A 57083-nucleotide genomic window follows, 5' to 3' on the forward strand; every position below is an offset into this window, starting at 1 on the left:
CGCCGGCCTCACCGAGGCCGGCTTCGGCGCCGCAGGGCGCGTCGACGGCCGCGGCCTCGAGGACGACCTCGCGACGTTCCGCCCGGACCTGGTCGTGCTCGACGTGATGCTGCCCGGCCGCGACGGCTTCGCCCTGCTGGACGTGGTGCGCAGGCACAGTGACGCGGGCGTGGTGATGCTGACCGCGCGCGACGCCGTCGACGACCGGCTGCGCGGCCTGCACGGCGGCGCCGACGACTACGTGGTGAAGCCGTTCGCGCTGGCCGAGCTGGTCGCGCGGGTGACGGCGGTGCTGCGCCGGATGGGTCGCACGCCCTCGACGGTCGCGGTGGGCGACCTGGTCGTCGACGCGGCGGCGGGCACCGTGCTGCGCGGCGGCGCGCCGGTGGAGCTCACCGCCACCGAGCTGCGGCTGCTGGACTACCTCGCCGCGCAGCGCGGCCGCGTCGTGAGCAAGGGGCAGATCCTCACCCGGGTCTGGGGGTACACCGACTACGACCCCAACCTCGTGGAGGTGCACGTCTCGGCGCTGCGCCGCAAGCTCGGCGAGCCCCGGCTGGTGCACACCGTGCGGGGGCTCGGGTACGTCCTGCGCACCGACGGTGACGAGGCGCCCGCATGACGGCCCCGCTCAGGACGGTGTCGCTGCGCCGCCGCGTCACGGTGCTCAGCCTCACCGTGCTCGCCGCCGTGCTGCTGGTGGTCGGGGTCCTGACCGACGTCGTGTTCAGCGCGCAGATCCGCAACGAGCTGCGCGAGCAGCTCGACGTGCGGGCCGCCCTCGCCGGGCAGCTCGTCGCGCAGGGGGTCCCGGCCGCGGAGGTGGCCCGCCGGGTGGAGGCGCCGGGCATCCGCGCGGAGGTCGTCGCCGCCGACGGCACCGTCTACGAGGGCGACCCGGACGACGACGACCGGTGGTCCGGGCCGCCGTGGCGCGGCGGGCAGCCGGACGCCGAGCGCGACGACGGCTGGTGGGACGACTCCCGCGACGGCGACGGCGACGGCCGCGACGGTGACCGCGACGACGACCGCGACGCGCAGGTGCTCGCGCAGCCGCTGGCCGACGGCTCGCAGCTCACGCTCGTGGCGAGTGGTGGCCCGGTGAGCGGTGCCCAGCAGCTGCTGCGCCGCACGCTGTTCGTGCTGAGCCTCGCGGCGCTGGCGGTGGCCGGGATCGTCACGCTGCTCACCACGCGCGTGGCGCTCGCGCCGCTGGACGCGATGACGGCGGTGGCGCGCTCGATCACCGGCGGGAACCGCGGGCGGCGGCTGGCCCCCGCCCGGACCGACACGGAGCTGGGCCGCACGGCCGCGGCGTTCGACGCCATGCTCGACGAGCTGGAGGGCGCGGAGGCCACCGCGCGGGCGGAGGAGGCCCGGACCCGGCGGTTCGTCGCCGACGCCGCCCACGAGCTGCGCACGCCGCTCGCCGGGGTGCAGGCGGTCGCCGAGGCGGCGATGGCGCCGGACATGCCCGTCGAGGAGCGCGAGCGGCTGCACCTGTTGCTGCTGCGGGAGAGCCGGCGCGCGGGCCGGCTGGTGGACGACCTGCTGGTGCTCGCGCGGCTCGACGCGGGCCTCGAGCTGCGCCGCGAGCCGGTGGACCTGCGGGAGCTCGCCCGCGCCGAGGCGGAACGGGCGCAGCTGCTCGCGCCGGACCAGCGGGTGGAGGTGTCCGGCGACGCGGTGCCCGTGGCCGGTGATCCCTCGCGGCTCGCCCAGGTGCTGGGCAACCTGCTCGACAACGCCCGCCGCCACGCCGGTCCGGGCTCGGTCGCCGTCACCGTGTCCGCGGGCGACCCGGCCACCGTGCTCGTCGCCGACGACGGCCCGGGCGTACCGCCCGGGGACCGGGAGCGGATCTTCGACCGGCTCGTGCGCCTCGACGAGGCCCGCGGCGGCGACGGGGGCGCCGGGCTCGGGCTCGCGATCGCCCGGGGCATCGCGCGTGCCCACGGCGGCGACCTGCGCTGCGTCGACCCGCCGTCCGGGCGCGGCGCGACGTTCGCGCTGACCCTGCCGTCGTGAGTGGATACGAGTGCTGGAGCACTCGTATCCACTCACGGGCTCTCAATCCTCGTCGGGCAGCGTGACCTTCCTGATGTAGAGCAGCCGGTCGCCGCGCTCGAGGGCGTCGACGGCGGAGGCGTCCACGCGGAACAGGTCGTCGCCGCGCACCACGCCGAGCACGATGTCGGCCAGGTGCCGCGGCGACCCCCCGACCTCGGACTCCTCCACCTCCCGCTCGCTGATCGCGAACCCGGCGTCGGGGGTGAGCAGGTCCTCCACCACCTCCACGACGCTCGGCGTGGTGGTCGCCATGCCGAGCAGCCGGCCGGCCGTCTCCGCCGAGACGATCACCGAGTTGGCGCCGGACTGGCGCAGCAGGTGCACGTTCTCCGACTCGCGCACGGAGGCGACGATCCGGACGTCCGGGGCGAGCTCGCGCGCGGTGAGGGTGACCAGCACCGCGGTGTCGTCTCGGTTGGTGGCCACGACGATGGCGGCCGCTTGCTGCAGCCCGGCGATCCGCAGCACGCTCGACCGGGTGGCGTTGCCGGTGACCGTGACCAGCCCGAGCGCCGACGCGGCGTCGAGCTGGGTGCGGTCGGTGTCGACGACGACGATGTCCGAGGGCTCTGCGCCGTCACCGAGCAGCGTCTCGACGGCGGCGCGCCCCTTCGTGCCGTACCCGACGACGACGGTGTGGTTGCGCACGTGGCGGCTCCAGCGGTCGATGCGAACGGCCTGCCGGGAACGCTCGGTGAGCAGTTCCACCGTGGTCCCGACCAGCACGATGAGGAACAGCAGCCGCAGCGGCGTGATGACGATCGTGGTCAGCAGCCGCGCCTCGGGCGTGACGGGCACGATGTCGCCGTAGCCGGTGGTCGACAGCGACACCGTGGCGTAGTAGAACGCGTCGCCGAGCGAGATCGGGGTGTCGCTGTTGTTGTCGACGTACCCGTCGCCGCCGAGCCACACGACGATCGCGGCGGCGGCCAGGGCGGAGAACGCGGTGACCACCCGGCGCAGCAGGGCGACTGCCGGGCTGGCGCCGGTCTCGGGCATGCGGATGAGACCGACCAGCGACGGGTCGGCGAGCGGCCGGCGCTTCGTCCGACGCTGATCCGTCACCACGGGCGGGAGAGTAGCCGCCGGGTCCCGGCCCCCGCGCGGCGACCGGCGGTGCCGCCACGATCGTCAGTCCTCCGCGACGATCCCGGCCTCGGCCGCACCCGCCACGAGCGCGTCGAGGCCGAACGCGGCCACCGCGTCGAGCGCCCCTGTGCCCTGCACGCCCTGTTCCGCGGCCCGCCCTGCGCCCCATGCCAGCAGGTCGGCGGTGATGGCGTAGGGCTCCGGCGCCGTCAACCGGGTGCGGGCGAGCAATGCGCCGGTGGCGTCGAACACCTCGGCGACGAAGTGCGACCGGGCGCGGGTGAGCGCGTCCGCGCCCGGGTCGGCGGCGAGGCGGCGCGTGACCAGGTCGACCGCGGTGGCCACCGCGCCCGCCGGGACGCGGGACAGCAACGGCGCCATCCGGGAGCCCGCGTGCACCGCGCCGCTCGCGCGGCCGAACCAGCCCAGGTAGACGTCCACGGTGCGCAGGCCCGGCGCGATGCGCGGCAGCGCGAACTGCTCGCTCGCCCCGATCGTGACGCCGGGGCGCGGCCGCCCGGCCACGTCGAACGTGCGCATCCGCGCTCCCGCGGGCTCGGTGCGCAGCGCCCCGTCCCGCCAGGCGTAGAGCGGTGTCGTGGCCGTTCCCGCCAGCGAGCGCAGCGTGCCGCGGGAGAACGGCCTGCCACCGCCGAGGTCGGTGAGGAAGTAGCCGACGTCGACGCGGTCGGCGCCCTCCCCCGCGGCCCGCAGCGCGAGCGCCCCGGCCAGCACGCCCGGCACGTAGTCGTTGCCGAACGCGGGCAGCAGCGCGGCGCCGGACCGCTGCGCGGCGGGCCCCCACCGCTCGTGCACGGCGCGGATGAACGGCGGCTCGCCGGTGGAGTCGAGGTACACGGCGCCGGCCCGGACCGCGGCCGCCACGGCAGGCGCACCGAGCGTCACGAACGGGCCGACCGTGCTGACCAGCACGTCACCCCGCCCGACGAGCGCGGCGACCGACGCCTCGTCGCCGACCGTCGCGCCGGCCGTCTCCAGCCCGCCGAGGCGCTGCGACAGCGCGCGCAGCCGGTCCGGGTCGCGGCCCGCCAGCACCGGGCGCAGCCCGCGGGCCACCATCGCCTCGGCGGTGCGCCCACCGGTGTACCCGGTGGCGCCGAACAACACGATCCGCGCGCTCATGCGTGACGACCCTACGGCGAGCCGCGGGAGCCGTCCGCATCCTCGGCGACGCCGCCCGCGCGTAGGCTGCCGGCCGTGGCCCGGTACGTCGTGCTCCTGCGCGGGATCAACGTGGGACGAGCCAAGCGCGTCGCGATGGCCGACCTGCGCGACCTGCTGACCGGCATGGGTTACGGCGCCGTGCGGACGCACCTGAACAGCGGCAACGTGGTGCTGACCGGTGACGACAGCGGCGACGCGGACACCTGTGTGCACGCCGCCCGCATCGAGGCGGCCATCCGGGACCGGCTCGGCGTGGACGTGCGCTGCGCCGTCCTCACCGCGGACGAGCTGCGGGCGATCGTCGACGGCCACCCGTTCGCCGACGTCGCCGACAACGGCTCGCGGATGATGGCCTACGTCTACGTGTCGCCGGTCGATCCCGCGCTGGTGGCCGGGCACCCACCGGTGCCGCAGGACCCTGAGCGCGCCCGCGTCGGCGACCGCGCCGTCTACCAGTGGTGCCCCGACGGCCTGATGGCCGCGCCGGACATAGGCCCGTACGTCAAGGAGCACCTGCGCACCGACGTCACCGCCCGGAACTGGAACACGATCACCACGCTCGCCGGCCTGGTGTAGGTCACGACCGGTCGGGGCGTCCGTGCAGGTCGTCGATCCGACGGCGGGCGTCGTGCAGCTCGGCACGGGCGCGGCGCAGCTCGGCGTCGCGGTCGCGCAGGTCGGCCCGCGCGTCCTCGAGGGCGTCGTCGGCCTGCCTGCGCAGCGCGTCGCTGGTCTGGAGCTGGTCCTCGAGGCCGCTGATCGCGCGGGCCGAGGCCAGCGGGTGCCCCGCGTCGAGCAGCTCCCGCAGCCGGGCGGCGAGGGCGAGCTGGCGGCGCGAGTAGCGGCGGTGGCCGCCGCCGGTGCGGTGCGGGTGCAGGACGCCGGAGGTGTCGAGGCTGCGCAGGAAAGCAGGCTGGACGTCGAGGAGCTCTGCTGCCTGCCCCATCGTGACCGAGGGGTAGTCCTCGTCGTCCAGCCTGCCCAGGTTGTTGGTCACTGCTCTTCTTCCGTTCCCGCTCGGGTCGTGTCCAGTGTGCTCATCCACCTCCCGTCCTCAGATCGTGGCCGGTCGTCCTCCGGCCGTCGTTCTCGGCCTCCCGGCGCCTGTGGGCGGACCGGTCGGCCGGCACCGAGCAGACGCTCGAGCAGCGGGTGACCGCTCAGTCGCGGCGGCCCCCGCTGGAAGTCAGCTCTCCGGACACCAGCTCCCGTGGCTCGTGCGGCTCGCCGCCGTTCAGGCGGGGCGGCGTGGCGGCGCCCGGGAACGCGGTGAAGCCGAAGTGGATCTCGCCGGAGGCGACGGTCCGTTCGGGGTGCGGTGCCGCGCGGACGTGCGCGGTGTCGGCGCGCACGATGCCCGCGGCGTCCACGGCGTCGAGCTGGGCGAGCAGCCGTGCCAGGGCGGCGGGCGCCTCGCGGGGCGCGCGGTCGGTCTGGGCGAGGGTGCGGTGCAGCGGGCCGGTGCGCCACCCGTCGGGGTCACCACTGCCCACGGGGACGGCGACCGCGACGTCGAGCAGCCACCGCGACGGCTTCCCGACGATCTCGGGTGTCTGGTGCAGCGTGATCTCCCCGACCCGGTCACCGCGGACCAGGCTCCCGTCGAGCGCCTGCAGCCACACGTTCACCAGGCTCACCTCGACCTCCTCGTCGCGTCGACGACTGCGGCGGCGCGGGACCGTCCCCGGCCGGCAGCGCCCGGGACGCCCGCCGTTCCCGGCCGGTCGTCGGGATCGTCGCCGTAGAGGCAGTCCAGCACCCTGCGGATGTCCGGGTCCGCCTCCGCCCCGTCGGGGCGGGCGGCTGGTCGGGTGGTCGTGGCGGGAACGGAGCGGTCGTCGACGAGCACGGATCACCTCACGTGTCGGAACGCGATGGGCCATCGCGTCCTGGTCAACCTCTGCCAGTGGTTCGCGCCCTCCCGGCGCTCCCCGCGCCGGGCGTCAGCGGGGGCGGCGCGGGGAGCGCCGGAGGACGCGGATCGTCACGAAGGCGGCGAGCGTTCCCGCGGCAGCGCCGGCCGCTCGCCGAGCCGCGCCCGTGGAAGAGGCCCCGGCGCGCACCGCGGCCGCGCCGGGCCCTCGCGTCCCCGCCCCGCGGCGGCGACCGCCACGACCGGGCGCGAGGTCGTGCGGACGCGGTGCCGCTGGGCGGCCGGTGCTGCCCACCCGGGCTCGTCGGCGATCAGCCGGGCCACGATCTCGCTGAACACGCGATCGACCCGGTCCCGCTCCGGGGGTTCTCCGTGGCCGGGCGGCACGGGCGGGTGCACCGGCGACGAGATCATCTGCGCACCTCCAGCTCTCCCACGACGACTGACTGCGACCGCGCCCCTCAGGCGTTGATCTCGCGGCGGCTGTCGTCCGCCGCGGAGATGGCGATCGTGCGCGGCTTGGCCTTCTCGGCGACCGGGATGCGCAGGGTCAGCACCCCGGCGTGGTAGTCGGCGTGGACGTGCTCGGTGTCCAGGCTCTCGCCGAGGAACAGCTGCCGCGAGTACACCCCCAGCGGCCGTTCCGAGACCTGCATCTCCACGTTCTCGTCGCGCAGCGACGGGCGACGCTCGGCCTTGACGGTGAGCACGTTCCGCTCGACGGACAGCTCGATCGCGGAGGGGTCGACCCCTGGCAGGTCGAACTCGACGACGAACTCGTCGCCGTGCCGGTAAGCGTCCATGGGCATGGCCGCCGGACGCGACCACGTCCCGGATGCGGCGCCGAAGGCCTGCTGCGCGAGGCGGTCGATCTCGCGGAACGGGTCGGTACGCATCAGCATCGCCAGCCACTCCTTCCTGGTTCGACAACGGTCGCGATGCGCTCCGAGCCTCGAGCCTGTGGCCCTCGCCTCGGATATCTCAAGTCTGCACTAGAGGTTTTCGACATGCAAGGAAGAGGCTTTCTGTATCGCTCCAGCTCTCAGTGCGCCTGCGGCACCGATGCGAGCAGGTCACGCAGACCGTCCGCGTCGAGCAGGTCGGCCGGGCGGAGCGTCACGCCCCGGCGGACGTAGTGGAACGCCGCCCGCACCCGCTCGGGCTCGCACCCCTCGAGCGCGGCCCAGGCGAGCCGGTAGGCCGCCAGCTGGACGGCGAGGGCGGGCACCCGTGCGGCCTCGGGCAGCGCGCCGGTCTTCCAGTCCACCACGGTCCAGCCACCGTCCGGGTCGGCGAACACCGCGTCCATCCGCCCGCGCACGCCCACCCCGGCGACGACCGTCTCGAACGGCACCTCCACCTCGACGGGCCGCCGGTCGGCCCACTCGCTCGCGAGGAAGGCCTCCTGCAGCTCCTCGAGCGCGTCGTCGGGCGCCGCCCCCTCGTCGGCGGCGCCGGGCAGCTCGTCGAGGTCGAGCAGCTGGGCCGCGCCGAACCGCTGCTCCAGCCATGCGTGGAAGGCCGTGCCGCGCCGCGCGTGCGGGTCGGGCGGCAGTGGCATGGGCCGGCGCAGCCGGGTCGCGAGCCCGGCCGGATCGGCGGCGAGCTCCACGAGCTGGACCACCGACAGCTGCGCCGGGAGCGCCACGGCCGGCCGTGCCCGCGCCGCCGCCCGCTCGGCGAGCAGCACGTCGACGTCGCCCGCCCAGCCCTCGGGGTCGTCCTGCTCGGGGTCCTCCGGCGGCTCCTGGGCCAGCAGCTCCAGCTGGTCCCCCGGCTCGGCCGCCTCGGCCCGCGCCGCGCGCCGCTCGGCCAGCTCGTGCAGGGCGGTGCGGACCAGCTCCGCCCCCGCGTGCACGTGCGGCGAGCGCTCGCCGAGCGGGTCGGCCGGCCACGTCGCGGTCGGCTGCGCGACCGTCGCCGGGTTGACGGCGTCGGCGTCGGGCTCCGGCGCCCACTGCTCGGCGCCGTGCACGGCGGCGATCTCGACCAGGAACTCCGAGGGCTCCTTCGGTCGTTCCCCGGCGGCGGCCCAGCGGTGACCGGACGCCAGCAGCACGCGCTCCGCCCGGGTGAGCGCCACGTAGAACAGGCGCCGCTCCTCGGCGAGCCGCCGCTCGTCGAGCGCCTCGGAGTGCTCCTTGAGCGCGTCCTCCAGTTGCTTGCGGTCCCCCTCGGGGGGCAGGTCGAGCACGGGCAGGTCGTCGGCGTCGCCCCGCAGGGCCACGGGGAGCTCCGCGGGGTTGGTCAACCAGGTCCCGCTGATCTTGCGACCCGGGAAGACCTGGTTCACCAGGTGCGGGACCGCCACGACCTCCCACTCCAGGCCCTTCGCCGCGTGCACCGTCAGGACCTGCACGCGATCGGGGGCGACCTCGACCTCGCCGGGGGTCAGCCCGTCCTCGGCGCGCTCGGCGGTCTCCAGGAAGTCCAGCAGCGCGGGCAGCGTCGCCACCTCCGCGCCCGCCGCGAAGTCGGCCACGACGTCGGCGAACGCGTCCAGGTGCGCCCGCCCGACGGGCCCGGGCCGCGCCGCGCTCTCGGCGTCCAGGAGCAGCATCCGCTCGGCGTCGGCCACGAGGTCGTGGAGCGGCGCCGACGCCCGCGACCGCAACCACCCCAGCTCCCGCGCCAACCGCGTGATCCGCGCGAAGCCCCGCTCGGAGTAGCGCTCCGGCTCGCCCGGGTCGTCCAGCGCGTCGACCAGGCCCGCCTGCTCCGCCTGCTCGCCGGGCAGTGCCCCGTGCGCCAGCTCCGCGGGGGAGAGCGGGCCCGACCGGGGCAGCAGTGCCGGCACGATCTCGCGGGCGCGCTGCCACAGCGCGGCCAGGTCGGCGACGCCGAGGCGCCACCGCGCCCCGGTGAGCAGCCGGACGGCGGCGGGGCCGGCGAGCGGGTCGGCCACCAGCCGCAGCGCGCTGACGAGGTCGCGGACCTCGGGGGTGTCCAGCAGCCCGCCGAGGCCCACGACCTCCACCGGGAGGCCGCGGGCCCGCAGTGCGGTCGCGACGGCGTCCATGTCCGCCCGGCGGCGCACCAGCACCGCCGAGGTCGGCGGCTCGTCCGGCGCCTGCGCCCACCGCTGCGCGATCCCGTCGGCCATCCAGTCGATCTCGGCCGCGATGTCGGGCAGCAGCGCCACGCGCACCGTCCCCGCGCCGGTACCCGGCCCGGCCCGCAGCTCTCCGACGCCCACCGCTCCCGGCGCGCTGCGCAGCGGGGCCGACGCGGCGTTGGCCAGCGCCAGCACCTCCGGCGGGTTGCGGAAGCTGGTGAGCAGCCCGTACTCGGTGGCGGGCGGGCCCCCGGGGCCGGGGAAGTCGGTGCGGAAGCGCGCGAGGTTGCCTGCGCTCGCCCCGCGCCAGCCGTAGATCGACTGGCTGGGGTCGCCCACCGCGGTGACGGCCGGGCCGCCCTCGCGCACCGGCTCCCCCGGCGGGGTGCCGAACAGCGCACGCAGCAGCACCCGCTGCGCGTGACCGGTGTCCTGGTACTCGTCGAGGAGCACCGCGCGGTAGGTGGCGCGCTCGGCCTCGGCGACCTCCGGGTGCTCGGCGGCCACCCGTGCGGCGATCGTCAGCTGGTCCCCGAAGTCGACGGCCCGCTCCGCGCGCTTGCGGGCGGCGAACGCCTCGACCAGCGGCAGCAGCGCCGCGCGCTGGCGCTGGGCGGCCATCCACCGCTTGTAGGTCTGCGACGGTTCGGCGCGCTGGCGCTTCCCCGGCGGCGCGGCGGCCAGGACGGCCACGAGCGCCTCGGCGTGGCGGCGCACCGCGTCCGGGTGGACGAGGTGCTCCCCCAGCTCCCCGGCCAGCGCGAGCAACCGCTCGGTGACCGTGGCCGGCACGAGGTCGACGTCGAGGTCGTCCGCCCACGTCGTGACGACGCGGTGCGCGAGCTGCCAGGCCGCCGTCTGCCCCAGCAGCCGCGCGGCCGGCTCGGCCGGCAACCGCAACGCGTGCTCGGCCACGAGCCGCCCGGCGTAGGCGTGGTACGTGGCCACCGTCGGCTCGCCCGCGAGGACCTCCGCGCGCCTGCGGCCGCTCGGGTCCAGCTCGTCGAGCAGGCGCGTGCCTGCGAGGCGGCGCAGCCGCGCCCGGACCCGCGAGCCGAGCTGCTGGGCCGCCTTGCGCGTGAACGTCAGGCCCAGCACCTGCTCGGGCAGCACCTGGCCGGTGGCGACGAGCCAGACGACCCGCGCGGCCATCGTCTCGGTCTTGCCCGCACCCGCGCCTGCGACGACCAGCGCGGGCTGCGGCGGCGCGGCGATCACGGCCGCCTGCTCCGGGGTGGGGGGCGGCAGGCCGAGCGCGGTGGCGAGTGCGCTCGGCGTCAGGTCCACGGCGCAGTTCTACCGCAGCGCGCGCAGGACGGAGGTCAGCGCCGTGCCTCCCGCGGCGCGGAGTAGATCTTCACCCAGTCGAACTCCAGGCTGACCTCCTCGGGCGTGGTCTCGTCCGGAGCCGGGATCCACTCCCGGTAGGGACCCACGTCGAGCTGGATCGTCATGTGCATCGGGACCTTCGGGATCACGTTGCGGTCCGTGGTCTCGAACTGCTTGACCCCGTCGACGTACCAGACGATCCGGTCGGGCAACCAGTCCATCGCGAAGGTGTGCCACTGGCTGAAGTCGCCGGTGACCTTCGTGCCCGCCTGCTTGTTCTCGGACGAGAAGTGGATGACGAAGTGGGCCTCCGTCCGGTTCTCGTGTGGCACCTCCATCATGTCCAGCTCGCCGTCGTCCTTGTTCTCGGTCTCGGGCCAGAGCAGGATCGCCGCACCGCGGCCCCGCCCCTTCTCCGTCCGGGCCCGGAACTCCCACCGGCCGTACAGCTGGTCGCGCTCGTGCCGCATGCCGCCGGACACCTCGCCGCGTGCGGTGATCCGCAACAAGCCGTCCTCGACGGAGATCGCCGAGGGGCGGCGGTAGCCGTTGCCGAAGCCGCCCACGCTGTTGTACGCGTCCCACGACCTCCCGAGCGAGGACCTGTCGAAGTCGTCGGTGGCGACCGGCTTCCAGTCCACCCCCGAGCTGCTCACGCTGGAGGCACCGTTCGTGGAGCCCTCGCTGGGCGCGGCGGTCTTCGGCACCTCCGTGGGTGGCGGTGCCGGCGCCGGCAGCGCCTGGAACAGGTCCTGCCCACCGTCCGGTGCGGTACCGGGTGCTCCGGCGCAGCCCGCCGCCAGCAGCAGCGCAGCACAGACCATCACCGACCGCAGCCGGCCCGGGAACCGGGACATTCTGCCTCCTCGTACCGCACACCGGTGGGGAGCGCGGGGAGCGCCGGTGTGCACCGTGACCGTACCGGGAGCCCAGGAGCGGACAGAACGCTCGCCGGAGGGGCGCGCTCGTCCGAAACGGTGATGGACCCGTACCCAGGGTGACGCCGATCCGCGCAGGAGGCTGCCCCGCCGGGCCTACGCGTCGGGCACCGGTCGGCCCGACTCGCTCAGCGGGCAGCTCGTCCGGACGGGGCAGCGGTCGCAGTCCGGGCCGACCCGGGCGACGAACTGCGCCTCCGACGTCTCCTCGGCGCACTGCAGCAGCACTGCCCGCCACCCCGCCAGCTCCTCCTCGCCCAGCGGGGGCTGCACCGGCTCCTTGGCCTGCCCACCCGACTTCCGGTCGGCGAGGTACACCAGCCGCGCACCCCCCGGCTCGACCCCCGGCTCCAGCAGGCTCCCGAACGCGCCGAGGGCCGCCGCGAGCTGGTAGACAGCGAGCTGGGGGTGCTCGGCGGCGGCCCTGGCGCTCACCGCCGTCTTGCCGGTCTTGACGTCGACGACGACCGGCCGCCCCGCGGCGTCGACCTCGAGGCGGTCGACGCGGCCCCGCAGCCGCAGCCGCAGCCACGGCCCGCTCGACCCCGTGTCCCCTGCGGGCTCCTCGCCCGGGCGGGGAGCCGGCTCGTCGCCGACGACATCGAGGCCCGGCCCGTCTCCGGAGATGTCGAGCTGCACCTGCTGCTCGACGGCCACCAGCCGCAGCCCCTCGGCCCGGCTGGAGCGCACCCAACCGTCGAACGCGGCCAGCATGCCGCGCACCCGCTCCAGCTCCCGGCGGCCGAACCAGGGCGCGCCCGCATCCAGCCGGGACCACGCCGACCGCAACGCGTGCTCCAGCTCGGACGGGTCCGCGCCCGCCGCGTCGGCCTGCACCAGCGCGTGCACCAGCGACCCGGTGACGGCCGCCAGCGCGCCCACCTCACCACCACCGTGGCGCTCCAGCACCCAGCGCAGCGGGCAGCGCACGATCTTCTCCACGTCCGACGGCGAGACCGGCACCACCTCGCCGGGCTCGCGCAGCGGGGCGTCGGTGGACAGCGGCGCCAGGCCGTACCAGTCGTCGGGGTGGGCTCCCGGCACGCCCGCCTCCGCCAGCCGGGCCAGCTGGACCGCGGCCCGGTGCCTGCGCTCCTCGCGCGCCGGGTCCTCCGGGGCCGCCGGTGCGCAGACGGCCCGGCGCAGCTCTCCGACGAGCTCGGCGAGCACCAGGGAGCGACCCGGCCGGTAGACGGGCCGGTCGGCGCTCGTGGCCGGGACCGGGTCGAGCTCGTCGAGGAAGCGCGACGGTTGCTCGTCCTCCCCCTGCACCGCGCTGACCAGCAACGCGTGCCGCGCCCGCGAGCACGCCACGTAGAACAACCGCCGCTCCTCGGCCAGCAGCGGTGCCACCCGCGACACGGTGGCCCCCACCGGCTCGGCGACCCCCGCGACCAGGTCGACGAGGCGCTCGTTGCCCAGGAGGCTGCCGCGCAGGCGGAGATCGGGCCAGCTGCCCTCCTGCACGCCCGGCACGGCCACGACGTCCCACTCGCGCCCACGCGCGGCGTGCGCCGTCAGCAGGGCCACGGCCTCGCCCTGCGGTGCGCGCGGGGCCAGCGACTCGCCCGGCAGCTGCTGGTCGGCGAGGTACTCGGTGAAGCTCGCCACCGCCGCCCCGGGCAGCCGGTCGGCGTGCCGCGCGGCCGCGTCGAAGAGCGCGAGCACGGCGTCGAGGTCGCGGTCGGCGGCCGCGCCCACCGGCCCGCCCCTCCCGCTGGCGTCCCGCAACCGCGGGCCGAGCCCGCACGCCTGCCAGACGCGCCAGAGCACCTCCTCGGCGCTCTCGCCGTCGCGGATCGCGTCGCCCGCGATCGCGAGCAGCGTGCCCACCCGGCGCAGCGGCGCGGTCTCGTGCGGGGGCAACGCCACCAACGGGTCGGGGCGGCCGAGCGCCGCGGCGCGCAGCGCCTGCACGAGCAGGGGGTCGCTGCCCGACCGCTCGGCCTCCGCCTCGTCGTCCGGAGCGGCCCGGGTGGCGGCGTGCAACCGGAGCAACCCCCGCCGCAGCCGCCGCAGCCGCATCGGGTCGGCGGAACCCAGTGGGGAGGTCAGCAGGGCGTTCGCGGCGTCGGCGTCCAGCTGGTCGGGCCGGGCGGCGCAGCGCAGCACCATCAGGAGCGGGACGACGGCCGGCTGGCGGGCCAGCGGCAGCTCGTCGGTCGGTGCGGCGATCGGCACCCCCGCCGCCAGGAGCGCGCGGCGCAGCGTGGGCAGCGAGCGGCGGGTGGACCGCGCCAGCACCGCCATCCGCGACCACGGGACTCCGTCCGTGAGGTGGGCGCGGCGGAGCTGGTCGGCCACCCACCCGGCCTCCTGCGCGGCCGACCCGAACACCTTCACCTGGACCGAGCCGGCGTCCGCCGCGGCGGGACCCGCGCTGCCGCAGCCCTCGTCGACGGTGCCGACGTCGGAGGCTCCCTCGTCCTCGTGATCTACGGCTGCGGGGCTCGGATCGGCGGGCTCCGGCCCGTCGGGAGCGGGATCGTCGGGAGCCGGGTCGGCGTCGCCGGGTGCGGCGCGCCGCCGCCCCGGGCCGGTGCCGGGCAGGCGGGCCGCGAGCCGGGTGACCGCGGCGCGGACCGCGGGCGCGCTGCGGTGGTCGACCGGGAGCACGACCGTCTCGGCCTCGACGGCGCGCAGGCCCTCGGGATCGGCACCGCGGAAGTTCAGCACGGCCTGGTCGGGATCGCCGGCGAGCAGCACGCTCTGCGCCGTGGCGCCGAGCGCCCGGACCAGCTCCATCTGCTGCGGGTCGAGGTCCTGCGCGTCGTCGACGACGAGGTGGCGGACCCGCGCGCGCTCGGCGTCGAGCAGGTCCCGGTCGGAGGCGAGCGCGTCCAGCGCGGCGGCCACGAGCTCGGCGGCGTCGAGCGCGGGGGCGGTGGCCTGCGGCGCGCCCCGGCCGGCCGCGCCCCGCAGCAGGATGACCTGTTCGTAGCTGCGGAAGAAACGGCCCGCCGCCCGCCACTCCGGCACGTCGTGGCGCTGCCCCAGCTCGGCGAGCTCCTCGGGCCCCAGGCCGCGCTCCGCGGCCCGCAGCAGCAGCTCGCGCAGCTCGGCCGCGAAGCCGGGCAGCCCGAGCGCCGGGCGCAGGCGGTTCGGCCACCCGGAGTCGGGCACGCCGCCGTGCTCGGGCCCGCAGAGCTCGCCGACGAGCAGGTCGCGCACCACCGCGTCCTGCTCCGCGCTCGCGAGCAGGCGCGGTGGCGGGTCGCCGTGGCGCGCGGCGTGCAGCCGCAGCACCCCGAAGGCGTAGGAGTGCACGGTGCGCACGAGCGGCTCGCGCGTGGTGCGGGCGTCGCCCGGCCGGTGGGTCATGTCGACCAGCCGCTCGCGCAGCTCCCCGGCCGCCCGCCTGCTGCCCACGAGCACGAGCGTGCGCTCCGGGTCGTCCCCCGCGCGCAGCCGCCGGGCCACGGCGGCCAGCAGCACGCTGGTCTTGCCCGTGCCGGGCCCGCCCACCACCCGCAGCGGCCCCTGCCGGTGCTCCAGCACGCGCCGCGCGGCCGGATCCCACTCCGGCTCGCCCGGCGCGGTGCGCGGCCTGCGCACGAGCCCGGGCGCCAGCGCGGCGCGATCGGGACGGACGTCGGAGCGGAGCACCGGCCGATGCAACCACGCCGCCCCGACAACCCCGGCACCGGCGCGCCCGCGTCCGTCGGACCCGGGGCCGTCCTGGCAGGCTGGCGGGGTGGACGAGGAGACCGTGGAGCGGGTGCGGGCGGCGGTGCGGGCGATCCCGCCCGGGGAGACCTCGAGCTACGGCGAGATCGCCGATCGGACCGGGCTGCGGTCGCCCCGGCTCGTCGGCCGGATCCTCGCCGAGGACGGGCACGACCTGCCCTGGCACCGCGTCCTGCGCGCCGACGGCAGCTGCGCCCCGCACATCGCCGCCGAGCAGAGCGCCCGGCTGCGGGCCGAGGGCGTCCTGCTGGTGGACGGCCGGCTGCCGAAGCAGCTGCGCAGGGAATCGGGATCCGCATGACGAACGGCACTTTCGTCGGCTAGGGACCGACGAGAGTGCCGTTCGTCCGGACAGGGTCACGCCGAGCGGGCGTGCGCGGCGCGGGCGTCCGCGTACCGGGCGCCCACCAGCTCGACCACCGCGGGGTGGTCGGCGAGCGGGGCGCCCACGGCGTCGGCGCCGCAGCGCTCCAGGTGGCGCTGGAACAGCCCCGGCGCGAGCAGCCAGGACGCCACGGCCACCCGCCGCGCCCCCTCCGCCCGCAACCGGGCGACGACGTCGGCGACGCCCGGGTGGCCGCCGAGCACGATCGGCGCCGGTGTGACCGGGCGGCCCAGCAGCCTGCCGAGGCGGCGGGCGGCGCGGGCACCGTCGGCGCGGGCGTGCGGATCGCTGGAGGCGGCGACGGCGAGCACCACGGCGTCGTCCGGACCGGCACCGGCCTGCGCCAGCCGTTGCGCGGCGGCCGCGACGAGCGCGGGATCGGGCCCGAACGCGGCGGCGAGCACGACGTCGCGGCGGCGCGTGGCCCGCAGCTGCTCGGGGACGTCGGTGCGCACGTGGTAGCCGGCGGCGAGGAACGCGGGCACCGCGACGACCGGGCCGGGCAGCTCGGCGAGGGCGTCAGCGGGGGTGGGCCCGCGGACGTCGGCGTAGCAGGCCCGCACCGGCACGCCGAGCAGCCGCGAGGCGCGCTCCGCGACCCGCTCGGTGACGACAGCGCCCTCGGGGTCCCGCGTGCCGTGGGCGACGAGCAGCAGGCTCACCGCTGTCCCCGGAACTGGCCTCACACGCATTTCCCGCTCACCGGCTCGGGGTCCAGCGCCAGCCGGTAGCCCCGCTTGACGACCGTCTGCACGAGCTCGGAGCGTCCGAGCGCGCCCCGCAGCCGGGCCATCGCGGTCTCGACGGCGTGCTCGTCGCCGCTGCCGCCGGGCAGGGCGCCCAGCAGGTCGGCGCGCGGGACGACCCGCCCGGGCCGCCGGGCGAGCGCCCGCAGCAGTGCCATCCCCGCGGGCGGCACGGTGCGCAGCTCCCCGTCGACGAGCACGGCGTGCCCGCGCAGCTCGAGCACCCGGCCGGCGACCGGCAGCCGGCGCGCGCGTGCCGGCAGCTCGGCCTCCAGCTGCCGCACCATCGCTCCCAGCCGGGAACGCTGCGGCTGCAGGGTCGGCACGCCCACGTCCTCCAGCGGCGCCGCCGTGACCGGCCCGACGCAGAGCGCGAGCACCGGCCCGCGCAACGCCTCCAGCAGCAGCTCCCGCATCCCGCGCTGGGCGCAGCGCGCGAGCAGGCTCGCCGCCGCGGGCGCGCTGGTGAACGTGAGGACGTCGATGCCGCCCCCGAGGGTGGCGTCGACCAGCCGGTCCAGCGGACCGAGGTCGGCGGGCGGCAGCCAGCGGTACACCGGCACCTCGACCACCTCGGCGCCTGCCATCCGCAGCGCGTCCACGACGTCCGGCAGCGGTTCGCCGTGCAGCTGCACCGCGATCCGCAGGCCGTCCACGCCCATCTCCAGCAGGTGGTCCAGCACCTCGGCCGAGGACTCCGACTCCGGTGACCACGCGTCCACCAGCCCCGACGCCCGGATCGCACCGCGCGCCTTCGGGCCGCGTGCGAGCAGCTTCCCGGCGCCGAGCGCCGCGAGCAGGTCCTCCCCGATCCCCCAGCCGTCGGCGGCCTCGACCCAGCCGCGGAACCCGTGGCCCGTGGTGGCCACGGTGACGTCCGGCGGGCGGGCGACGAGCGCGCGGGTGGCGTCGGCGAGCTCGGTGTCGTCGGCGACCGGCACGATCCGCAGCGCGGGCCCCTGCTGCACGACGGCCCCGCGGCGCTCGAGCATCGTGGCCAGCTCGCCGGCCCGGCGCGCGGCCGTGATGCCGACGGTGAACCCGGCCAGGGGCGGCACCACGGCGGCGGAGGCGGGTGGGGTGGTCACGGCAGCCGTCACGGTAGTCCCACCTGCAGCCACCCGTCGGCGACGCGCACCGGGTAGACCGGCACCCGGACCGCCGGGTCGTCCAGGCATTCGCCGGTGACCAGGCTGAACACCTGCTTGTAGACCGGCGACGCGACGGTGGGCACCCCACTGCGGTCGCCGACGATCCCGCGGGAGAGCACCGCCGCCCCGGAGAACGGGTCGACGTTGCCGATGGCGGCCACGGTGCCGTCGGGCATCCGGAACAGCGCCACCTGGACGGGCTCGCCGCCGGCCGCGAGCAGGGCCGCGGCGCCGCGCTCGGGCAGCAGCCGGTCGAGCAGGCACACGGTCTCCCAACGGAGGCCGATCAGTTCAGTGCCGATCATCTCTGCAGTCATGCCCGTACCCCCGGCAGGCCGAGCGCGACCGGTACCGGCTGGCCCCGCTCGCTGACGAAGGTGATCGTCGGGTCTGGGGCCTCGGGCGCGTTGACGAAGGACACGAACCGCTCCAGCTTCTCGGGGTCGTCGAGCACACCGCGCCACTCGTCGGCGTACCCCTCCACGTGCGACTCCATGGCGGCCTCCAGGTCGGCGCAGATGCCCAGGGAGTCGTCGACGATCACCTCGCGCAGGTGGTCGAGCCCGCCGTCCATGGCCTCGATCCAGGCGGCGGTGCGCTGCAGCCGGTCGGCGGTGCGGATGTAGAACACGAGGAACCGGTCGATCAGCGCGATCAGGGTGTCGGTGTCGACGTCGGACGCGAGCAGTTCGGCGTGCCGCGGGGTGAAGCCCCCGTTGCCGCCGACGTAGAGGTTCCAGCCGGTCTCCGTGGCGATCACCCCGAAGTCCTTGGACCGGGCCTCCGCGCACTCGCGGGCACATCCCGAGACGCCCGACTTGATCTTGTGTGGCGCCCGCAGGCCGCGGTAGCGCAGCTCCAGGGCGACGGCGAGGCCAACCGAGTCCTGCTGCCCGTAGCGGCACCAGGTCGTCCCGACGCACGACTTCACCGTGCGCAACGCCTTGCCGTAGGCGTGCCCGGACTCGAACCCGGCGTCGACGAGCCGGCGCCAGATCGCCGGGAGCTGCTCGACGCGGGCGCCGAACAGGTCGATCCGCTGCCCGCCGGTGATCTTGGTGTAGAGCCCGAAGTCGCGGGCCACCTCGCCGATGACGATGAGGCCGTCCGGCGTGATCTCCCCGCCGGGGATGCGCGGCACGACCGAGTACGTGCCGTTGCGCTGCAGGTTGGCCAGGAAGTGGTCGTTGGTGTCCTGCAGCGCCGCCTGCTCGCGGGACAGGACGTGACCCGCGCCGAGCGAGGCGAGGATCGACGCCACGGCCGGCTTGCAGATGTCGCACCCGCGGCCGGTGCCGTACTGCGCGACGAGCTCGGAGAACGTCCGGATCCCGGTGCCCGCGACGATCTCGAACAGCTCGGCGCGGGACACCGCGAAGTGCTCGCACAGCGCCTTCGAGACCTCGACGCCCTCCTGCGCAAGCAGCGTCTTGAGCATCGGGACGCACGACCCGCAGCTCGTGCCGGCCCGCGTGCAGGCCTTGAGCGCCGCGACGTCGTGCGCGCCGCCGCAGATCGCCGCGCGCAGGTCGCCCTTCGTGACGGCGTTGCACGAGCAGATCTGCGCCGAGTCGGGCAGGGCGTCCGCCCCGAGCTCGACCCCGCCCGGGGCGATCATCGCGACCGGGTCGGCAGGCAGCGGCGAGCCGACGAGCGGGCGCAGCGTCGCGTACCTCGACGCGTCGCCGACGAGCACGCCGCCCAGCAGCGTCTGCGCGTCGTCGCTGACCACGAGCTTGGCGTACGTGCCCGCGACGGGGTCGTTGACGACGACCTCGAGCGCCCCGGGCGTCGCGGCCATCGCGTCGCCGAAGCTCGCGACGTCGACGCCGAGCATCTTCAGCTGCGTCGACATGTCCAGCTCGGCGGGCGTCATCGTCGCGGCGCCGCCGAGGAGCCGGTCGGCGACGACCTCGGCCATCGCGTACCCGGGGGCGACCAGCCCGTACGTGCGGCCCTCCAGCGCGGCCACCTCGCCGACCGCCCACACGTGCGGGTCCGGCGTCCGGCAGGCGGTGTTGACCAGCACGCCGCCGCGCTCGCCGACCGGCAGCCCGGCCGCGCGGGCCAGGCCGTCGGCGGGGCGGATGCCTGCGGAGAAGACCACGACGTCGGCGTCCAGCTCGACGCCGTCGGACAGCGCCGCGATGAGCCGACCACGGTCCTCGGAGATCCCGTTGACCGACACCCCGCAGCGCACCTGCAGGTCCTCGGACTCCACGAGCCGGCGCAGCACGGCACCGCCGCCCTCGTCCACCTGCACCGGCATGAGCCGCGGCGCGATCTCCACGACCTGCGGCGACAGCCCGAGCAGCCGCAGCGCCCGCGCGGCCTCCAGCCCGAGCAGGCCACCGCCGACGACCACCGCCGACCGGCGACCCGGACCCGGCGCGGCGACCGCCCGCTCGGCGGCCGCCATGATCGCGTCGAGGTCGTCGAGCGTGCGGTAGACGAAGCAGCCGGGCAGGTCGCGCCCCGGCACCGGCGGCACGAACGGCACCGACCCGGTGGCGAGCACGAGCGCGTCGTAGTGCAGCTCGCGGCCGGACGCGGTGCGCACGACGCGGGCGTCGCGGTCCAGCGCGACGGCCGGGTCACCGAGGTGCAGCTGGACGAGCGGGTCCGCGGTCACCGGCAGCGTCAGCTCCTCGGCCGACTTCCCGTCGACGTAGGACGACAGCGCCACCCGGTCGTACGCGGGGCGGGTCTCCTCGCCGAGGACGGTGACCCGCCAGGTCCCCTCGGTATCGCGGTCGCGCACCGCCTGCACGAGGCGGTGCCCGACCATTCCGTTGCCGACGACGACGAGATGCCGGGTCATGCGGCTCCCTCCTCCGGGACGGGGGTCAGCGCTGTCTGCGTCGGGGGGTCGCTCTCGGCGAGCCATGTGCAGATGCCGCGCACCGCGTCGCCGCAGCTCCCGCAGCCGGTGGTGGCGCGGGTGGCCCGGGCGAGCGCCGGGACGTCGGTGTGCCCGTCGCGCCACGCCGCGACGAGCGCGCCCTTCGTGACGGAGTTGCAGCGGCACACGACGGCCGCGGCGGGCAGCCGGCCCGGGTCGGCGGTCTCCGGGGCCCCGGGCAGCGCGCGGCCGAACAGCAGGCCGAGCCGGTCGCTCGGCGCGGGCTGGCCGGTGTCGTAGTACTGGATCATCGAGGCGGCGGCCTCGGGCAGCCCGATCATCGCGCCGCCGACGACCCGGTCGCCGTGCAGCGCGAGGGTGGCGTAGCGGCCGCCGTGCGGGTCGGCGAAGCGCAGCACCTCGGCGCCGTCCGCGCCGTCCACGCCGTCCACGCCGAACACGGCCGGGTCGCCGACGGTGGCGAGGTCGACGTCGCGCGCCTTGAGCCGGGTGACCGCGCGGGTGCCGCCGTAGCGGGCGGCCGGGTCGGTGCCGGTCAGCAGGTCGGCCAGTACCGCGGCCTGCTCCCAGCCCGGCTGCACGAGGCCGGCGGGGGTGCCGGGGTGCTGGGCGCAGTCGCCGATCGCGTGCACCCGGTCGTCGGAGGTGGCGAGTCGGTCGTCCACCAGCACGCCGCGGTCGACCGCGATGCCCGTGTCCGCGGCCAGGCCGGCCTCGGCCCGCACACCTGCGGAGACGACCAGCGCGTCGGCGGCCACGAGCTCGCCGTCGGCGCCGCGCAGCCCGAAGTCCGGCTCCCAGGCGACCGCGGAGAACCCGAGCCGGACGTCGATGCCCAGCCGGGCCAGCGTCGCGGCGAGCACCTCCCCCGCGCCGGCGTCGAGCTGGCGCTCCATGAGGTGCGAGGCGGGGTGCACGACCGTGACGCGCACGCCGCGACCGGCCAGCCCGCGCGCGGCCTCGCAGCCGAGCAACCCGCCGCCGAGCACCGCGAACCGGGCGCCGGGACGGGCCAGGGCGAGGATGCGCTCGCAGTCGTCGAGATCGCGGAAGGTGACGACCCGCTCGTCGGCGAGGCCCTCGAGCGGCGGCAGCCACGCCCGGCTGCCGGTGGCCAGCACCAGCTCGTCGTAGCGCTCGGTCGTGCCGTCCGAGCAGCGCACCACCCGCGCGGCCCGGTCGATCGCGGTGACCGCGACGCCGGTCCGCAGGTCCACGCGGTGGCGCGCGGCCCAGCCCGGCGGGTGCAGCGCCGTGGCCTGCGCCGTCAGCCCGCCGCCCAGCACGGTGGACAGCAGCACCCGGTTGTACGCCGGACGCGGCTCGGCCCCGAGGACGGTGAGGCGCACGCGCCTGCCGTCCGGGTCCCGGCGCCGCACCTCCTCGGCGAACCGGGCACCCACCATCCCGTGCCCCGCGACCACGACCCGTCTGCTCACGGCGACCGACGGTAGGTAGCCGGAGTTACGACGGTGGGGCCCTCCGTGACGGGAAGGTAACGCCACTCGCACATCACCGGGCCCTCGCGGTGAGGCCGCAGGGACGCACCGCTACCCCGAGCGGCGTACCGCGCACCACCAACGGCTGACATGATTGCCGTGCTTCGGGTTATCCGATGGGGGGCAGCGGTCGCAGATGGACAGGGACGCGGAATCAGCGGCACGTCGGGGAAATGAGCGGGGTTCCGTTCCCGACCGGCAGATCGGTGTGCTGGTCCGTGCCGTGGTCGAACGGGCCGCGCCCGAGGAGATCCCGATGGTGGACGGGCTGAGCGAGATGGGCGACAGGGCCGCCGTCGAGCTGTTGTCGAAAGCGGGCCCGCGGGACGAGCGGCTCGGGTTCGGCTGGACGGACGTCGCGGTCCTCGTCACCCCCGTGCTGTACATCGCGCTCGACCAGGCCGTTCGGAAGCTGGTGGACGACTCGATCGACGGTGCGCGCCGCGGCGTGCTCCGTCGGCTCCGGTCGACGGTGCAGCGCCGGACCGACGGACCGGGCCTCCCGCAGCTGTCCGACGCCCAGATCGCGGAGATCCGCGACCAGGTGACGGTCCTCGCCGTGGAACGGGGGGTGCCGGGCGACAAGGTCGAGCGGGTCCGCGAGGCCGTCGTCGAGGTTCTCTCCGGTCGCGACGGGGAGGGTTCGGCCGGGCCGCCACCGACCGGCTGATGCCGCCACGCCTTCCCCCGTCGCCGCCCTCGCCCGTTCACGCACTCGGCTCGGGAACCGGGCTGCGTTTCGTCCTGCTGATGGTGCTGGTCGTCGCGAGCACCGTCGCGATGATGTCCGAGCACATCGTGCTGCGGCGCTTGCTCGGCGATCCGAACAACGACTCCGCGGGATGCAACCTCGCCGCCGGATACGACCCCGCCGGGGACTACTGGGGAAACGTCGCCGCCCTGGCCGGCAGGAATGCGGATGCGCTGGAGTCGTGCGTCCAACCGTTCCGGACGCCGTGGTGGGCGCCGTTCGTCGTGATCGCAGCGGTCTTCGCACTCGCGGCCGCGCTCTGCTGGATCATGCCGCTCTGGCGGGTCCGACGCCGCCGCCTGCGCCCGCTCGCCCCGTCCTCCGAGACGGGTGCCGCCGTTCACGACCTCGCCGCGCGGGTCGGCGTCCCGTCGGTCCACGTCGTCGCCGACTGGGCGTCCTCGTCGATCAACGCGGTCGCGTTCGGCCGTCCGGGTCGTACGTGGGTCTCGCTCCCGGGCGGTCTCCTCGTCACCAGGGCCACCCATCCCGACCGCTTCGTCGCGATCGTCCTGCACGAACTCGCGCACGTGCGCTACCGCGACGCGGGGATCACCTACGCGACGATCGCGCTCTGGCGGGTGTTCGCGCTGACGATGCTCGTCCCGTACCTGGCCTTCTACGCCGACCTGATCGTGACGGGCCAGTTCTTCCTGACCGACGACCCCCATCAGGTCTTCCTCGCGACGTCCGGTCCGGCCTACGCACGGTCGCTGGCGATGGGCCTGTTCACGGCGCTGCTCGTCTACCTGTCCCGGTCGGACATCCTCCGGACCCGCGAGCTCTACGCGGACCGGCGCGCGGTCGACTGGGGTGCCGCGCGCGCAGTGTGGGACGTGGAGGCGCCCAGGTCGGCCCGATCACGGCGCGCGCTGCACCCGATCGCCTCGGCGGCATCCGCCCTCCTCGCCACGCACCCGAGCTGGGCGCAGCGGGCGCGCGCGCTCGGGGACCCCCTCGTCCTCCTCCGGGTCCCGGCGCTGCCGACCTTCCTCACCGGCGCCGCCGCCGCGCTGATCGACAACCACCTGGAGCTGGTCCCGGGCTGGACGGGCCCGTCGCTCGGATGGGTCGGCGCGGCTCTCGCCGGGGCACTGATCGCCGGCACCACGTGCCTCACCCTGTGGCGGCGGACCGCACTCGCGATGACCGTCGGGCGGGAGACGCCCTCGGGGGCGGGCACCGGATTCTGGCTCGGCGCCGGGCTGATGACGGGGAGCGTCTTCGTCGGCATCGCGCCGCAGCGCGACATGTGGCTCGCCACGGCGCCGTGGCTGACGCTCCTGCTGGGGCTGCTGGCGTTCGTCGTGACCTGCTGGACCGCCCAATGCGCCCGCCTGCTGCTCGCGGCGGTACCCCCGAGGTGGGTACGGGTCCCCGCCGCCGCCGGCCTGCTCACCACCGCGGCCGTCCTCGCGTTCTGGCTGAACTGGTGGCGGGCGGGGCCGGACCTGTTCCGGCCGGAGGTGGCCTCCTACCTGGTCCAGCTCGGCATCCCCGACTTCGGGTCGTTGACCCCGATCGTGATCATGGCGGTGACCGCCGTGGGAACGCTCGGCCCCTTGCTGGTGTGGTCCACCGCGGCGCTCTGGCTCGTGCCGCTCGCCGCCTGGCTCAGCCCCGCTCCGGAGGTCTGGCTCGCCGCCCACAGCGGGCTGCCGCCACTGCGCCGCGTGCTCGGCGCCGGCGGGCTGGCAGCGCTCGTGTCCAGCGTCCTCGCCGGCGCCGTCGTCCTCGCCCCGATCGACCTCTCGGCCTCGGGCGTCCGGTTCGGCGGAGCGCTCCTGATCGCGCTCCTCGCGGGGCCGCTGGCGGTCGCGACGCTGTCCGCGGCGCTGGCCGGTGCCCGGGCCGGCATGCTCGTCGGCGCCGTCGTGGCGGGCGTGGGTGTGCTCGTCGGCAGCGTGGCGATCGCGCTCGCACTCACGGGCCTCGGCTGCGTGGCGTCGCTCGTCGGGCCCACCACGTGCAGCACGTTCGCGGCGCAGACGTGGCTCTTCGTCGGCTGGGTCGTCCTCCCGTTCCTCACCCCCGGGATCGTCGTGGCGGCGGCGCTGGCGCTCGTGGCCTCGAGCGCCGCCGGGCTGCTCCGCCGCGGCACGCCCGGGGCCAGGGGCGGCACCGCGCAGGCCCCGATGTCCGCCCGGCCGACCACGCCGCGGGTCCGACGGCTCGCCGTCGTCGCGGTCGCGGTCCCGGCCATCGGCCTGAGCACGTTGACGAGTACGGCGCCGATCTTCTCGACGGCCGGCCAGGTCGCGGTGGACCCGACCCAGCCGGTGACGGCCCCGGTCCCGGTCCCGGAGTCGCCGCGGGTCCGGGAAGCCCAGGTCGTCGCGTGGCTGCAGTACGGCGGGCAGGATCTGCGCACGACCCTGGTCACCGTGCAACGCGAGCTCGCCGCCGACACCGGCGCCGTCCGCGCCGGGTGCGTGCGCCTCGCCCGGTGGGCCGACGACGCGAAGGCGTACTTCACCGTTCCCGATCCCGGCCAGCAGCTCCGGTGGGAGCGGGCACAGTCGCTCGCGGGGACCGCGAGCGCGGACTGCCTGGCGGCCCTCACCACCCGGGACGGCGCCGCGCTCGAGGCCGCCCTCCGCCGCGCCGACGAGGCCGTCGGGCTCGCGCTCGCGGTCTTCGACCGGCTGGACGCCTGGTGACGCAGCTCGACGCGTGACGTACAGTTTTCTGTACGTCGAGGAGGCGCCGATGAAGACCATGAGCTACAGCGAGTCCCGTGCGCGTTACGCCGAAGTGCTCGACTCGGTGGTCGACGACCGCGAGGAGGTCGTGATCACGCGCGCCGGCCACGAACCCGTCGTCATCGTGTCGCTCGAGGACTACGAGTCGCTGAAGGAGACGGCCTACCTGCTGCGCAGCCCGGAGAACGCACGCCGGCTGCTGGCCTCGATCGAGAGCCTCGAGTCGGGCGAGGGCATCGCCCGGGACAAGGTCGAGTGACGCTCGTCTGGTCGGAAGCAGCCTGGGCGGACTACCTGTGGTGGCAGGCACAGGATCGCCGCGTCCTGCGCCGCATCAACACGCTGCTCGACGACATCACCCGCAACGGCAACGCGGGGATCGGGAAGCCCGAACCCTTGAAGCACGGCTTCCAGGGTTACTGGTCGCGCCGCGTCACCGACGAGCACCGGATCGTCTACAAGATCATCGAGGACGAGATCCGCATCGCCGCCTGCCGGTACCGCTACACCCGCTGACCGGCCGTCGCCCGATCGGGCAGGTGGCTCAGTGCATCGCGGACCGCCGGTCGTCGTCGATGAGGTCGAGCGTGTCGCCGTAGGCGAGGTGGCGGCCGACGAAGTCGTGCGGGAAGCCCGGCGGGGTGGCGCTCACCTTGTCGAGCCGTTCCAGCTCGTCGCCGGTGAGCTCGAGGTCGAGGGCGGCGAGACCACCGGAGAGCTGGGCCGCGGTGCGCGCACCGATGATCGGCACGATCGAGGCCCGGCGCTGCTGGGCGCGCACCCAGCCGATCGCGACCTGCACCGCGCTCACCTCCCGCTGGGCGGCGATCTCGGTGACCACGTCGGCGATGGCGAGGTTCCGCTCGGTCAGCACCTGGGCCCCGTAGCCCGCGTCGGTGTGGATGCGGGTGCCCTCGGGCCGCGGGCGGTCGGTGCCGTAGCGGCCGGTCAGCAGCCCGCCGCCGAGCGGCCCCCAGGTCGTGACCGTCAGGCCCAGCTCCCGCGCCATCGGCAGCAGGTCCCGCTCGCAGTCGCGCTCCACGAGGCTGTAGGGCACCTGCAGCCCGGCGAACCGGGTCCAGCCCCGCAGGTCGGCCAGGACGGTGGCCTGCGCGACCCGCCAGGCCGGGGTGTCCGAGACCCCGACGTAGCGCACCTTCCCGGCCCGCACGACGTCGTCGAGGGCGCGCATCACCTCCTCGACGGGGGTGAACTCGTCCCACTCGTGCAGCCAGTAGAGGTCGACGTGGTCGGTGCCGAGCCGGCGCAGGCTCGCCTCCAGCGCCCGCGTCATGCTCTTGCGGTGCATACCGCCCGCGTTCGGGTCGGACGGGTCGGTGCTGATCACGTACTTGGTGGCCAGCACCCACCGGTCCCGCTCGGCGCGGATGAGCTCGCCGAGGATCCGCTCGCTCTCCCCCTCCGTGTAGATGTTGGCCGTGTCCACGAAGTTGCCACCCGCCTCGGCGTAGGCGCCGACGATCCGGGCGCACTCCTGCTTCCCGGCCCCCCACCCCCACGCCTCGCCGAACGTCATGGTCCCGAGGCACACCTCCGAGACCCGCAGTCCGGTCCGCCCCAGCAGCTTGTACCGCATCGCCGTGCTCCCTCCGCCGTCGTGACCGGCGATTACACCGTTGCGCGACGACGGGGGCGGAACAACGACGGCCTCGACCACGCAGCGATCAGGCTGGGTGATGGATCGCTACGGCGCCGGCTCGAACGCCTCGCCGAGGACGTCGCGCGCGGCCCGGGCGAGCTCCTCGACCGCGGGCGTCTCGCGGCCCGTCGCCCAGATCAGCGCGCTGTCCAGCGGAGGCAGACCGCGCAGCGGGACCAGGACGACGTCCGGATGCCGGTAGAAGAGCTCGACCGACGCCACGGTGGGGTGCACGATCACCCCGCGGGCGATGAGGAGGATCGCCTCGGGCATCGAGCTCACCGGGTACCTCCACGGCACCGGGCGCCCGCTGGGGGTGTTCCGCGGGACGATCGGCTCGTGCACCGCGCCACCCCGCGCCACGGCGTGATCCCCGAGGTCCTCGACGCCTGCCCACCCGCGGCGGGCCAGCGGGTGCCCCGCCTGCACGGCGAGCACCCGTTCCTCGCGTGCGAGGACCGGGCCGACGGTGACGCCCGGAAGGCGGTGCGGGAGCCAGGTCGCCAGCACGTCCACCTCCCCGGTGCGCAGCCCGTCGGACCCGTCGGCCATGCCCCCCTCGCTGACGAGCAGGCGGCAGGCCGGGTGCCGCTCGGAGAACACCGTGCAGATCCGGGCGAAGGAGCGACCGGCCGCGGCGAGGCTCTGCACGCACACGCGGAGCTCGCCGTCGATCCCCGCCGTGGCGCCGCGGGCGTGCTCGAAGGCGCCGTCGATCTGGTCGTACGCCGCGCGCAGCTCGTCGCGCAGCTGCTCACCGAGCCGCGTGAGGGCGACCCGCCTGCTGGTCCGTTCGAACAGCAGGCCGCCCACGCGCCGCTCGAGGGCGCGGATCGTCTGGCTCACCCGTGCCTGCGACACGTGCAGCCGCTCGGCCGTGCGCCCGAAGTGCAGCTCCTCAGCGAGGGCGAGGAACACCTCGATGTCCCGCAGCTCCACGGCGGCCTCCCGGACGGCCCGGCACCGGCGCCGGGTGACGAGGCCGACGGTAGGCAGCCGCAGGTGCGGAAACGGTCAAATCACGCGCCGGCGGCAGCCGGGCTCAGCGGCCGCGCACCGGGCGGCCCCAGTCCGTGCCCTCCCGCAGCGGCCGCTTGAGGATCTTGCCGCCCGGGTTGCGCGGCAGTGGTTCGCCGCGCACGACGACGAACTGCGGGAGCTTGAAGTCGGCCAGCCGCCCCTGCAGGTGGCCCAGCACGCGCTCCGCGTCGAGGTCGGCACCCGGCGCCGGGACGACGACCGCTCCCACCTTCTCCCCCATCACCTCGTCGGGCACCCCGACGACCGCGGCCTCGACGACCCCCGGAACGGCGGCGAGGGCGTTCTCCACCTCCACGCAGTACACGTTCTCGCCACCCCGGTTGATCATGTCCTTGACCCGGTCGACGATGCGCACGAGGCCGTGGGCGTCGATGCGGGCCAGGTCGCCGCTGTGCAGCCAGCCGTCGACGAAGGTGGCGCGGGTGGCGTCGGGCTTGTTCCAGTAGCCGGCCACCACGTTGGGCCCCCGGATCAGCAGCTCACCGACCCCGCTCGCCGGGTCGAGCACGTCCAGCGACAGGTCCACGACGGGTGCCGCGAAGCCGACGGAGTCGGCGTGCTCGGCCGCCCACTCGTGGGGCAGGTAGGTGGCGATCGAGGAGGTCTCGGTGAGGCCGAACCCGTTGCCCACGCGGGCGTTCGGGAACCGGTCGGTGATCCGGTGCACCAGCGACGGCGCGATGGGTGCACCCCCGTAGGAGATCCGGGTGACCGCGCCGACGTCGAACTCGCCGAAGTCCGGTTGGGCCATCGCGAGGGCGTAGACCGCGGGGACGCTGGTGAGCACGTTGATCCGCTCGTCGACGACGGCGCGCAGGAACGCCCGCACGTCGAAGGCGGGCAGCACGACCGTGGTGCCGCCGATCGCGAGCTGCACGAGCAGCTGGCTGTTGCAGCCGGTGACGTGGAACAGCGGCACCGAGACGAGGTTGCGCAGGGTCGGCCCCTCGGCGCGGTCGGTCTCGGTGACCCGCAACGCCGTCTCCACGTTGGACAGGAAGTTCTCGTGCGAGGTCATCGCACCCTTGGGGAACCCCGTGGTCCCACTGGTGTAGAAGATCGCGGCGAGGTCCACGGGGGTGAGCGCGTCGTCGGCGTGCGGCGGCCCGTCCGGCAGCGGCTCGCCGGGGCGCAGCACGACGGCCGCGCCGGAGTCGGAGAGCACGTACTCGACCTCCGGCGGCGCGAAGCGGGTGTTCACCGGCACCGCGACGGCGCCGGCCAGCTGCGTGCCGAGGAAGCCGAGCACCCAGTCCACCCCGGCCGGGAGCAGGATGGCCACGCGGTCCCCGCGCCCCACCCCCGACGCGACGAGCCCACCCGCGACGCGGGCCGCCCGGTCCCACAGCTGCCGGTAGGTCAGCCGCTCCCCGCCGACCTCCACGAGCGCCTCGACGTCCGGGTACCGCTCCACGCTGCCGCGCACCATCGCCACCAGCGAGTCCGGCAGGGCCGCGTAGTGCGCCACCCCGGAGACGTCCCGCTCGATCCCCGAGGTGTCGAAGGGCGCGTCGCCGCGCGGACGGGGCTCGACGGCCATGCCGCTCACCCCTTCCGCGGCGTGAAGTACCGGCGCGGGTTGTCCACGAGCATCGTGGTGATCTGCTCGTCGGTGACGCCCTGCTCGCGCAGCGCGGGCAGCACGTCGCGGTGGATGTGCTCGTAGTGCCAGTTCGGCGCCGCCTGCTCCTTCGCCGCCTGCCCGGCCTCCCCGGAGAAGAAGTCGATGTAGCAGGAGGCGTCCTGGGAGAGCACGATCCGGTCCGCGTAGCCCTGCGCGCAGAGCGCGGCGATCGTGGCGACGCGGGCGTGCGTCGGGTTGAACATGTCCAGGCCGAACCGGTCGCAACCGATGGTCGCGCCCTGGTCCATGATCCACTTGAGGTGGTCGAGGTCGTTGGTGTCCCCGGCGTGCCCGATCACCACCGCGGTGAGGTCGACGCCTTCCTTCGCGTAGAGCTCCATGGCGAGCCGGCCGGTCTGGTGCGCGGCGTTGGTGTGCACGGTGATGGGCACGCCGGTCTCCCGGTGCGCCGCGCAGACGGCCTGCTGCACGCGCAGCTGGTCGGGGGTGAGCCCGCGTTCCTCCACCACGCACTTGAGGAACGCGGCCTTCACCCCGGTGTCACCGATCCCCTCGCGGATGTCGCGCACGAAGAACTCCGTGAGCAGCTCCGGGCCGCCGAGCAGCGTGCCCGGCCCCCGGTAGTGAAAGAAGTGCGGGATCTCGTCGAACGTGTACAGGCCGGTGGCCACGACGATGTTGAGGTCCACCTCGGCGTTGATCCGCTGCACGCGCGGGAGGTAGCGGCCCAGCCCGACGACGGTGGGGTCGACGATCGTGTCGACGCCGAGCGCGCGGAGCGACCGCAGCTTCCCGATCGCGTCGGCGACCCGCTCCTCCTCGTCCCACCACTCGTCGCCGTAGTTCTGCATGACGTCCGGGGTGAGCACGAAGACGTGCTCGTGCATCAGCGTCACGCCCAGCTCGGCGACGTCCACCGGCCCGCGCACCGTCTCGACCACAGCCATCGGCGGCTCCTCCTCGAGTTCGCCGACCGATCGTGTCGTGGGTCACGCCGATCCCGCAAGCGGCTCCAGCCGCACCGCGCACACCTTGAACTCCGGCATCCGGCTGATCGGGTCCAGCACGGGGTTCGTCACGAGGTTCGCGGCCTGCCCGGCACCGAAGTGGAACGGCAGGAAGACCGTGTCCGGGCGCAGGCTCGGCACGCACCGCACCCGCGCCTGCGCGGCGCCGCGGCGCGACACCACCCGCGCCCACTCGCCGTCGACCAGACCGGCGCGCGCCGCGGTGTCCGGGTGCACCTCGACGAACGACTCGGGCACCACCGCGGACAGCTCCGCCACCCGCCTGGTCTGCGCGCCCGACTGGTAGTGCACCAGCACCCGCCCGGTGGTCGCCCGCAGCGGGTGGGCGGCGTCGGGCAGCTCCGCCGAGGGCGTGTGGTCGACCGGGACCAGCCGCGCGCGCCCGTCGGCGTGGCCGAACCGCTCGGTGAACAGCCGCGGCGTGCCCGGGTGCGCCTCGTCCGGGCAGGGCCAGTGCAGCGCCTCGCCCGCGTCGAGGCGGGCGTAGGAGATGCCGGCGTAGTCGGCGGTCCCACCCGCGGACGCCGCCCGCAGCTCGTCGAACACCGCTTCGGGCTCCGCGGGGAAGCCGCCGACCCCGAGCCGCTCCGCCAGGCCGGAGACGACCTCCAGGTCGGTGCGCACCCCCGGCGGCGGGCGCAGCGCCCGGCGCCTGCGCAGCACCCGGCCCTCGAGGTTGGTCATCGTGCCCTCCTCCTCGGCCCACTGGGCCACCGGGAGGACGACGTCGGCGGCCATCGCCGTCTCGCCGGGCAGGACGTCGGCCACGACGAGCAGGTCCAGCGCCGCCAGCCGCTCCGCGACCGCGCCGGCGTGCGGCGCGGACACCAGCACGTTCGATCCGAACACCAGCAGCGCCTTCGGGCCGTCGGGGCGGCCGAGCGCGGCGAGCAGCTCGGTGGCGCTGCGCCCGGGTCCCGGCAGGTCGTCCGGGTCCACCCCCCAGACGCCGGCGACGTGCGCCCGGGCGGCCGGGTCGGTGATCGAGCGGTAGCCGGGCAGCTGGTCGGACTTCTGCCCGTGCTCGCGCCCACCCTGCCCGTTGCCCTGCCCGGTCACGGTGCCGAAGCCCGACCCGGGCCGCCCCGGCAGCCCCAGCGCGAGCGCGAGGTTGATCCACGCCGAGACGGTGTCGACGCCGTGGGCGTGCTGCTCGGCGCCGCGCGCGGTGAGCACGTAGCGCCGCCGCGCCCCGGCGAGCCACGCGACGACCGTGCGCATGTCGGCCGCGGGCACCCCGCACACCCGCTCCGCGCGCTCCGGCCACCACTGCGCGGCGAGCCGCCACGCCTCGTCGAAACCGGTGGTGCGCTCGTCGAGGTAGTCGGCGTCGAGCAGCCCGTCGACGACGGCCGCGTGCAGCAACCCCAGCGCGAGCACCAGGTCCGTGCCGGGCACCGGCTGCAGGTGCAGCCCGCCGGCCGCGACCGCGCGCTCGGCCGTCGGCGTCCGCCGCGGGTCGACGACGACCAGCCGCGCGCCGGTCAGGTGCCCCATCAGCGGCGGCATCGTCTCGGCGACGTTCGCGCCTGCCAGCAGCACGACCTCGGCGTCGTCGAGGTCGGTGACCGGGAACGGCATCCCGCGGTCGACGCCGAACGCCCGGTTGCCCGCCGCGGCGGCCGACGACATGCAGAAGCGGCCGTTGTAGTCGATCTGCGAGGTCCGCAGGCCCACCCGCGCGAACTTGCCGAGCAGGTAGGCCTTCTCGTTGGTCAGCCCGCCCGCGCCGAACACGGCCACCGCGTCCGGCCCGTGCTCGGCCTGCAGCGCGCGGATCCGGTCGGCGACGTGCCCGAGCGCCACGTCCCACCCGACCGGCGCCAGCGGATCGGACCGGGACGGGCGCAGCAGCGGCGTCGTCAGGCGCTCGGGGTGCCCGAGCAGCGCCCCGGACGTCCAGCCCTTCTGGCAGAGCCCGCCGCGGTTGGTCGGGAACTCGCGGCCGTCCACCGCGCCGGACCCGTCGACCCACTGCCCGCACTGCAGCGCGCAGTAGGGGCAGTGGGTCGCGGTCCGGGTCATACGCCGGCGAACGCGGCGCGCGGGTGCGCGGCCGGCGCGGGCCGCAGGTACACGACGTAGGTGACCACGACGCACACCGCGTAGAACGCGAGGAACGACCAGAACGCCGGGTCGCCGGAGCCGGCGGTGAGGAACGCCTGGCGGAACGCGAGGTTGATGAACAGCCCGCCCAGCGCGCCGACGGCCCCGGCGATGCCGATCACCGCGCCGGAGATGCGGCGGGCGCGCAGCAGCTGCTCCTGCTCGTCGGCGCCGCCGGCGATCGCGACCCTGGCCTGGCCGCGGAAGATCGCCGGGATCATCTTGTAGGTCGAGCCGTTGCCGAGCCCGGTGAGCGCGAACAGCACCACGAACCCGGTGGTGAACAGGGCGAGCGAGTCGACGGCCGACGCCGCGATCACCACGAGGGTGGCCACGCCCATCGCGAGGAAGTTCCAGAACGTCACCCGCGCCCCGCCGAAGCTGTCCGCGAGCTTCCCTCCGTAGGGCCGGATCAGCGAGCCGAGCAGCGGGCCGATGAACGTGACGGCCGCGGCCTCCAGCGGCGTGCGCCCGAACTGGTTCTGCAGCACCAGCCCGAACGCGAAGCTGTAGCCGATGAACGAGCCGAAGGTGCCGATGTAGAGGAAGGACATCACCCAGGTCTGGGGCTCGCGGACCGACTCGCGGAATGCGCCCGTGTCGTTGCGGACCGACGACAGGTTGTCCATCGTGATCGCGGCCAGCACGGCGGCCACCACGATCAGCGGGATGTAGACGCCGAGCAGGATCCGCGGAGCGCCCGTCCCGGCCGTCGCGATGATCAGCAGGCCGACCAGCTGGACCACCGGGACGCCGATGTTGCCCCCGCCCGCGTTCAGCCCGAGCGCCCAGCCCTTGCGGGCCTCCGGGAAGAACGCGTTGATGTTCGCCATCGACGAGGCGAAGTTGCCGCCGCCGACGCCGCCGACGGCCGCGACGAGCACGAACGTCGCGAACGACGTGCCCGGCTGCATCACGAACGCCGCGAGGATCGTCGGCACCAGCAGCATCAGCGCGCTGATGATCGTCCAGTTCCGGCCGCCGAAGCGCGCCACGGCGAACGTGTACGGCAGCCGCAGTACCGCCCCGACCAGCGTCGGGACCGAGACGAGGACGAACTTCCCGGCCGCGTCGATGCCGTACTCGGGCCCCATGAACAGCACGAGCACCGACCACATCGTCCAGATCGAGAACCCGATGTGCTCGCAGACGATGGAGAACCACAGGTTGCGGTTCGCGACGCGTCGGCCGGTGCGCTCCCAGAAGCCCTCGTCCTCGGGGTCCCAGTGGTCGATCCAGCGCCCGCGGAGCAGGGAGCGCGCGGGGGGTGCGTCTGGTGCCGTCGTCGTCACGCCGGTCCTCCTGGTTCGTCGGTCCGGGGCGACGCTAGGAGGGGCCCGTTACCGGGCTGTCGGTTCGATGTGACGGGGACGAAAAGTGGGCCTCACCGCCGCGGCCCCCGAGGGGTGAGCCCGCGGCGTGATCAGCGGTTCGATGCGCACCAGCCGACGAACGGCACTCTCGTCGGCTAGGTACCGACGAGAGTGCCGTTCGTCATGCGAATTCCGCTTACAGGAGCGGGCCGATCGCGCCCGCCGCCCGCTGCAGCCCGGCCAGGGTCTGCGGCGAGGCCTGCGGGTGCTGGGCGTGCAGGGCGACGCGGTGCAGCAGCGCGCGAAGGAGCACCTGCGGCCACTCCTCGAGGTGCGTCCACCGGTGCGGCAGCGCCTCGTCGGCCCCACCCCACGCCACGGCGTCGACGACGACCACGGCCGCGGCCCACTGCGCAGGCCGCCAGCACGGCACGAGGTCGATCAGGGCCGGGACGCCGTGCTCGTCGAACAGGACCGCCCCGAACAGCTCCGGGTGCACCAGCTGCGGGACGAGCTGGATCGGCTTGCGGAACTCGGCGAGCTGCGCGTAGAGCTCCCCGCCGGTGGCCGGGTCGAGAGCGAGGCGCCGCTCGCCGAAGGCCCCGGCAGCGGAGCGGGTGATCAGGTCGTCGCGGTCGTCGAGGAGCCGCGGTCGCGAGACCGACGCGGTGGCCGCGTGCAGCCGCACGGACGCCTCGACCACCTCGTCGTAGCGGGGCTCCACGTAGCCGGGGATGAACCGGCAGGCCGCCCACCCGCCGACGACCCAGCGCCCGTCCGAGGAACGCAACGGGCGCGCGATGTGCACCCCGTCGACCTCGAGGCCGTCGAGCACGGCGGCGGACCACGCGGCGACGACGTTGTCCGGCACCGGGCGGACGAGGACGTCGCCGCAGTGCCAGGCGCGCCGCCCGGCCCACACGACCGGGCGGGGTTCGGCGTCGTTCACCCCGAACGCGGTGCGGACGTGCGCGGGCAAGGTGGCCCCGGCGGACGGCAGAACGGGCGCAGCGGTCACGGAACCGCACGCTACCTGCGCGCGGGCGGTCTTCCGGGCAGCGACGCGGGGCGCGTCGCGGCACCGCGCGATCGTGCGGTGCACCACCACATGATCACGCGCAGTCGCGATTCCGGCTGCTCCGCGGCCTGCAGGCCGCCCTCGCGGCGCCCGACCGGACACCGTCGCGCCGGATCGTGCCGGGAACGGCCACCGTTCGCAGTCGCCACCGGCTCCGCGAACCACGAGCGGCGGCCGACGCCTGCGTCCGGGTCGCCCCGATCCCGCCGGCCGCGCCTCTCGTCGACCCGCCGACGCACGAACGCCTCGCCGTTGTCGTGGTCCGGGAGGTGCCATGCGGAGCCGTGCAGCCAGAACGAGCGGGCGAGGGCGGCGGGAACGTCGGCACCGCGACCGGCGAGCCGGGCGGCCGGGAGGTGCGGCTGCGCCACACCGCGCTCGACGTAGGGCGAGGCGGAGCCGTGTTCCCCCGCCGGACGCCGGGCCGGTGATCGATCCCGGCCGCACGTGAGAGCGGTATCCGCCACCATCCTGTACTGCTCACGGCGATCAAGGCGGGTTGATCGATCCGAGAGGTACGCCGGCGCGACGGCCGGGACAGTCGTGTACGTGTCGGACCGATCACAGGGCGGCTGGCAGCCCGCTCGCTGATGCGGTGGCCACGAAGGTCCACCGGGTCGTGCCGCGGCCGCTCCGCGAACCGGTTCGCCGGCCCACACACCCCGTCGACGGGGTGCCTGCGCCGAATCCGGGTGCGTCGAGGGTGCGTCGGCACGCGGCCCGCTCCTCCCCGGGGGTCCCCGACCGGTAGGGCGTTGCGTGGGCGCGCCGTTCCCGGCTCGGGACCAGTTGCCCCACCCCACGTCCAGCCGTCACTCGCAGTCCGCCCGGCGCCGCATCCGTCCCCGGTGTCGAGGGTGGCCCGGTTGGCAGAACTACCGAGTGACGTGGTCACTCCGGCGGCCGTCCCCGACCGGGCCCCGGCCGGTCCACGACGAGACCGTCCCAGCCGCGTGCCACTCATCCGGCTGGGTGCCGTTCCCCAACCCCTCCGAAGCGCCCTTGATCAGGGAACCAGGGACCTCAGCCGCACCCACGCGGCGCATGTCCCGTTTCCGCCGATCAAGAGCGCCTGGACGACCGCGGATAGGTCCGATGATCACCAGCACGAGGTGGAACGGGACCACCGCCAGGTGCGCACCCACCCAGCAGCAACGATCTCGTCCAGAACAGGCCTGGGCCACGTCGGGAACGGCCGCCACCCAGCCACGACATTCGGCAGTTGCACCAACCCGGCCACCTCGGCGACCGTCGGGGCCGGACGAATCCGAGGGACTGCGTTGAAGACCCGGGCCAGGGCCGGGGGGCAGTGGCCTCGAGCCGGGAACGGCGCGCCCACAGGAGGTTTGCATGATCATATCGACACCATGTGCCGGGAGCGGGCCCGCAGTGCGCTGATCACGCGCTGACGATTGCTCCGTCCCTTCGGGTGTGGGGGTCGCACCTCGGCGTGGGCTGCGGAGGCCGTGGGATGCCGCTCGCACCGGTCACACGGCGACCGCTGGCGTGCTAGTCGTCGTCCGAGTCGGAGTCCCCGCCGTCGTCCGAGTCCCCGCCGTCGTCCGAGTCCCCGCCGTCGTCCGAATCCCCGCCATCGTCGGAGTCCCCGCCATCGTCGGAGTCCCCACCGTCGTCGGAGTCCCCACCGTCGTCGGAGTCCCCACCGTCGTCGGAGTCCCCACCGTCGTCGGAATCCCCGCCATCGTCGGAATCCCCGCCATCGTCCGAGTCCCCGCCATCGTCGGAATCCCCGCCATCGTCGGAGTCACCGTCATCGGCATCGCCGTCGGAGTCGCCCTTCGCGCGGTCGTCCGAGGAGCGGTCGGAGGACGCCTCGTCGGAGTCTTCGTCGGAGCTGTCCCCGGAGTCGTCGCCATCGGAGCCCCGCTCGCTGTCGGAGCCCCGCTCACCATCCGAGCCCTCGTCGTCCTCGGTGTCCCTGCTGTCGGCCTCCCCGCTGTCGGAGTCGCTCCTCCCGGTGTCGTCGCCGTCGTCGGCAGAGTCCCGCTCCTCGGCAGAGTCCCGCTCCTCCGCAGAATCCCGCTCCTCCGCAGAATCCCGCTCCTCCGCAGAATCCCGCTCCTCCGCAGAATCCCGCTCCTCCGCAGAATCCCGCTCCTCCGCAGAATCCCGCTCCTCCGCAGAATCCCGCTCCTCCGCAGAATCCCGCTCCTCCGCAGAATCCCGCTCCTCCTTGGAGTCGCGGCTGCCGTCCGACTTCGCGTCGTCGTCCGCTTCCCGGTCGCCGTCGGAGTCGCGCTCGGCGTCGGAGTCCCGGCCGGAGTCCGAGGAGCCGTCATCGGAGCGGTCGAGCGCCTCCCAGACGGCCGCCTCCACCGCGTCGTCGTCCCACGACCAGTCACCACCGTCGTCGGCCGACTCGTCATCGGTCGACTCGGCGTCCTCGGAACGGTCGTCGGAGTCCCGGTCCCCGTCGGAGGATTCCTTCCCGTCGCCGGAGTCCCCGCCCTCTTCCGCGGCGGCCCGCAGCAGGGAACCGATGCCCCACCCGTCGTCGCCGTCGAGCGCGTCGAGGACCGACCGTGCCGCGTCCTCGTCGGAGTCGCGCGAGTCCGAGCGATCGCCGTCGGACGCGTCGTCGCGACCGGGGCCGCGCTCACCCGCGTCGTCACGATCACGGCTGCGGGCATCGTCGTCACGGTCGGCGCTCCGCGCGTCCTCCCGCTCCGTCGCGCTGTCGCTCCCGTCCCCGGACGCGCTCTCGTCCTTGCGGTCGTCCGTGCCGCCGCCGTCGTCGGAGTCGCGGTCGGCGTCACCACCGGTGGGGTCACGATCGGAGTCGCGGTCGCCGGACAGCACGCCGTCGACGACCTCGGTCACCCCGGTGAGCACCCCGCCCGATCCCGACGAGGAGGCCCCACCGCGGTCGTCCCGGTCGTCCCCGGGGCCGGAGTCGTCGTCGGAGTCACGGCCCGAGTCGTCATCGGAACTGCGGTCGTCGCCGCCCCTGTCGTCGCCGCCCCTCTCGTCGCCGGCCCTGTCGTCGCCGCCCCCGTCGTCGCCGCCCCTGTCGTCACGGCCACCGCGTCCGTCCCGGTCGTCGCCGTCGTCGTCGCCGTCGCGGGCCCCGGCGTCCTCCCGACCGCCGCCGAGCAGGCCGCCGACCGCGTCGATCACGCCACCGACGGGCCCGTCGGCTCCGCCACCAGCCTCGGAGCCGGGGCCGCCCTCGGCGCCGCCACGGCCGTCGGAGTCGGCACGGCCACCGGCGTCCGCAGGACCGCCGCCGTCTCGCTCCTCCTGCCCGCGCCCTGCGGCCTCCCGGTCCTCCTCGCCCTCGTTCCGGCCGGGGCCGGCACCGCCCTCGTCACTGTCCCGGCCGCCGCCGAGCGCAGCGCCCAGCCCGTCACCGAGCCCGTCGACGACGTCGCCGATCGGCCCGCCCGGCCCGTCGCGCCCGGCGTCGGCGCCACCGGCGTCGGGTCGATCAGCCCCGGGTCCCCGGTCCGGCGCCCCGCCCTGCTGGTCGTCCCCGGACGGTCCGGCGGCCTCGCCTGCGTCCTCACCGGGCTCGGAGCCCGGCGCGCCGCGCGCGTCGCCATCCGCATCGCCGTCCGCTTCGCCATCCGTGTCGCCGTCCGCATCGCCGTCCGCGGGCCCCGCGCCCCCGCCCCGCAGGGCCTCGTCGATCGGGCCGAGGACGTCGCCGAGCGGGCCGTCGCCGCGTTGCGGCTCGGGATCGCCGCCGTCGGCGAGCACCGACGGACCGTCCGGCTCGTCGCCGTCGGCGCGCGGGTCGGGCTCGTCGCGGTGCTCCGCGGCCTCCTCGCCGGGGCCACGGGGGTCCGGCGGCGCGCCGTTCGACGTGTCCTGCCGCTCCTGGTCCTCCGCCTGCTCGTCGCGCGCGAGGACGTCAGGCAGGTCGGGCGGGCCGCCGTGCTCCTCGTCGTCGGAACCGTCACGATCCGACTCGTCCCGGTCCGACTCGTCCCGGTCCGACTCGTCCCGGTCCGACTCGCCGCCCTCGGGGCGGGACTCCTCCCCGCCCGAGTCCTCGTCGCCCTCGGAACCGTCGCCCTCGGAACCGTCGCCGTCCGAACCGTCGCCGTCGGAACCGTCGCCGTCCGAACCCCCGCGCTCGACGACCTCGAGGACGCGCTCGCGGACCTCGGCGGTCTCCTCACCGTCGTCGGGCAGCGGCGTCCGCACCGCGTTCTCGACGCCGCGCTCCAGGTTCTCCAGCTCGGTGCGCCGCGCCTCGCGCTGGCGCAGTCGCAGGTCGCGCTGCTCGTCGAGCGCGGCGATCTCGGCAGCCTGCTGGGGGGAGCTGGGCGGCTCGACGGGGACGGCGTCGAGCGCCTCCTCGACGGCGCGCAGGTGCCGTTCGGTGACCTGCAGGTCGGCCCGGACGCGATCGAGGGAGCGGTAGGTGTCGAGCTGGGACTGCAGCGTGGCCTTGCGCCGTTCGAGCAGCGCCTTGCGGGCGTGCAGGTCCTCGACCGCGGGCGGCACCTCGGCCCGGCGTTCCTCGGGCAGGCTGGACCAGGCCTGCTCGGTCTGGGCGATCGTGTCGAGCTGCCGGTTGAGCGAGGTCAGCGTCACCTGGGCGTGGGCGACCCACTCCTGCTCGGCGTCCACCCCCGGGGCGGCCTGGGCGGGCACGGTCGGGGGCACCGGTGCGGACGCGGTGACGGCGTACCCACCGGCGAAGATGCCGGCCGCGCTCAGCACCGCGATCGTGCGCCTGCGACGGCGCGCATCGCCCGCGGTGCGCCGCTGCCCGAGCCGCGCCTGCGACTGCGCGTCCGCCCGGAGCGCCTGCAGGCGGGCCCGCTGGAGCCGGGCGCCGTGGGGCACGGACGGCTCCCACGGCTCGTCGGTGGGCTCCAGGAGCCACGGGAGGGTGGCGGCGAGCCGGGCGTCCTGGTCGGCCTGTGCCGCCGCCCGGCGGGCCTGGCGGGCGGCGGAGCGGTGCGCCGCTGTGCAGTACCGGCGCGGCGGCCTGCCCGGCACGTCGCGGATCACTTCCCCGCACCCGGGCAAGGCGCAGCGTCTCGCGTCGTCGTCCACCAAAGCGACCCCCATCGCCGGGTGACGGAAGGCATGCCGGGTCCCGGCGACGCTCCGTCCGGCCACCGTGGTGTGCGCTCGCGCGCACCCCGACACCGCGGGTGCCAGTCCGTCTTGATCTTTCCGGGATCGGAACGCTACCGGCCACTCGACCGGGTGTCACTGCTCCGTTCGATCATCATCACGGAGCGTGAAAAGTGACGCTGTGTCATCGGCGCAACCTCCGATTGGGCCATCCGTGAGAGCGCTCCCACGCCCGCCCGATCCGTTCTTGCAGATGTACGAGCAGACGCCCGGAACGAACGACGGCGCCCCTTCCGGTGGTGAGCCGGAAGGGGCGCCGTGTCGGGGAGGTGGGTGTCAGTACACCGGCTGGGACGGGTCGACCTGCTTGACCCACGCCAGGACGCCGCCACCGACGTGCACGGCGTCCTTGAGGCCCGCCTTGTGCAGCGCCGCGAGCGCCTCGGCCGAGCGCGCGCCGGACTTGCAGTGCAGCACGACGGGCTTGTCCTGCGGGATCTCCGAGAGCGCCTCGCCGGAGAGGATCCGGTCCTTCGGGATCAGCGTCGCACCCGGGATGCTGACGATCTCGTACTCGTTCTGCTCACGGACGTCGATCAGCGCGAAGTCCTTGCCCGCGTCGATCATCTCCTTGAGCTCGAGCGCCGTGATCGTGCTGCCCGCGGCGGCGCTCTGCGCGTCCTCGGACACCACGCCGCAGAACGCGTCGTAGTCGATGAGCTCGGTGACCTTCGGCGTGTTCGGGTCCTTGCGGATCTTGATGGTGCGGTAGCTCGTCTCCAGGGCGTCGTAGACCATCAGCCGGCCCAGGAGCGGCTCCCCGATGCCGGTGATCAGCTTGATGGCCTCGTTCACCATGATCGAGCCGATCGACGCGCAGAGCACGCCGAGCACCCCGCCCTCGGCGCACGAGGGCACCATCCCGGGCGGCGGCGGCTCCGGGTAGAGGTCGCGGTAGTTCAGGCCCAGCCCGTTCGGGGCGTCCTCCCAGAACACCGACGCCTGGCCCTCGAAGCGGAAGATCGAGCCCCACACGTAGGGCTTGCCCAGGAGGACGGCCGCGTCGTTCACCAGGTAGCGGGTGGCGAAGTTGTCGGTGCCGTCGAGGATGAGGTCGTAGTCGCGGAAGACGTCGAGCACGTTCGACGAGTCCAGCCGCGTCTCGTGCAGCCGCACCTCGACGAACGGGTTGATCTCCTTGATGGAGTCGCGCGCCGACTCGCCCTTGGGGCGGCCCACGTCGGACTGCCCGTGGATGACCTGTCGTTGCAGGTTGGACTCGTCGACGGTGTCGAACTCGACGATGCCGAGCGTGCCGACGCCCGCGGCGGCCAGGTAGAGCAGCGCGGGGCTGCCGAGCCCGCCCGCGCCCACCACGAGGACCTTCGCGTTCTTCAGCCGCTTCTGCCCCGCCATGCCGACGTCCGGGATGATGAGGTGGCGGCTGTAGCGCTCGACCTCCTCCTTCGACAGCTCGGCGGCCGGCTCCACGAGCGGCGGTAGCGCCATGATCAAGCTCCTCGCATCGACGTACGGTCTCCCTCGCGGCAACGTCGCCGTCATCCGGGTTCTTCCCAGGTCCCCGCATCCACCGCATCCCACATGCCGGCGACGGCGCGCGCCACCGGGTCGGGCGCCTCGATCTGCGCGACGTGCCCCACACCGGGCAGCACCAGCAGCCGCGATCGCGGGACCGCCGCGGCAGTGCGGTGCGCGAGCCGCGGCGCCACGAGCCGGTCGCGCTCGCCCCACACGACCAGCGTGGGGGCCTGCACGCGCGACGCCACCGACCACAGCGACTCCCCGCGCAGCCAGCCCGCGACCATCGCCTTGCCGGTCCGCTCGGCCGCCTCGCGGGCCCAGGCCAGCCGCTCGCGGGCGGCGAACTCCGCGGCCGCCTCGGCCAGCCGGTGCTCCGAGGCGATGCCCGGGTCGCCGAAGCACAGCCGCACCACCTGCTCGGCACGGGCACGCGGGTCGGCCGCGGCCAGCGCGGCACGGGCGCGGCGCCCGATCACGGGCAGCAGGGAGAGCAGCAACCTCGGGTCGGAGACGCGGCGCGGGTCGGGTCGCAGGTCGGGCATCGCCGGGGAGACGAGGGTGAGCGTGCGCACGAGCTCCGGACGCCGCGCGGCCACGCTGAGCGCGACCGCTCCCCCGAAGGAGTTGCCCAGCAGGTGAACCGGCCGCCCGCGGCCGGCGAGGAAGCACAGCAACGCGTCGGCGTGCCCGGCGGGCGAGTAGTCGCGGGACGCGAGCGGGCGCGAGAGCCCGAAACCGGGCAGGTCCACCGCGGTGCCGGCGGCGCGGGTGGCGAGCAGCGCGGCGAGGTCGGTCCAGTTCGTGGCCGAGCCGGACAGCCCGTGGACGTAGACGGCCGGGGTGTCCTGCGGCCCCGGCGTCTCCCGCACGTGCAGGGTGACGCCGCCGGAGACCACCTCGGCGCCCGGCCACGGGCCCCGGTGCGGGTCGCGGGGTGGCAGCGTCGCCGGGTCGGCGAGCAGCGGTCCGGGTGCCGGCCGGGGCGGGCGCGCGCGCGGCAGGAACGGCACGGGGACGAACGAGGCCGTGGTGCTCACCCCTCGAGGATGGCTCCGACCGTCGCGGGTGGCCACTCCCGGTGACGGGACTCGCGCCTGTGGGGGACGTCATCGACGCGCTCCCGCGCCGTTGTACCCCGTGGGGGAGGAGGCGGACATGGGCACCGGAACGCGGCTCGCCGGCACCGTCGTGGCGGTGACGGCCGTGTTCGCCGTCGCGTGGGGCGTCGGCGCGTCCACGGCCCCGCGCCCCGCGCCCCCGCCGGCCGTCCCGAGCGCGCCGACCCCGCCTGCCGCCGCGCCCGCCCCCGCACCGCCGGAGTCCCGGGTTGCCCTGGTGGACGGCTACCGGGTGCGGCTGGACGGCGAGCTCGTCCCGGGCGGCCCGTCGCAGGTGTTCGCCACGATCACTCGCGACGGCGCCGCGGTCACCGACCTCGAGCCGCACCTCGGCGGGTTCGGGCACCTCGTCGTGCTGCGGCTCGAGGACCTGGCGCTGCTGCCGGTGCGCTCCGGCGGGCCCGCGCCGGCCCCGACCGACCGCTCCGGGCCCGGACTCGCGTTCACGACCGGTTCCACGGCCCCCGGCACTTACCGGCTGTACCTGGAGTTCCGGCACGCCGGCGCCGTGCGCACCGCCACGTTCGCGGTCTCGGCCCGGGAGGTCTCGTGACGCTGCGGCGCGCGGAGTCGCTCGCCGTCGCCGTCGTGGGCGTGGTCGCGGTGGCCACGCTGGGCTACCGGCTCGGCGCAGGCGCCCCCGCCGTCGCGGCGTTCGCCACCGCGCTGGCGGTGCTGCTGGTCGCCGCCCCGGTGGCGCTGCACCTGGCGACGGCGACCCCGCTGCTGGTGGCCGCGGGCCGCGGTGCCCGGCTCGGGCTCCTGCTCCCCGACGCCTCGGCCGGCACGCTCCGCGTCGACACCGTGGTGGTCGCGGGCACGGAGGTGCTCACCACCGGCGGGCCGGAGGTGCAGGAGGTCCGGCTCGCGGACGGCGTCGGCCGGCACGACGCGCTCCGCATGGCCGGCTCGGTCGCGCAGGAGTCCGCCCGCCCGGTGGACCGCGCCGTCGCCGCGGCGTCGGAGGCGCTCCTCGGCGTGGCGGAGTTCGACGCCGTGGACGACCTGGGTTCCCGCGGCATCGTCGCGGAGGTCGTCACCGACGAGGGCGGGGAGCCGATGGTGATCGCGCACGCCGTGCTGGTCGGCGAGGTCGAGCTCCTGACCGCGCACGGCATCGCCCTGCCCGCCGAGCTGGCGGGAGCCCCGGCGCAGGCGGTGGCCGCCGGGCGCACCCCCGTCGCCGTGGCCTGGGACGGCGTGGCACGGGCCGTGCTCGCCGTCGGCGGCGCCGTGGCCGCGTCCCACGCCGCGGCCGTGCACGCCCTGCGCGAGCTCGGCGTCCGGCCGGTCCTGCTGGCGGCGCAGGCGGAGCCGGCGGCGCGCTACGTCGCCGGCAGGTGCGGCATCGACCCCGAGGCCGTGCACGCCGGGCTCTCCGGCGAGGACGAGGCCGCGGTCGTGCACCGGCTGCGGGCCTGTGGGGCCCGCGTGGCCGTGGTGGCCGAGGCGACGCACGCCGCCGCGCTCGCCGCCGCGGACCTGGCGGTCCGCACGGACCCGGCCGCTCCGGCGCACCACGGCCTGCCCGCCGCCGTGGACGCCATCCGGCTGGCCCACCGGGCCACCGGCGTGGCCAGGGCGAACGTCGCCTGGTCACTCGCCTGCACCGCCGCCGCGCTCCCGGCAGCGGCCACCGGGGTGCTGGGGCCGGTCCTCGCCGCCGCGGCGACGGCGACGAGCGCGCTCGTGGTCGTCGCCAACAGCCTGCGGCTCCAGCGGTTCGGCACTACCGGCGGGTAAGGTGTGCCTCCGCACCCGATCGGGTGGACGACGGGAGGGCAACCGCATGACCGAGGCACCGGCACCGGTGCACCGCGGCACCCGGCTGTCCCGCGACGCACGCCGGGCCCAGCTGCTCGTGGCCGCGCGGGACGTCTTCGCCGCGCACGGCTACCACGCCGCCGCGATGGACGACATCGCCGAACGCGCAGGCGTGAGCAAGCCGGTGCTCTACCAGCACTTCCCCGGCAAGCTCGAGCTCTACCGCGCGCTGCTCACCACCTACGCCGACGAGCTGGTGGAACGGGTCGCCGACGCGATCCGCGGTACGAACGACAACGAGCAGCGCGTGCACGCCGCCGTGTCGGCCTACTTCGACTTCGTGGCGGGCGAGGGCCAGGCATACCGCCTGGTGTTCGAGTCCGACCTGCGCGGCGAGCCGGAGGCGGCGGCCGTCGTGGACGGCGCGCTCACCCGCTGCATCGACACGGTCGCCGCGGCCGTCACCACCGACGCCGGGCTGGACGCCCCGCGCGCCCGGATGCTCGCCGTCGGGCTGGTCGGCCTGAGCCAGGTGGCCGCCCAGTACTGGCTGGACTCCGACCGGAGCGTGCCGCGCGACGAGGCCGTCGCGCTGATGTCGGGCTTCGCCTGGCGCGGCCTCGCCGGCTTCCCCCTGGTGCACGACTGACGCCCGTCAGCGCCGATGCTCGCCCCGCAAGCAGGGGCTCCGGAAACGGGTTTCGCATGACGAACGGCACTTTCGTCGGCTAGGTGCCGACGAGAGTGCCGTTCGTCAGGTGGGGGAGCCTTAACGGAGGACCCGGTCCACCAGGCCGTAGTCGGCGGCCTCCTGGGCGCTGAACCAGCGGTCGCGGTCGAAGTCCGCCTCGATCCGTTCCACCGGCTGCCCGGAGTGCGCGGCCGTGAGCTCGGCGATCTGCCGCTTGAGCTTCCCCAGCATCTCCGCACGGATCACGATGTCGGACTCCGAGCCGCCCGCGCCGCCCGACGGCTGGTGCATCATCACCTGGGAGTGCGGGAGCGCGAACCGCTTGCCGGGGGCTCCGGCCGTCAGCAGGAACTGCCCCATCGACGCGGCCATCCCGGTGGCGACGGTGGAGACGTCCGGCTCGATCGCGTGCATCGTGTCGTAGATGGCCATGCCGGCGAAGACCGAGCCACCCGGCGAGTTGATGTAGAGCGTGATGTCCGCGTGCGGGTCCTCCCCCGCGAGCAGGAGCAGCTGCGCGATCAGCTTCGTGGCGACGGGGTCGTCGACCTCCTGGCCGAGCACGACGATGCGCTCGCGCAGCAGCCGGTCGTAGACCGAGTCGTCGAGGGTGGCGATGCCCTGGGGCATGATCGGCGGTCCTTCCTATCGGGCGGGCTTGCGGCTGGAGACCACGTGGTCGGCGAGCCCGTAGGCCACCGCCTCGTCGGCCGTGAGGATGAGGTCGCGCTCGATGTCGTCGCGCACGCGTTCGGCCGGCCTGCCCGTCGCCTCGGCGAGCGCCGCTTCCAGCTGCCGGCGCAGGCGGGTCACCTCGGCGGCGTGGATCTCCAGGTCGGAGGTCTGGCCGCGGATGACGTCCACGCTCGGCTGGTGGATCAGCACGCGGGCGTTCGGCACCACCGAGCGCCGCCCCGGCGCCCCGGCCGCGAGCAGCACGGCCGCGGCGGAGGCCGCCTGCCCGAGGCAGTAGGTGTGCACCGCGGGCCGGATGTAGCGCATGGTGTCGTAGATGGCGGTCATCGCGGTCAGCGAGCCACCCGGCGAGTTGATGTACATCGAGATCTCGCGGTCCGGCTCGCTCGACTCGAGGCAGATCAGCTGCGCCATGACGTCGTTCGCGACGACGTCGTCGATCGGAGCGCCCAGGAAGACGATCCGCCCCTCGAACAGCTTGCTGTAGGGGTTCGTCTCCTGGTGGCCGTAGCTCGTCCGCTCGACGAACGACGGCAGGACGCTGCGCGCACGGACTTCCGTGGTGGGCATTCGAGCACCTCCGGGGTGGACGCCCCGGACGCTAGAGGCGTCCGGGCGCTGCGCCCCCGCCGCTTCGCGGGCGGCGAACCCGCTTTCGCCCAGAGCGGACTCGCGGTGCCGCGATGAGTTCCGGATGTGGCGCCGGTCTCATCAGGGAACGCGCCACACGGGCGCGCCGACCGGGAGGGAGCCGGCGATGACCACCACCACCAGCACGATCCTCAGCCACCGGGACCGCGCCGTGCTCCGGGCCGTCGCGGCCGGACGCTGCACCCTCTCGACGGGCTGCCTGCTCGCCGTCGACGGTGTGGGCTGCTGCGACCAGTTCGTCGGCCGCCGGTTGACGAACGCGGGCCTGATCAGCACCGGCCCCGGCCCCGCGCGCCTGACGGCCGACGGCCGCGCGCTGCTCGAGGCGGCGTGACGATGACACCCCCCGAGACGCTCCCGGAGCGCTGCGACCGCTGCCCCGCGACGGCCCGGGTGCGGGCCGAGCTGCCCTTCGGCGAGCTGCACTTCTGCGCCCACCACGCCCGCGCCCACGAGGACCGGCTCCGGGCGATGGGCGCCCGGCTCCGGACGCCGGCCAACGCGCCCCCGCTGCCACCGGTCCGATCCCGCCGCGACCGCGAACCGGCCGCGCCGGGATGACCGGACGACCGGCACGACCAGGTCCGCCCCGGTGATCGTGGCGAGCCGCACACCAGCGCCGCTACCGCAGCAGCCTGGTACGACTCGCGACGATCTGCCGGCCATGATCAGGCCGAGCCGCACACCACTTTGCGGGCAACCGCACCCACGTACGTCTTACACCGATCAGCCAGTGATCGGATCAGGCCGTCCGGCGGTGCGGCCGGGAGGCCCTCGCGGCGCCGGCGGCCAGGGCGGCGATCCGGCTCGCCACCCCGGACACCCGTTCCAGCGGCAGCATGTGCCCGGCGTCGGGGAAGATCGTCAGGTCCGCGGAGGGCAGCGCGTCGGCGATGCGCCGGGACGCGCTCACGGGCGTGAGGCGGTCCCGGGAGCCGACGAGCACGATCGTCGGGATCTCGGCGAACGCGGCCAGCGCGGCGTCGCGCTCGTGGGCCTCGAGCGTCGGCCGGAAGCCGGAGACGGTGAGCGGGCGGCATCCGGCCACCGCATCGCACGTGATCCGCCGGGCCTCGGCGCCCGCCCCCGGCCCGAGCAGCAACCAGCGCATCCCGGGCGCGAGCAGCCGCTTGTCGCCGAGCGTCTCGCGCGCCGACCAGCCGGGCGTGCCGTAGAGGAGTTGCTCCACCCTGCGGAACACCCCGACCCCGCGCGGGGACAGGCCGAACGGCCGCTCGGCGAGCCCCCCGCTCGCGGTGGCCACCAGCGCGACGCCGCCAGCGCGGGCCGCGACGTCCGGGTGCCGCTCGGCCAGCGCCATCAGCGTCATCCCGCCCATCGAGTGCCCGGCGAGCACGAGCGGGCCCGAAGGCGCGGTGGCGGCGACGACGGCGGCGAGGTCGTCGGCGAGCTGGTCGATCGTCATCGACTCCGGGTCCACGGCGGCCGATCGCCCGTGCCCGCGGTGGTCCGGCCGGACCACGCGCACGTCGCCGGTGGCCAGCGAGCGGGCCACCGGCCCCCAGGTGCGGTGGTCCAGGGTCCATCCGTGCGCGAGCACGACCGTGACCGGGGCGTCCTCCGCGCCGTCGACCTCGACGTGCAGCGGCACGCCGTCGGCGGCGGGGATCGTGCGGCTCGTCATCGGACCAGGTGGGCCTTCCGCCAGAGGATCTCGGTCGGCCCGCCGATGATGCCCTGCTCGCGCAGGAACGGCACGAGCTTGCGCGCCGACCAGTGCAGCGTCTCCCGGTGGTGCGGGTTCGCGAGGGCCGCGCGGTGCCCGACCGCGGGGTCGATGCCGACGGAGGCGTAGACGTCGCGGTGGACGAGGTTGCGGGCCACGACGAACGCGATCCGCGCCGCGAGGTAGCGGGCGAGCTCGCGCTGCGCCCGGTTGGTCTTCGGCATGATCCGGACCAGCTCCTCGCGGGCGTACCGGACGTGCCGCGCCTCCTCCGTCACGTGGATCTTGTTGACCATGCGGGTGAGCGGCTGCACCGTGTCGTCGCGCATTGCCTCGCGCTGCAGCTGGTCGAGGATCTCCTCGACGAACAGGGTGCCGGCGAACATCGCGGGCCCGGTGCCGACCGTCTTGAACAGCCGCCCCAGCTCGTGGGTGACGCGTCGGGGCGCGTAGTCCGGCACGCCGTAGCGCTCGGTCATCCTCGCGAACATGACCGAGTGCCGGCACTCGTCGGCGATCTCGGTGAGCGCGTACTGGATGTGGCGCCGGCGCGGGTCACGGTCGTAGGCGTAGCGCAGCAGCATCTGCATGAGGATGATCTCGAACCACAGGCCGATGCGGGCGATGCTGCAGATCTCGTGCACCGCGAGGGTGTGCCGCTGCTCCTCGCTCAGGGCGTCCCACAGCGGCGTGCCGTAGAGCGAGACGCGGTGCGGCGGCACCGCCCAGGCCCCGTCGACGAGCGGGGCGTCCCAGTCGATGTCGATGCCCGGCTCGTAGGAGTGCTCCAGCGACGAGCGCAGCAGCCGTTCGGCCGTGGCCTCCCGGTCCCCGACGGCGCGGGTCACCGGGCGCTCCGCTGCGGGGCGCGGCCGGTCAGCCGCGCGACGAGGCCGGCCGCCAGCGGGGATCCGTCGAAGCGGCCCGCGGCGGCCTGCGCGCGGATGCGCCGGGCCACGGCCGGGCCCACGACGCCGGGCAGGTGCCGGCCGGCCCACAGCTCCAGGTTGCCGGCGCGCGTGCAGGCGGTGTCGCGCGGCGGCCGGCCCGCGGTGAGGACGCGCAGCACGGTGCCGACGACGTCCTCGACCTCCTCGCGCCGCACCTGGCCCTCGAGCGCGAGCCCGACCTCGGCGCCCGCGGCGTGGATCGGCGTGCGCACGTACCCCGGGTAGACGGTGCTGACGTGCAGCTCGGTGCCGTACTCGAGCCGCAGCGCGTCGGCGTAGGCCGCCATGCCGCGCTTCGCGACGCTGTAGGCCGACACGAACGGCAGCGTGAGGTAGGCCAGCTCGCTGGAGACGAAGACGGCCCGGCCGCGCGCGCCGCCGCGCTCGGCCCGGCTCGCGGTCAGCGCGGGCAGCGCCGCGGCGGTGACCCGCCACGCGCCCAGCAGGTTGACGTCGATGACGCGCAGCGCGTCCGGCTCGAGGGGGCCACCCGCGTCGTTCGGGATGCCGATGCCGGCGTAGTGCACGACGGCGTCGAGGCCGCCCAGCCGCTGCACGGCCTCGCCGACCGCGGCCTCGACGGCGGCCGTGTCGGTGATGTCGCAGGCGAGCACGCCGTCGCCGCCGGCGACGTCGAGCCCGACGACCTGGGCTCCCCGCTCGCGCAACCGCATGCTGGTGGGCGCACCGAAGCCGCCCGCCGCGCCCGTGACGAGCACGCGGGCGGGGGTTCGGGCGGACACCGCTGTCGCTGCCATCGTTCCGGCCTCCCGACGACTCTTGCTGTTACCGGCGGTAACTGTTACCACTGGTACCGTGCCTCGCGACGAGCCCCGTGTCAAGGCGGCCACCCCGGCCGACCGCCAGCAGCGCAGGGCCGAGCGCCGCGCCGAGATGGTGCAGGCGGCCATCGAGGCGGTGCGCACCCACGGGCCGGGCGTCTCCGTCGCGGAGATCGCGGCGACGGCGGGCATCACCAAGCCGGTGCTCTACCGGCACTTCACCGACCGGGCCGACCTGCAGCGCGCGGTCGGCGAGCAGGCGGCGCAGATGCTGCTGGGCCGGATGGCCCCGGAGATCGACCCCGAACGCGAGCCCGCGCAGCTCATCCGAGGCGTGATCGACGCGTTCCTCGCCGGGATCGAGGACGAGCCGCAGCTGTGGCGCTTCGTCGTGCACCACCCGGTGGAGCGCGCGGCGGGGGCCGAGGTCGTCGAGGACGCCCGCGAGCAGATCGCCCGCATGCTGGCCATGGTCATCGGCGAGCGGATGCGGGCGCTCGGCCTCGACTCCGGCGGCGCGGAGGCATGGGCGCAGGGGCTCGTCGGCATGGTGCAGAGCGCGGGCGACTGGTGGCTCGAGCGGCGCACGATGAGCCGCGCCGCGCTCACCGACTACCTGACCACGATCATCTGGGGCGGGATCTCGGGCGTGCTCGCGATGGCGGACGCCCCCGGCGGCCTCACGGTCCCGGAGGTCGGGCGTGGCTGACGACGACGAGGGCTACACCGGCCCGGCGGTCCTCACCGTCGGCGGGCGGGACGTGCCCGTGCACGCCCGGCTGGACGCCCGGCACGAACCGCAGGACGGTCGGCTGCACTGGTTCGGGCGCGTACGGCCCGCGGACGACGCGGGCGAGCTGCCCGGCGGGCGGATCGAGCTGCGCACCGACGGCGCCCGCGCGGAGGGGCGTCTCGGGGAGGTCGACCCGTGGGGCCGCTACCGCGTCACCGGCGTGGGCAGGCCGCCGTTCGCGCTGGACGAGCCGGACCTCGACGACTGACTCGTGAGTGGATACGGGTGCCGGAGCACCCGTATCCACTCACGGGGGCCTCAGCCGATCGCGAAGCCGACGCGGCCCGCCGCGGCGGGCGCGATCTCGACGTAGGCGATCTGGGCGGCGCGCACGAGGTAGCGCCTGCCCTTGTCGTCGACGAGGCGCAGCAGCCCGTCGGCGTTCTTGATCGCGTCGTCGACCAGCGCCTGGACCTCGTCCGGCGTCTGGTCGCTGGACACCACGAGCTCGCGCGCGCTCTCCGCGATGCCGATCTTGACCTCCACCGGTGGACCTCCTGGTCGAGCTGGTTGTTGGGTGCGCGGCCCAGGCTAGACGAGCAGAGGGGGCCGTGAGGTCGCGGGCGCTCCGCCGTGGGCGAACTCCCGGCCGCTCAGTTGAGTCCGAGGCGGGCCATCCGCTTGCCGTGGTTGGACTGCAGCCGCCGCAGCAGCGCCGCGATGCCGGACAGGTCGCCGGAACCGGACACGATGAACTCGGCGAGCTCGTCGCGCTCGGCGACGATGTGCTGGGCCTGGGTGACGGCCTCACCGAGCAGCCGGCGCCCCCACAGCGCGAGCCGGTCGTGCACCTGCCTCCCGCTCGCGCACGCGGCCTTCACCTCGCGCTCGGCGAAGGCGCTGTGCCCGGTGTCGGCCAGCACCTGCTGCACCAGGGCGCCGGTGGGGCCCGGCAGCCACCCGGCGATCTCGCGGTAGAAGTCGGCCGCGAGGCCGTCGCCGAGGTAGGCCTTCACCAGTGACTCCAGCCAGCTGCGCGGCGCCGTGGAGGCGTGGTAGGCGTCCCACTGCGCCACGAACGGCAGCATCGCGTCCTCGATCGGCACGCCGAGCCCGTGCAGGTGCTCCTCGAGCATCCGGAAGTGGCCGATCTCGGCGGCGGCCATGGCCGACAGCGCCGCCCGGCCGGCGAGCGTGGGCGCGTGCCGCGCGTCCTCGGCCAGCCGGTCGAACGCCGACAGCTCCCCGTAGGCGAGCACGCCCAGCAGGTCGACGGTGGCCCGGTCCGCTCCGGCAGGGTCCGCCGCCTGCGCAGTCTCCATGTGGGCGAGCCTAGTCGAGCGGGCGCCCGGTGACGGATGTCACGATCGGCGGCGCCAGGGCGGCCGGACCGGCCGCGGAGGCGCACCTCACGGCGCCTGCGGGCGTGCCGGGCTGTCGCCACGAGCGGAAACCGGTAGGATGTGCGGTAGCGCAGTGCCCGGCTGGGGCGCGCGCTCACCGGCGGTCGCCGGTCTGTGGTCCCGAACCCCGGGAACGCGTCCGGAGCCGCAACGACATGGTGCGTGCAGCGCCTTGCCTGCTCTCCCGCCCGAGCGCGTCCGCGCCGGTGGTCGACGAGCCGGCCCCGGGCTCCTGTGCGCGGAGAGAGGCGATCAACCTGTCCGTCGAGAACGAAGCGGTGAACGACGTCCCCGTCGAGGATCCCGCTGTCGAGAACCCCGTCATCGAGAACCCCCCGACCGCCGACCCGACCGACGAGGTCGTGGAGGCGCATCCCCTCCAGGCCGGAGCCCCCGTCAAGGCCGAGTCCCCCACCTTCGCCGAACTCGGCGTCCGCCCCGAGATCGTCAAGGCGCTCTCCGAGGCCGGCATCGAGCGTACGTTCGCCATCCAGGAGCTCACCCTCCCGCTGGCGCTCGCCGGCGAGGACGTGATCGGCCAGGCCCGCACCGGCATGGGCAAGACGCTCGGCTTCGGCGTCCCCCTGCTGCAGCGCGTGGTCCCACCCTCGGAGCAGCCCGCGGCCGACGCCCACGGCGAGGCCGCCGACCGCACCAAGGACGTCCCGCAGGCTCTCGTCGTGGTGCCCACGCGCGAGCTGTGCGTGCAGGTCGCCAAGGACATCGCCGACGCCGGCAAGCACCTCGGCATCCGGGTCACCGCCATCTACGGTGGCCGCACCTACGAGCCGCAGCTCGCCGCCCTGCGCAAGGGCGTCGACGTGGTCGTCGGCACCCCGGGCCGCCTGCTCGACCTCGCCGAGCAGCGCCACCTGGTGCTCGGCCGCGTGCAGGCCCTCGTGCTGGACGAGGCCGACGAGATGCTCGACCTCGGCTTCCTGCCCGACGTCGAGCGGATCATGCGCATGCTGCCCGAGAAGCGGCACACGATGCTGTTCTCGGCCACGATGCCCGGCCCGATCATCGCGCTGTCGCGCGCCTTCCTGCACCGGCCCACGCACATCCGGGCCGAGGAGGCCGACCAGGGCTCGGTGCACGAGCGCACCCGCCAGCTGGTCTACCGCGCGCACGCGATGGACAAGGTCGAGCTGCTCACCCGCGTGCTGCAGGCCGAGGAGCGCGGCCTCACGATGATCTTCGCACGCACCAAGCGCACGGTGCAGCGGGTGGCCGACGACCTGGCCGACCGCGGCTTCGCGGCCGCCGCCGTGCACGGCGACCTGGGCCAGGGCGCCCGCGAGCAGGCGCTGCGCGCGTTCCGCTCGGGCAAGGTCGACGTGCTGGTGGCCACCGACGTGGCCGCCCGCGGCATCGACGTCACCGACGTCACGCACGTCGTCAACTACCAGTGCCCCGAGGACTCGAAGACCTACGTCCACCGGATCGGCCGCACCGGCCGCGCCGGCAAGGAGGGCGTGGCCGTCACCCTCGTCGACTGGGACGAGATCCCCCGCTGGAAGCTGATCAGCGACGATCTCAGCCTGGGCATCGAGGAGCCGGTCGAGACGTACTCGACGTCCGACCACCTGTACGCCGAGCTCGGCATCCCCACCAGCGCCACCGGCCGCCTGCCGCGCTCGAAGCGCACCCGGGCCGGGCTGGAGGCCGAGTACGTCGACACCGAGGGCGACTACGGCAGCAAGCGCAAGCGCGACAAGCCGAGCGGCCGTCGTCGCCAGGACGAGGACGAGGTGATCCCCGCCCGGCGGCCCCGCTCGCGGGCCCGCACGCGCAGCCGCGCGGGCGTCACGCTCAGCGGGCCCGACCAGTCCGCCGCCGACGCGGCCGAGTCGCCCCGCGACACGGCCACCGACGTCAGCACGGCAGACGTCCGCACCGCCGATGCCGGCAGCGCCGACACCAGCGCCGACACCGGCGTCGACGCCGGGACCGGCCCGGACGCCGGCGAGCGTTCCGAGGGCGGCCGCCCGCGCCGGCGTCGTCGCCGCGGTGGCGCCCGTCGCCGCCCGGCGGGCGAGTCGGCCGTCGAAACGCAGGCCTCGGACGCCGCCGCGAGCTGATCCGCGCAGCAGGCCGGGGATGGCTCCCGACACCGACGCGCGCCCGCGCCCGGCGCGGCTCCGGCCCGAACGGCGCCGCCGCAGCGACCTCGTCGTCGCGGCGGCGCTCACGGCCGTGCTCCTCGGCGCGGCCGCCGTGCTCTGGGGCACGAGCGACGTCGTCGCCACGACGTCGCGGCCCGCGGCCGCACCGATCGCGCCTCCGCCGCCCGCAACGGGCGTGCCCGCGGCACTGGCCGAAGGATGGCGCGCGCCCAGCGGCGCCACCGTGGTCCCCGCCGTCGCCGGGCCGGCCGTCGTCACCGCCGACGGCGACCGGGTCGTCGGGCGGGACGCCGTCACCGGCGAGGAGCGTTGGAGCTACGAGCGCGACCGGCCGTTGTGCACGGTGGCTCCCGGGTTCCCCCGCGCGGACGACGGCGTCGGGCGCGTTCTCGCGCTGTACGCGGGCGGCTCCGGGTACTGCAGCGAGCTCACCGCGCTGCGCCCCGACACCGGGGCGCGCGCCGGCGCCGCGAACCCGGACGCGCACCCGGGCACCCGGCTGCTCGCGTCCGGCTCGTCCGTCGTCGCGACGGGCAGCGACTACCTCGAGGTCCTGCGCAGCGACCTGGTCAAGACCCTGGAGTACGGCGCCGTCCCGGCGGCCGCACAGCCCGACCAGCAGCCGCGCCCGCGCTGTTCGCACGCCTCCACCGCGATCGGCTCCGACCGGCTCGGCCTGGTGGAGCGCTGTCCCGGCGAGCCCACCGACCGGCTGACGGTCCTCGCGCCGGACGGCGAGGACGGCGCCGAGGAGCCGCAGGAGGAGTTCTCGGTCCCGCTGCCCGGCACGGGGGCGGTGCTGCTGGCGGTGTCCGCGGACCGCGCCGCGGTGGTACTCCCCGGCCCCGCGCGCCTGCTGGTGTTCGACGCCGCGGGCAGCCAGGTCGCCGAGCACCCGCTGGACGTCCCGGACGCCGAGATCACCGACCCCCCGGGTGGCGCCGCCGCCGTGGAGACCGACGGCGAGCGGTTCTCCTGGTGGACCGGGTCGCGCACGATCGCGCTCGACGCGCGGGAGCTGACGCCGCTGTGGTCGGTCCCCGGGACGGTCGGTCCGGCCGTCGCGCACGCGGGCGGGTTGCTCGTGCCCGTCCCGGACGGGCTCCTCGTCCTCGACGCCGTCGCCGGCTCCGCGCTGCGCACGATCCCGGTCGCGCGACCGGACGGGCCGGTGCGCCTCGCGTCGATCGGCGAGGTGCTGCTCGAGCAGCGCGGCGCCGAGGTGGTCGCCCTGCACCCGGCGTGACGATCAGCGGCTCGACTCGCCGATCCGTCCCGACCGGGTGAACCTGTTCTCGTGAGCACCGCATCGCCCTCTCCGACCGCACCGGGGTACTTCCCGCCCGGCAGCGCCACCCGCCGCGTCATCGGCGATCCGGCGGCGCTGGTCGGCGGCATCAGCGCGCTGTTCCTGCAGGCCCTGCACCCGCGCGCGATGGCGGGCGTCGACCAGCACTCGTCGTTCCCCGCCGACTTCTGGCCGCGGCTGCAGCGCACGGCGGGGTACGTCACGACGCTCGCGTTCGCCGAGACGGCCACCGCCGACCGCGCCGTGGCCCGGGTGCGCGCGATCCACCGCCGGGTGCGCGGGATCGACCCGGTCACCGGCAGGCCCTACTCCGCCGACGACCCCGACCTGCTGCGCTGGGTGCACGTCACGGAGGTGAGCTCGTTCTCCGCCGCGGTGCGCAGGCTGGGGCTGATCGACGAGGCCGAGGAGGACCGGTTCCTCGCCGAGCAGGTGCGGGCCGGTGCCCTGCTGGGTGGCACGGACCTGCCGGGCAGCCGGGCCGAGGTGGAGGCCTACTTCTCCGCCGTCCGGCCCGAGCTCGTCGCGAGCCCGACGGCGATGCGGGCGGCGCGGCGGCTGCTGCTGGCCCCGATGCCGTGGCGCGTCGCGCTGCTCACCCCCGCGCGGCCGGCCTGGACGGCGGTGGCGGCCGTGGCGATCGGGATGATGCCGGGGTGGGCGAAGCGGCTCTACGGCCTCCCTCGGGTGCCCGGGGAGGAACTGGCCACCACCGCAGGCCTCGCGACGCTGCGCACCGGCATGCTGGCCGTCAGGCGAGCCACTGGACGGCCAGCACCACCGCGGTGACGAGCACGACGGCCAGCGCGGCGACCGCCGCGACGCCGTCGCGCCTGCGGTCGGCCTGGCGCTGGGCCAGCACCGCCAGGACCGCGGCGACGGCGTGCCCCGCGATCGTCGCGCCGGTGGGCCCGGGCACCCCGAGCCGCTCCGCGAGGAACCAGGCGCCGACGAGCGCCAGCACGAGGGCCACCAGGCCGCCCGCCAGCAGCCCGGCCAGCCCGCGCAGCAGCCGGACGCCGCGGGCCTCGGTCATGGCGCGAGCCCGGCCCACGGCGGTTCCTCGGGGGCGGCGGCCCGGCCCTGCGGGCAGTGGCGGCGCACGTCGCAGCGCCCGCAGCGCGGAGCGGGACGGGCGGGGAAGAGCGCGTCGGCACCGCCGCCCGCGGCGAGCGCGCCCGCGGCGGAGTCGAGCTCCTCCGCGGTGGTCTCCGCCCGCCGGACGTGCCCCTGCAGTGACGCCGGGTCGTGGCGCCACGCCGCCACCTCCCCGCTGGGCAGGTGGTGCAGCTCCACCTGGGTGCACCGGCGGTGCAGCGTGCGCTCGGCGGCCACCGCGTACAGGGCCAGCGCCTGCGACGCCGCGGTGTCGTCGGGGGTGGGCCTGCGGCGCCCGGTCTTGTAGTCGACGACGACGAGCTCGTCGCCGCGGCGGTCGATGC

The 57083-nt window shown here is 75.4% G+C and carries 53 protein-coding genes (2 of these 53 running past the window's edge); 18 read left to right on the top strand and 35 right to left on the bottom strand.

Annotated elements, in window-relative coordinates:
* Together FB558_RS40025 and FB558_RS40030 are read left to right on the top strand one after the other, a co-directional pair.
* A protein-coding gene (locus tag FB558_RS40025) for a response regulator transcription factor (RefSeq protein WP_142063992.1) crosses the window boundary here: on the top strand, positions 1-622 show its 3' portion. The gene continues 65 nt to the left of window position 1, outside the view; 622 of the gene's 687 nt are visible here — the last part of the coding sequence; its start codon lies off the left edge, out of view; its stop codon occupies positions 620-622.
* Entirely contained in the window at positions 619-2028 is a 1410-nt protein-coding gene (locus FB558_RS40030) for a sensor histidine kinase (protein WP_142063995.1), read from the top strand. The genes FB558_RS40025 and FB558_RS40030 overlap by 4 nt, the downstream gene beginning before the upstream one ends.
* A gap of 42 nt (positions 2029-2070) precedes the next feature.
* Here FB558_RS40030 and FB558_RS40035 read toward each other — a convergent pair whose 3' ends face one another.
* Positions 2071-3069: a potassium channel family protein gene (locus FB558_RS40035; protein ID WP_142064407.1), complete on the bottom strand. Its 999-nt coding sequence runs from the start codon at positions 3067-3069 to the stop codon at positions 2071-2073.
* A gap of 132 nt (positions 3070-3201) precedes the next feature.
* Positions 3202-4302, bottom strand: coding sequence for a saccharopine dehydrogenase family protein (locus tag FB558_RS40040; protein WP_142063998.1), 1101 nt, complete (start codon positions 4300-4302; stop codon positions 3202-3204).
* 75 nt (positions 4303-4377) lie between these two features.
* Here FB558_RS40040 and FB558_RS40045 point away from each other — a divergent pair, with 75 nt between their 5' ends.
* A complete protein-coding gene (locus FB558_RS40045; RefSeq protein WP_170231783.1) occupies positions 4378-4920 on the top strand; it encodes a DUF1697 domain-containing protein in 543 nt (180 codons plus the stop codon).
* Position 4921: 1 nt separating this feature from the next.
* Here FB558_RS40045 and FB558_RS40050 read toward each other — a convergent pair whose 3' ends face one another.
* From FB558_RS40050 to FB558_RS40085, 8 genes are all read right to left on the bottom strand, one after another.
* On the bottom strand, positions 4922-5341 hold the full coding sequence (locus FB558_RS40050; RefSeq protein WP_425468162.1) for a helix-turn-helix domain-containing protein: 420 nt from the start codon (positions 5339-5341) through the stop codon (positions 4922-4924).
* A 163-nt stretch (positions 5342-5504) separates the two neighbouring features.
* Positions 5505-5981 carry a hypothetical protein gene (locus FB558_RS44185; RefSeq protein ID WP_211367184.1) on the bottom strand — a complete coding sequence of 159 codons (477 nt, stop codon included), beginning with the start codon at positions 5979-5981 and terminating at the stop codon, positions 5505-5507.
* Positions 5978-6193 carry a hypothetical protein gene (locus FB558_RS40060; protein ID WP_142064004.1) on the bottom strand — a complete coding sequence of 72 codons (216 nt, stop codon included), beginning with the start codon at positions 6191-6193 and terminating at the stop codon, positions 5978-5980. The genes FB558_RS44185 and FB558_RS40060 overlap by 4 nt, the downstream gene beginning before the upstream one ends.
* Positions 6194-6328: 135 nt before the next feature.
* Positions 6329-6631, bottom strand: coding sequence for a hypothetical protein (locus FB558_RS40065; protein WP_142064006.1), 303 nt, complete (start codon positions 6629-6631; stop codon positions 6329-6331).
* Positions 6632-6678: 47 nt separating this feature from the next.
* Positions 6679-7119 (bottom strand): Hsp20/alpha crystallin family protein, encoded by a 441-nt coding sequence (locus FB558_RS40070; protein WP_142064009.1) that lies wholly within the window; start codon positions 7117-7119, stop codon positions 6679-6681.
* 140 nt (positions 7120-7259) lie between these two features.
* On the bottom strand, positions 7260-10559 hold the full coding sequence (locus FB558_RS40075; protein WP_142064012.1) for an ATP-dependent helicase: 3300 nt from the start codon (positions 10557-10559) through the stop codon (positions 7260-7262).
* 35 nt (positions 10560-10594) lie between these two features.
* On the bottom strand, positions 10595-11458 hold the full coding sequence (locus FB558_RS40080) for a glycoside hydrolase family 16 protein (RefSeq protein ID WP_142064015.1): 864 nt from the start codon (positions 11456-11458) through the stop codon (positions 10595-10597).
* Between the two features lie 177 nt (positions 11459-11635).
* Positions 11636-15145 carry an ATP-dependent helicase gene (locus tag FB558_RS40085; RefSeq protein ID WP_425468163.1) on the bottom strand — a complete coding sequence of 1170 codons (3510 nt, stop codon included), beginning with the start codon at positions 15143-15145 and terminating at the stop codon, positions 11636-11638.
* An 88-nt stretch (positions 15146-15233) separates the two neighbouring features.
* On the opposite strand from FB558_RS40085, the gene FB558_RS40090 reads away from it, so the two are divergent.
* Positions 15234-15527, top strand: coding sequence for an MGMT family protein (locus FB558_RS40090; protein WP_142064018.1), 294 nt, complete (start codon positions 15234-15236; stop codon positions 15525-15527).
* Between the two features lie 56 nt (positions 15528-15583).
* Here FB558_RS40090 and FB558_RS40095 read toward each other — a convergent pair whose 3' ends face one another.
* The 5 genes from FB558_RS40095 to FB558_RS40115 are packed head-to-tail and all read right to left on the bottom strand — an operon-like array spanning position 15584 to position 21810.
* The gene (locus FB558_RS40095; RefSeq protein ID WP_246107108.1) at positions 15584-16273 is read right to left on the bottom strand and encodes a sirohydrochlorin chelatase; all 690 of its coding nucleotides are present in this window, start codon (positions 16271-16273) and stop codon (positions 15584-15586) included.
* Between the two features lie 20 nt (positions 16274-16293).
* Entirely contained in the window at positions 16294-17445 is a 1152-nt protein-coding gene (locus tag FB558_RS40100) for a uroporphyrinogen-III synthase (RefSeq protein ID WP_246107109.1), read from the bottom strand.
* An 8-nt stretch (positions 17446-17453) separates the two neighbouring features.
* Complete coding sequence (gene nirD, locus FB558_RS40105; RefSeq protein WP_211367185.1) at positions 17454-17825, bottom strand: nitrite reductase small subunit NirD; 372 nt, start codon at positions 17823-17825, stop codon at positions 17454-17456.
* On the bottom strand, positions 17822-20329 hold the full coding sequence (gene nirB / locus FB558_RS40110; protein ID WP_142064027.1) for a nitrite reductase large subunit NirB: 2508 nt from the start codon (positions 20327-20329) through the stop codon (positions 17822-17824). Before nirB ends, nirD begins: the two co-directional genes overlap by 4 nt.
* Positions 20326-21810 (bottom strand): FAD-dependent oxidoreductase, encoded by a 1485-nt coding sequence (locus FB558_RS40115; RefSeq protein ID WP_142064030.1) that lies wholly within the window; start codon positions 21808-21810, stop codon positions 20326-20328. The genes nirB and FB558_RS40115 overlap by 4 nt, the downstream gene beginning before the upstream one ends.
* A gap of 268 nt (positions 21811-22078) precedes the next feature.
* Between FB558_RS40115 and FB558_RS40120 the strand changes: the two genes are divergently transcribed.
* The 4 genes from FB558_RS40120 (at position 22079) to FB558_RS40135 (ending at position 25839) form a co-directional block, all read left to right on the top strand.
* Complete coding sequence (locus FB558_RS40120; RefSeq protein ID WP_142064033.1) at positions 22079-22540, top strand: hypothetical protein; 462 nt, start codon at positions 22079-22081, stop codon at positions 22538-22540.
* An 80-nt stretch (positions 22541-22620) separates the two neighbouring features.
* On the top strand, positions 22621-25281 hold the full coding sequence (locus FB558_RS40125; RefSeq protein ID WP_170231784.1) for a M48 family metalloprotease: 2661 nt from the start codon (positions 22621-22623) through the stop codon (positions 25279-25281).
* A gap of 49 nt (positions 25282-25330) precedes the next feature.
* Positions 25331-25582 (top strand): type II toxin-antitoxin system Phd/YefM family antitoxin, encoded by a 252-nt coding sequence (locus FB558_RS40130; RefSeq protein WP_142064039.1) that lies wholly within the window; start codon positions 25331-25333, stop codon positions 25580-25582.
* Positions 25579-25839, top strand: coding sequence for a Txe/YoeB family addiction module toxin (locus FB558_RS40135; protein ID WP_142064042.1), 261 nt, complete (start codon positions 25579-25581; stop codon positions 25837-25839). The genes FB558_RS40130 and FB558_RS40135 overlap by 4 nt, the downstream gene beginning before the upstream one ends.
* A gap of 28 nt (positions 25840-25867) precedes the next feature.
* On the opposite strand, the gene FB558_RS40140 is transcribed toward FB558_RS40135, so the two are convergent.
* From FB558_RS40140 to FB558_RS40185, 11 genes are all read right to left on the bottom strand, one after another.
* The gene (locus FB558_RS40140) at positions 25868-26920 is read right to left on the bottom strand and encodes an aldo/keto reductase (RefSeq protein WP_142064044.1); all 1053 of its coding nucleotides are present in this window, start codon (positions 26918-26920) and stop codon (positions 25868-25870) included.
* Between the two features lie 108 nt (positions 26921-27028).
* Positions 27029-27922 (bottom strand): LysR family transcriptional regulator, encoded by an 894-nt coding sequence (locus FB558_RS40145; RefSeq protein WP_142064047.1) that lies wholly within the window; start codon positions 27920-27922, stop codon positions 27029-27031.
* A gap of 103 nt (positions 27923-28025) precedes the next feature.
* Positions 28026-29564, bottom strand: coding sequence for a class I adenylate-forming enzyme family protein (locus tag FB558_RS40150; protein ID WP_142064050.1), 1539 nt, complete (start codon positions 29562-29564; stop codon positions 28026-28028).
* Positions 29565-29569: 5 nt separating this feature from the next.
* The gene (locus FB558_RS40155; protein WP_142064053.1) at positions 29570-30556 is read right to left on the bottom strand and encodes a phosphotriesterase family protein; all 987 of its coding nucleotides are present in this window, start codon (positions 30554-30556) and stop codon (positions 29570-29572) included.
* Between the two features lie 42 nt (positions 30557-30598).
* Positions 30599-32662: a molybdopterin oxidoreductase family protein gene (locus FB558_RS40160; RefSeq protein ID WP_142064056.1), complete on the bottom strand. Its 2064-nt coding sequence runs from the start codon at positions 32660-32662 to the stop codon at positions 30599-30601.
* Positions 32659-34035: a nitrate/nitrite transporter gene (locus FB558_RS40165; protein ID WP_142064059.1), complete on the bottom strand. Its 1377-nt coding sequence runs from the start codon at positions 34033-34035 to the stop codon at positions 32659-32661. The genes FB558_RS40160 and FB558_RS40165 overlap by 4 nt, the downstream gene beginning before the upstream one ends.
* 217 nt (positions 34036-34252) lie before the next feature.
* Complete coding sequence (locus FB558_RS40170) at positions 34253-35074, bottom strand: TIGR02569 family protein (protein ID WP_246107110.1); 822 nt, start codon at positions 35072-35074, stop codon at positions 34253-34255.
* Between the two features lie 11 nt (positions 35075-35085).
* The gene (locus FB558_RS45030; RefSeq protein ID WP_246107111.1) at positions 35086-35505 is read right to left on the bottom strand and encodes a hypothetical protein; all 420 of its coding nucleotides are present in this window, start codon (positions 35503-35505) and stop codon (positions 35086-35088) included.
* Positions 35506-36643: 1138 nt separating this feature from the next.
* On the bottom strand, positions 36644-40120 hold the full coding sequence (locus FB558_RS43665; RefSeq protein WP_170231786.1) for a hypothetical protein: 3477 nt from the start codon (positions 40118-40120) through the stop codon (positions 36644-36646).
* A 405-nt stretch (positions 40121-40525) separates the two neighbouring features.
* Positions 40526-41698 carry an adenylyltransferase/sulfurtransferase MoeZ gene (gene moeZ, locus FB558_RS40180; protein ID WP_170231787.1) on the bottom strand — a complete coding sequence of 391 codons (1173 nt, stop codon included), beginning with the start codon at positions 41696-41698 and terminating at the stop codon, positions 40526-40528.
* Between the two features lie 50 nt (positions 41699-41748).
* A complete protein-coding gene (locus FB558_RS40185) occupies positions 41749-42768 on the bottom strand; it encodes an alpha/beta fold hydrolase (protein ID WP_246107112.1) in 1020 nt (339 codons plus the stop codon).
* A gap of 118 nt (positions 42769-42886) precedes the next feature.
* Here FB558_RS40185 and FB558_RS43670 point away from each other — a divergent pair, with 118 nt between their 5' ends.
* From FB558_RS43670 to FB558_RS40195, 3 genes are read left to right on the top strand one after another with little or no spacing between them, the layout of a single operon-like run.
* Positions 42887-43402 carry a hypothetical protein gene (locus FB558_RS43670; protein WP_170231788.1) on the top strand — a complete coding sequence of 172 codons (516 nt, stop codon included), beginning with the start codon at positions 42887-42889 and terminating at the stop codon, positions 43400-43402.
* The gene (locus FB558_RS40190; protein WP_170231789.1) at positions 43399-44592 is read left to right on the top strand and encodes an HAD family hydrolase; all 1194 of its coding nucleotides are present in this window, start codon (positions 43399-43401) and stop codon (positions 44590-44592) included. The genes FB558_RS43670 and FB558_RS40190 overlap by 4 nt, the downstream gene beginning before the upstream one ends.
* 46 nt (positions 44593-44638) lie before the next feature.
* On the top strand, positions 44639-45262 hold the full coding sequence (locus FB558_RS40195) for a TetR/AcrR family transcriptional regulator (RefSeq protein ID WP_142064069.1): 624 nt from the start codon (positions 44639-44641) through the stop codon (positions 45260-45262).
* 120 nt (positions 45263-45382) lie between these two features.
* On the opposite strand, the gene FB558_RS40200 is transcribed toward FB558_RS40195, so the two are convergent.
* Together FB558_RS40200 and FB558_RS40205 are read right to left on the bottom strand one after the other, a co-directional pair.
* Positions 45383-45934, bottom strand: coding sequence for an ATP-dependent Clp protease proteolytic subunit (locus FB558_RS40200; protein ID WP_142064072.1), 552 nt, complete (start codon positions 45932-45934; stop codon positions 45383-45385).
* A 15-nt stretch (positions 45935-45949) separates the two neighbouring features.
* Complete coding sequence (locus tag FB558_RS40205) at positions 45950-46570, bottom strand: ATP-dependent Clp protease proteolytic subunit (RefSeq protein ID WP_142064074.1); 621 nt, start codon at positions 46568-46570, stop codon at positions 45950-45952.
* Between the two features lie 187 nt (positions 46571-46757).
* Between FB558_RS40205 and FB558_RS40210 the strand changes: the two genes are divergently transcribed.
* Both FB558_RS40210 and FB558_RS40215 read left to right on the top strand, forming a co-directional pair.
* Positions 46758-46985: a hypothetical protein gene (locus FB558_RS40210; RefSeq protein WP_142064076.1), complete on the top strand. Its 228-nt coding sequence runs from the start codon at positions 46758-46760 to the stop codon at positions 46983-46985.
* A 2-nt stretch (positions 46986-46987) separates the two neighbouring features.
* Positions 46988-47212 (top strand): DUF7455 domain-containing protein, encoded by a 225-nt coding sequence (locus FB558_RS40215; RefSeq protein WP_142064079.1) that lies wholly within the window; start codon positions 46988-46990, stop codon positions 47210-47212.
* 181 nt (positions 47213-47393) lie between these two features.
* Here FB558_RS40215 and FB558_RS40220 read toward each other — a convergent pair whose 3' ends face one another.
* Genes FB558_RS40220 through FB558_RS40230 form a run of 3 tightly spaced genes read right to left on the bottom strand, consistent with a single transcriptional unit; the run spans position 47394 to position 50046 of the window.
* Positions 47394-48296, bottom strand: coding sequence for an alpha/beta fold hydrolase (locus FB558_RS40220; protein ID WP_142064082.1), 903 nt, complete (start codon positions 48294-48296; stop codon positions 47394-47396).
* Positions 48293-49186, bottom strand: coding sequence for an AurF N-oxygenase family protein (locus FB558_RS40225; RefSeq protein ID WP_142064085.1), 894 nt, complete (start codon positions 49184-49186; stop codon positions 48293-48295). The genes FB558_RS40220 and FB558_RS40225 overlap by 4 nt, the downstream gene beginning before the upstream one ends.
* Positions 49183-50046: an SDR family NAD(P)-dependent oxidoreductase gene (locus tag FB558_RS40230; RefSeq protein ID WP_142064087.1), complete on the bottom strand. Its 864-nt coding sequence runs from the start codon at positions 50044-50046 to the stop codon at positions 49183-49185. Before FB558_RS40230 ends, FB558_RS40225 begins: the two co-directional genes overlap by 4 nt.
* A 58-nt stretch (positions 50047-50104) precedes the next feature.
* Between FB558_RS40230 and FB558_RS40235 the strand changes: the two genes are divergently transcribed.
* Positions 50105-50779 (top strand): TetR family transcriptional regulator, encoded by a 675-nt coding sequence (locus FB558_RS40235; RefSeq protein WP_246107113.1) that lies wholly within the window; start codon positions 50105-50107, stop codon positions 50777-50779.
* Positions 50772-51071, top strand: a complete 300-nt coding sequence (locus tag FB558_RS40240; RefSeq protein ID WP_142064092.1) for a DUF4873 domain-containing protein — start codon at positions 50772-50774, stop codon at positions 51069-51071. Before FB558_RS40235 ends, FB558_RS40240 begins: the two co-directional genes overlap by 8 nt.
* 50 nt (positions 51072-51121) lie before the next feature.
* Here FB558_RS40240 and FB558_RS40245 read toward each other — a convergent pair whose 3' ends face one another.
* Positions 51122-51349 (bottom strand): DUF3107 domain-containing protein, encoded by a 228-nt coding sequence (locus tag FB558_RS40245; RefSeq protein ID WP_142064095.1) that lies wholly within the window; start codon positions 51347-51349, stop codon positions 51122-51124.
* A 107-nt stretch (positions 51350-51456) separates the two neighbouring features.
* Positions 51457-52125 carry a ferritin-like fold-containing protein gene (locus FB558_RS40250; protein ID WP_142064098.1) on the bottom strand — a complete coding sequence of 223 codons (669 nt, stop codon included), beginning with the start codon at positions 52123-52125 and terminating at the stop codon, positions 51457-51459.
* Between the two features lie 359 nt (positions 52126-52484).
* Here FB558_RS40250 and FB558_RS40255 point away from each other — a divergent pair, with 359 nt between their 5' ends.
* Genes FB558_RS40255 through FB558_RS40265 form a run of 3 tightly spaced genes read left to right on the top strand, consistent with a single transcriptional unit; the run spans position 52485 to position 56430 of the window.
* A complete protein-coding gene (locus tag FB558_RS40255; RefSeq protein ID WP_484291701.1) occupies positions 52485-54287 on the top strand; it encodes a DEAD/DEAH box helicase in 1803 nt (600 codons plus the stop codon).
* Between the two features lie 19 nt (positions 54288-54306).
* Positions 54307-55578 carry an Rv3212 family protein gene (locus FB558_RS40260; protein WP_142064104.1) on the top strand — a complete coding sequence of 424 codons (1272 nt, stop codon included), beginning with the start codon at positions 54307-54309 and terminating at the stop codon, positions 55576-55578.
* Between the two features lie 51 nt (positions 55579-55629).
* Complete coding sequence (locus FB558_RS40265; protein ID WP_142064106.1) at positions 55630-56430, top strand: oxygenase MpaB family protein; 801 nt, start codon at positions 55630-55632, stop codon at positions 56428-56430.
* Here FB558_RS40265 and FB558_RS40270 read toward each other — a convergent pair.
* Positions 56393-56677 carry a hypothetical protein gene (locus FB558_RS40270; protein WP_142064109.1) on the bottom strand — a complete coding sequence of 95 codons (285 nt, stop codon included), beginning with the start codon at positions 56675-56677 and terminating at the stop codon, positions 56393-56395. The genes FB558_RS40265 and FB558_RS40270 overlap by 38 nt on opposite strands.
* Positions 56674-57083: the 3' portion of a RecB family exonuclease gene (locus tag FB558_RS40275; protein ID WP_142064112.1), read on the bottom strand. 430 nt of this gene lie beyond the right edge of the window; the window shows 410 of its 840 coding nt (coding positions 431-840); its start codon lies off the right edge, out of view; it ends in the stop codon at positions 56674-56676. Before FB558_RS40275 ends, FB558_RS40270 begins: the two co-directional genes overlap by 4 nt.

This window comes from Pseudonocardia kunmingensis (assembly GCF_006716445.1).
GTDB classification, from domain to species: domain Bacteria; phylum Actinomycetota; class Actinomycetes; order Mycobacteriales; family Pseudonocardiaceae; genus Pseudonocardia; species Pseudonocardia kunmingensis.

Coding starts and splice junctions, on each gene's coding strand:
- moeZ (WP_170231787.1), bottom strand. CDS start 41,698: ATGGCGCTACCGCCGCTCGTGGAGCCGGCCGCCGAGCTGTCGAAGGAG.
- FB558_RS40270 (WP_142064109.1), bottom strand. CDS start 56,677: ATGACCGAGGCCCGCGGCGTCCGGCTGCTGCGCGGGCTGGCCGGGCTG.
- FB558_RS40150 (WP_142064050.1), bottom strand. CDS start 29,564: ATGGCCGTCGAGCCCCGTCCGCGCGGCGACGCGCCCTTCGACACCTCG.
- FB558_RS40065 (WP_142064006.1), bottom strand. CDS start 6,631: ATGATCTCGTCGCCGGTGCACCCGCCCGTGCCGCCCGGCCACGGAGAA.
- FB558_RS40220 (WP_142064082.1), bottom strand. CDS start 48,296: ATGACGAGCCGCACGATCCCCGCCGCCGACGGCGTGCCGCTGCACGTC.
- FB558_RS40070 (WP_142064009.1), bottom strand. CDS start 7,119: ATGCTGATGCGTACCGACCCGTTCCGCGAGATCGACCGCCTCGCGCAG.
- FB558_RS40230 (WP_142064087.1), bottom strand. CDS start 50,046: ATGGCAGCGACAGCGGTGTCCGCCCGAACCCCCGCCCGCGTGCTCGTC.
- FB558_RS40035 (WP_142064407.1), bottom strand. CDS start 3,069: ATGCCCGAGACCGGCGCCAGCCCGGCAGTCGCCCTGCTGCGCCGGGTG.
- nirD (WP_211367185.1), bottom strand. CDS start 17,825: ATGACTGCAGAGATGATCGGCACTGAACTGATCGGCCTCCGTTGGGAG.
- FB558_RS40130 (WP_142064039.1), top strand. CDS start 25,331: ATGAAGACCATGAGCTACAGCGAGTCCCGTGCGCGTTACGCCGAAGTG.
- FB558_RS40160 (WP_142064056.1), bottom strand. CDS start 32,662: ATGACCCGGACCGCGACCCACTGCCCCTACTGCGCGCTGCAGTGCGGG.
- FB558_RS40260 (WP_142064104.1), top strand. CDS start 54,307: ATGGCTCCCGACACCGACGCGCGCCCGCGCCCGGCGCGGCTCCGGCCC.
- FB558_RS40030 (WP_142063995.1), top strand. CDS start 619: ATGACGGCCCCGCTCAGGACGGTGTCGCTGCGCCGCCGCGTCACGGTG.
- nirB (WP_142064027.1), bottom strand. CDS start 20,329: ATGACCCGGCATCTCGTCGTCGTCGGCAACGGAATGGTCGGGCACCGC.
- FB558_RS40140 (WP_142064044.1), bottom strand. CDS start 26,920: ATGCGGTACAAGCTGCTGGGGCGGACCGGACTGCGGGTCTCGGAGGTG.
- FB558_RS40155 (WP_142064053.1), bottom strand. CDS start 30,556: ATGGCTGTGGTCGAGACGGTGCGCGGGCCGGTGGACGTCGCCGAGCTG.
- FB558_RS40080 (WP_142064015.1), bottom strand. CDS start 11,458: ATGTCCCGGTTCCCGGGCCGGCTGCGGTCGGTGATGGTCTGTGCTGCG.
- FB558_RS40250 (WP_142064098.1), bottom strand. CDS start 52,125: ATGGAGACTGCGCAGGCGGCGGACCCTGCCGGAGCGGACCGGGCCACC.
- FB558_RS40195 (WP_142064069.1), top strand. CDS start 44,639: ATGACCGAGGCACCGGCACCGGTGCACCGCGGCACCCGGCTGTCCCGC.
- FB558_RS40200 (WP_142064072.1), bottom strand. CDS start 45,934: ATGCCCCAGGGCATCGCCACCCTCGACGACTCGGTCTACGACCGGCTG.
- FB558_RS40210 (WP_142064076.1), top strand. CDS start 46,758: ATGACCACCACCACCAGCACGATCCTCAGCCACCGGGACCGCGCCGTG.
- FB558_RS40215 (WP_142064079.1), top strand. CDS start 46,988: ATGACACCCCCCGAGACGCTCCCGGAGCGCTGCGACCGCTGCCCCGCG.
- FB558_RS40040 (WP_142063998.1), bottom strand. CDS start 4,302: ATGAGCGCGCGGATCGTGTTGTTCGGCGCCACCGGGTACACCGGTGGG.
- FB558_RS43670 (WP_170231788.1), top strand. CDS start 42,887: ATGGGCACCGGAACGCGGCTCGCCGGCACCGTCGTGGCGGTGACGGCC.
- FB558_RS40205 (WP_142064074.1), bottom strand. CDS start 46,570: ATGCCCACCACGGAAGTCCGTGCGCGCAGCGTCCTGCCGTCGTTCGTC.
- FB558_RS40125 (WP_170231784.1), top strand. CDS start 22,621: ATGGTGCTGGTCGTCGCGAGCACCGTCGCGATGATGTCCGAGCACATC.